The 49,276-nt window shown below is 71.1% G+C and carries 40 protein-coding genes and 2 pseudogenes; 28 read left to right on the forward strand and 14 right to left on the reverse strand.

All coding sequences use genetic code 11. The features are described from left to right. Window positions 1-205: 205 nt before the first annotated feature. Both AVR91_RS01785 and AVR91_RS01790 read right to left on the reverse strand, forming a co-directional pair. The gene (locus AVR91_RS01785; RefSeq protein WP_063273824.1) at window positions 206-1,210 is read right to left on the reverse strand and encodes a LacI family DNA-binding transcriptional regulator; all 1,005 of its coding nucleotides are present in this window, start codon (window positions 1,208-1,210) and stop codon (window positions 206-208) included. A gap of 32 nt (window positions 1,211-1,242) precedes the next feature. Next, window positions 1,243-2,439, reverse strand: coding sequence for an MFS transporter (locus tag AVR91_RS01790; RefSeq protein WP_083737319.1), 1,197 nt, complete (start codon window positions 2,437-2,439; stop codon window positions 1,243-1,245). A 57-nt stretch (window positions 2,440-2,496) separates the two neighbouring features. On the opposite strand from AVR91_RS01790, the gene AVR91_RS01795 reads away from it, so the two are divergent. The 3 genes and pseudogenes from AVR91_RS01795 to AVR91_RS01805 form a co-directional block, all read left to right on the forward strand. Beyond that, on the forward strand, window positions 2,497-3,042 hold the full coding sequence (locus AVR91_RS01795) for a hypothetical protein (RefSeq protein WP_228708294.1): 546 nt from the start codon (window positions 2,497-2,499) through the stop codon (window positions 3,040-3,042). Between the two features lie 114 nt (window positions 3,043-3,156). After that, window positions 3,157-4,545 (forward strand): PepSY-associated TM helix domain-containing protein, encoded by a 1,389-nt coding sequence (locus tag AVR91_RS01800; RefSeq protein WP_063273827.1) that lies wholly within the window; start codon window positions 3,157-3,159, stop codon window positions 4,543-4,545. Between the two features lie 68 nt (window positions 4,546-4,613). Further along, window positions 4,614-5,475: pseudogene (locus AVR91_RS01805) on the forward strand (sugar phosphate isomerase/epimerase and 4-hydroxyphenylpyruvate domain-containing protein); the annotation flags it as partial. Here the strand turns inward: AVR91_RS01805 and AVR91_RS01810 are convergent. Then, entirely contained in the window at window positions 5,459-5,992 is a 534-nt protein-coding gene (locus AVR91_RS01810) for a hypothetical protein (RefSeq protein ID WP_063273828.1), read from the reverse strand. The pseudogene AVR91_RS01805 and the gene AVR91_RS01810 sit on opposite strands and share 17 nt — an antisense overlap. 104 nt (window positions 5,993-6,096) lie before the next feature. Between AVR91_RS01810 and AVR91_RS01815 the strand changes: the two genes are divergently transcribed. Beyond that, complete coding sequence (locus tag AVR91_RS01815) at window positions 6,097-6,684, forward strand: TetR/AcrR family transcriptional regulator (protein WP_063273829.1); 588 nt, start codon at window positions 6,097-6,099, stop codon at window positions 6,682-6,684. A 168-nt stretch (window positions 6,685-6,852) separates the two neighbouring features. Here AVR91_RS01815 and AVR91_RS01820 read toward each other — a convergent pair whose 3' ends face one another. From AVR91_RS01820 to AVR91_RS01835, 4 genes are all read right to left on the reverse strand, one after another. Further along, complete coding sequence (locus AVR91_RS01820) at window positions 6,853-7,326, reverse strand: hypothetical protein (protein WP_063273830.1); 474 nt, start codon at window positions 7,324-7,326, stop codon at window positions 6,853-6,855. 75 nt (window positions 7,327-7,401) lie between these two features. Continuing rightward, a complete protein-coding gene (locus tag AVR91_RS01825) occupies window positions 7,402-8,577 on the reverse strand; it encodes a 4-hydroxybenzoate 3-monooxygenase (RefSeq protein WP_063273831.1) in 1,176 nt (391 codons plus the stop codon). 32 nt (window positions 8,578-8,609) lie between these two features. After that, window positions 8,610-9,380: an IclR family transcriptional regulator gene (locus AVR91_RS01830; protein ID WP_063273832.1), complete on the reverse strand. Its 771-nt coding sequence runs from the start codon at window positions 9,378-9,380 to the stop codon at window positions 8,610-8,612. 12 nt (window positions 9,381-9,392) lie between these two features. Further along, window positions 9,393-10,628 (reverse strand): SLC13 family permease, encoded by a 1,236-nt coding sequence (locus tag AVR91_RS01835; protein ID WP_211282610.1) that lies wholly within the window; start codon window positions 10,626-10,628, stop codon window positions 9,393-9,395. Between the two features lie 74 nt (window positions 10,629-10,702). Between AVR91_RS01835 and AVR91_RS01840 the strand changes: the two genes are divergently transcribed. Next, entirely contained in the window at window positions 10,703-11,926 is a 1,224-nt protein-coding gene (locus AVR91_RS01840) for an FAD-binding protein (protein WP_063273834.1), read from the forward strand. Here the strand turns inward: AVR91_RS01840 and AVR91_RS01845 are convergent. Next, on the reverse strand, window positions 11,923-12,273 hold the full coding sequence (locus AVR91_RS01845; protein ID WP_063273857.1) for a hypothetical protein: 351 nt from the start codon (window positions 12,271-12,273) through the stop codon (window positions 11,923-11,925). The genes AVR91_RS01840 and AVR91_RS01845 overlap by 4 nt on opposite strands. A gap of 111 nt (window positions 12,274-12,384) precedes the next feature. On the opposite strand from AVR91_RS01845, the gene AVR91_RS01850 reads away from it, so the two are divergent. Continuing rightward, window positions 12,385-13,563 (forward strand): aminotransferase-like domain-containing protein, encoded by a 1,179-nt coding sequence (locus AVR91_RS01850; RefSeq protein WP_228709102.1) that lies wholly within the window; start codon window positions 12,385-12,387, stop codon window positions 13,561-13,563. A 290-nt stretch (window positions 13,564-13,853) separates the two neighbouring features. Here the strand turns inward: AVR91_RS01850 and AVR91_RS01855 are convergent, their stop codons facing one another. After that, a complete protein-coding gene (locus AVR91_RS01855) occupies window positions 13,854-14,744 on the reverse strand; it encodes an alpha/beta fold hydrolase (protein WP_063273836.1) in 891 nt (296 codons plus the stop codon). A 71-nt stretch (window positions 14,745-14,815) separates the two neighbouring features. Here AVR91_RS01855 and AVR91_RS01860 point away from each other — a divergent pair, with 71 nt between their 5' ends. After that, window positions 14,816-15,424, forward strand: a complete 609-nt coding sequence (locus tag AVR91_RS01860; RefSeq protein ID WP_063273837.1) for a TetR/AcrR family transcriptional regulator — start codon at window positions 14,816-14,818, stop codon at window positions 15,422-15,424. Window positions 15,425-15,433: 9 nt separating this feature from the next. Here the strand turns inward: AVR91_RS01860 and AVR91_RS01865 are convergent, their stop codons facing one another. After that, on the reverse strand, window positions 15,434-16,138 hold the full coding sequence (locus AVR91_RS01865; protein WP_063273838.1) for a FadR/GntR family transcriptional regulator: 705 nt from the start codon (window positions 16,136-16,138) through the stop codon (window positions 15,434-15,436). A 146-nt stretch (window positions 16,139-16,284) separates the two neighbouring features. Between AVR91_RS01865 and AVR91_RS01870 the strand changes: the two genes are divergently transcribed. From AVR91_RS01870 to AVR91_RS01885, 4 genes are read left to right on the forward strand one after another with little or no spacing between them, the layout of a single operon-like run. Then, window positions 16,285-17,562, forward strand: coding sequence for an SLC13 family permease (locus AVR91_RS01870; protein ID WP_063273839.1), 1,278 nt, complete (start codon window positions 16,285-16,287; stop codon window positions 17,560-17,562). A gap of 11 nt (window positions 17,563-17,573) precedes the next feature. Beyond that, complete coding sequence (locus AVR91_RS01875; RefSeq protein WP_076857233.1) at window positions 17,574-18,989, forward strand: acyl-CoA synthetase; 1,416 nt, start codon at window positions 17,574-17,576, stop codon at window positions 18,987-18,989. Next, the gene (locus AVR91_RS01880) at window positions 18,982-20,238 is read left to right on the forward strand and encodes a carboxyl transferase domain-containing protein (protein WP_063273840.1); all 1,257 of its coding nucleotides are present in this window, start codon (window positions 18,982-18,984) and stop codon (window positions 20,236-20,238) included. Before AVR91_RS01875 ends, AVR91_RS01880 begins: the two co-directional genes overlap by 8 nt. A 10-nt stretch (window positions 20,239-20,248) precedes the next feature. Continuing rightward, entirely contained in the window at window positions 20,249-21,070 is an 822-nt protein-coding gene (locus AVR91_RS01885) for an SGNH/GDSL hydrolase family protein (RefSeq protein WP_063273841.1), read from the forward strand. Here AVR91_RS01885 and AVR91_RS01890 read toward each other — a convergent pair. After that, entirely contained in the window at window positions 21,051-21,983 is a 933-nt protein-coding gene (locus AVR91_RS01890) for a helix-turn-helix domain-containing protein (protein WP_063273858.1), read from the reverse strand. The genes AVR91_RS01885 and AVR91_RS01890 overlap by 20 nt on opposite strands. Window positions 21,984-22,082: 99 nt before the next feature. Between AVR91_RS01890 and AVR91_RS01895 the strand changes: the two genes are divergently transcribed. After that, window positions 22,083-23,084 carry a saccharopine dehydrogenase family protein gene (locus tag AVR91_RS01895; protein WP_063273842.1) on the forward strand — a complete coding sequence of 334 codons (1,002 nt, stop codon included), beginning with the start codon at window positions 22,083-22,085 and terminating at the stop codon, window positions 23,082-23,084. Here AVR91_RS01895 and AVR91_RS01900 read toward each other — a convergent pair. Beyond that, window positions 23,074-23,574 carry a M15 family metallopeptidase domain-containing protein gene (locus AVR91_RS01900; RefSeq protein WP_063273859.1) on the reverse strand — a complete coding sequence of 167 codons (501 nt, stop codon included), beginning with the start codon at window positions 23,572-23,574 and terminating at the stop codon, window positions 23,074-23,076. The two genes, AVR91_RS01895 and AVR91_RS01900, sit on opposite strands and share 11 nt — an antisense overlap. 154 nt (window positions 23,575-23,728) lie before the next feature. Between AVR91_RS01900 and AVR91_RS01905 the strand changes: the two genes are divergently transcribed. From AVR91_RS01905 to AVR91_RS01980, 16 genes are all read left to right on the forward strand, one after another. Beyond that, window positions 23,729-24,463, forward strand: a complete 735-nt coding sequence (locus tag AVR91_RS01905) for a response regulator transcription factor (protein ID WP_063273843.1) — start codon at window positions 23,729-23,731, stop codon at window positions 24,461-24,463. Next, window positions 24,460-25,866 (forward strand): ATP-binding protein, encoded by a 1,407-nt coding sequence (locus AVR91_RS01910; RefSeq protein ID WP_063273844.1) that lies wholly within the window; start codon window positions 24,460-24,462, stop codon window positions 25,864-25,866. The genes AVR91_RS01905 and AVR91_RS01910 overlap by 4 nt, the downstream gene beginning before the upstream one ends. Next, window positions 25,863-26,324 carry a GerMN domain-containing protein gene (locus AVR91_RS01915; protein WP_063273845.1) on the forward strand — a complete coding sequence of 154 codons (462 nt, stop codon included), beginning with the start codon at window positions 25,863-25,865 and terminating at the stop codon, window positions 26,322-26,324. Before AVR91_RS01910 ends, AVR91_RS01915 begins: the two co-directional genes overlap by 4 nt. Before the next feature lie 238 nt (window positions 26,325-26,562). Next, window positions 26,563-27,312, forward strand: coding sequence for a 2,3-dihydro-2,3-dihydroxybenzoate dehydrogenase (gene dhbA / locus AVR91_RS01920; RefSeq protein ID WP_063273846.1), 750 nt, complete (start codon window positions 26,563-26,565; stop codon window positions 27,310-27,312). Between the two features lie 136 nt (window positions 27,313-27,448). Beyond that, complete coding sequence (locus AVR91_RS01925; protein ID WP_063273847.1) at window positions 27,449-28,642, forward strand: isochorismate synthase; 1,194 nt, start codon at window positions 27,449-27,451, stop codon at window positions 28,640-28,642. Then, on the forward strand, window positions 28,639-30,261 hold the full coding sequence (locus tag AVR91_RS01930) for a (2,3-dihydroxybenzoyl)adenylate synthase (protein ID WP_063273848.1): 1,623 nt from the start codon (window positions 28,639-28,641) through the stop codon (window positions 30,259-30,261). The genes AVR91_RS01925 and AVR91_RS01930 overlap by 4 nt, the downstream gene beginning before the upstream one ends. After that, window positions 30,258-30,929 carry an isochorismatase family protein gene (locus AVR91_RS01935; protein ID WP_043848092.1) on the forward strand — a complete coding sequence of 224 codons (672 nt, stop codon included), beginning with the start codon at window positions 30,258-30,260 and terminating at the stop codon, window positions 30,927-30,929. Before AVR91_RS01930 ends, AVR91_RS01935 begins: the two co-directional genes overlap by 4 nt. Further along, window positions 30,926-31,159, forward strand: coding sequence for a phosphopantetheine-binding protein (locus AVR91_RS01940; protein WP_016333892.1), 234 nt, complete (start codon window positions 30,926-30,928; stop codon window positions 31,157-31,159). Before AVR91_RS01935 ends, AVR91_RS01940 begins: the two co-directional genes overlap by 4 nt. After that, window positions 31,156-32,010, forward strand: a complete 855-nt coding sequence (locus tag AVR91_RS01945; protein WP_063273849.1) for a siderophore-interacting protein — start codon at window positions 31,156-31,158, stop codon at window positions 32,008-32,010. The genes AVR91_RS01940 and AVR91_RS01945 overlap by 4 nt, the downstream gene beginning before the upstream one ends. Before the next feature lie 28 nt (window positions 32,011-32,038). Continuing rightward, entirely contained in the window at window positions 32,039-33,040 is a 1,002-nt protein-coding gene (locus tag AVR91_RS01950; RefSeq protein WP_063273850.1) for an ABC transporter substrate-binding protein, read from the forward strand. Then, a complete protein-coding gene (locus AVR91_RS01955) occupies window positions 33,037-34,020 on the forward strand; it encodes a FecCD family ABC transporter permease (protein WP_063273851.1) in 984 nt (327 codons plus the stop codon). The genes AVR91_RS01950 and AVR91_RS01955 overlap by 4 nt, the downstream gene beginning before the upstream one ends. 38 nt (window positions 34,021-34,058) lie before the next feature. Then, entirely contained in the window at window positions 34,059-35,039 is a 981-nt protein-coding gene (locus AVR91_RS01960) for a FecCD family ABC transporter permease (protein ID WP_063273860.1), read from the forward strand. Then, on the forward strand, window positions 35,036-35,812 hold the full coding sequence (locus AVR91_RS01965) for an ABC transporter ATP-binding protein (RefSeq protein ID WP_063273852.1): 777 nt from the start codon (window positions 35,036-35,038) through the stop codon (window positions 35,810-35,812). The genes AVR91_RS01960 and AVR91_RS01965 overlap by 4 nt, the downstream gene beginning before the upstream one ends. Next, a complete protein-coding gene (locus AVR91_RS01970; RefSeq protein WP_063273853.1) occupies window positions 35,806-45,711 on the forward strand; it encodes a non-ribosomal peptide synthetase in 9,906 nt (3,301 codons plus the stop codon). Before AVR91_RS01965 ends, AVR91_RS01970 begins: the two co-directional genes overlap by 7 nt. Next, entirely contained in the window at window positions 45,708-47,105 is a 1,398-nt protein-coding gene (locus tag AVR91_RS01975; RefSeq protein ID WP_063273854.1) for a DHA2 family efflux MFS transporter permease subunit, read from the forward strand. Before AVR91_RS01970 ends, AVR91_RS01975 begins: the two co-directional genes overlap by 4 nt. After that, window positions 47,092-48,117 carry a 3-deoxy-7-phosphoheptulonate synthase gene (locus AVR91_RS01980; RefSeq protein WP_063273855.1) on the forward strand — a complete coding sequence of 342 codons (1,026 nt, stop codon included), beginning with the start codon at window positions 47,092-47,094 and terminating at the stop codon, window positions 48,115-48,117. Before AVR91_RS01975 ends, AVR91_RS01980 begins: the two co-directional genes overlap by 14 nt. 274 nt (window positions 48,118-48,391) lie before the next feature. On the opposite strand, the gene AVR91_RS01985 is transcribed toward AVR91_RS01980, so the two are convergent. Next, window positions 48,392-48,832, reverse strand: a complete 441-nt coding sequence (locus AVR91_RS01985) for an SRPBCC family protein (RefSeq protein WP_072027402.1) — start codon at window positions 48,830-48,832, stop codon at window positions 48,392-48,394. A 108-nt stretch (window positions 48,833-48,940) separates the two neighbouring features. After that, window positions 48,941-49,276: pseudogene (locus AVR91_RS01990) on the reverse strand (hypothetical protein); the annotation flags it as partial.

Here is a 49,276-nt window from a genome sequence, read left to right on the forward strand (position 1 = left end):
GCCATCCGGGGGCAACTCCACTCGCGTGCTTGGAGGCGTAACACTCAGATCCGTCCCGAAGCACGCGTGATACGGCTCCAGGCACGCGTGATACGGCTTCCGGCACACGGGGTCCGGCCTGGGGCGAAGGACGCTTTCCCCGCATCGCACGAGCGGAAAGCGTCCTTCGCCCCGTGTCCGTCTCGAGTGGCCTTCGTCGGGGTGGCTAAACGCGCCGGGCGGTCGAGCCTCGGACGACGAGTTCGGGCGCGAACAGGAGTTCCTCGGCCGCCACCTCGCCGCCGTTTATGCGTTTGACCAGCAGTTCGACCACGGCCCGGCCCATCGCCTCGATCGGCTGGCGGGTGGTGGTGAGCGGCGGATCGGTGCAGTTCATCAGGGCGGAATCGTCGTAGCCGACCACCGAGACGTCTTCGGGGACGGACAGCCCTTGCCGCCGGGCCGCGCGGATCGCGCCCAGGGCCAGGAGGTCGCTGGCGCACAGGACGGCCGTCGCGCCGCGCGGGTACAGCCGGGCCGCGGCCGCGTGCCCGCCTTCGATGGAGAACATGCCGTGTTCGACGAGTTCGTCCAGGACCGGGAGGCCGAGTTTGCCCGCATAGGCGCGGAAGGCCTCGAGTTTGCGCTGCGAGGGCACGTGGTCGTTCGGGCCGAGGACGAGGCCGATCTTCTCGTGGCCGAGCGAGCTCAGATGCCCGACGACCTGCTCGACGGCGACCGCGTCGTCGCACGAGATCTGCGGCAGCCCGAGATGGTCGACGGCGGCGTTGATCAGCACCGTCGGCAGGCGGCGCTCGGCGAGATGGTGGTAGTGGGAGTGCACCGCGTCGGCCTGGGCGTACAGCCCGCCGGCGAACACGACCCCGGAGACCTGTTGCTGCAAGAGCAGTTCGACGTACTCCGCTTCGGAGACGCCGCCCGCGGTGCGGGTGCACAGCACCGGGGTGAATCCCTGCTGGGCGAGTGCGTTGCCCATGATTTCGGCCAGTGCGGGGAAGATGGGGTTCTGGAGTTCGGGAAGGACCAGTCCGACCAGGCGGGCGCGATCCCCGCGCAGCTGGGTCGGCCGTTCGTAGCCCATCACGTCCAGCGCGGTGAGGACGGCGGCCCGGGTGCTCGCGGAGACCCCGGACCGGCCGTTGAGTACCCGGCTGACCGTGGCTTCACTGACCCCGACCTTGCGGGCGACTTCGGCAAGACGACGCGTCATGCGTGAAACATTACCGCAAGCGAGCGCAAGAACTAGACACTCTTGATCGGTGCGGTTGCCCGGAAGTCCCGCGAAGAAGGAACGAGGGCGGCGGCCGCCGGAGCGGCGAAGCAGACGACCGCGCACGCCGCCAGCACCGGCGCCGCCCCGAACCGGTCGATCGCGGGCGCGATGAGCGCGAGCCCGGCGGGTGCGAGGCCGTAGGAGAACAGGAAGTCCAAAGAGGACACCCGGGCGAGCTTCCCCGGTTCGACCTCCCGCTGGGTCGCGGTGAACCAGGGGACGTTGAACAGTTCGATGCCCAGCCCGGCGACGGTGTAGGCGGCGACGACGAACGCCGGGTGCACCGGGAACAGCAGGCTCAGTGGCGCGAAACCGTAGCAGCCGAGCCCCGCCAGCGCCGTCCAGCCTTGCCGCTTCGGGCGCCAGCGCGCGATGACGACGGCGCCCGCGAGCGCGCCGAGCGTGTACGCGGTGAGCCCGGCGGCCAGTACCGTTTCGCTGTCGTAGCGGTCGCGGCTGACCAGCGGCAGCACCACACCGGTGGCGGAATAGCCGGTGGCGACGACGGCGGTCAGCGCGCCGAGCCCGGCCAGGAACCACGGATGGCGGCGGGCTTCGCGGAGACCGTCGGCGAACTCGCCGAAGAAGCGGGTTCCGGCGGCGGCCGGGGCGGGGGTGAAAGTGCCTCGGGGCGGGATCAGCGCCGCGCCCAGCCACAGCACGCCGGTCCCGATCACCAGGGCCGACGTCGAGGCGAACTGGGAGAGCAGGGCGGTGAGCCCCGGTGCGACCAAGGTCGTGACCCGGACGGCGAGGGTCATCGCGGCGTTGGCCTGCTGGCGCCGGTCTTCGGCGATCACCTCGGCCGTCAGCGCCTGGAACGCCGGGCGGCACGCACCCTGCCCGACGCCGACGGCGGCGGCAGCGGTGGCCATCAGCAGGACCGATCGGCCCATCCCGGTGGCGATCAGCGGAGTGGCGAGACCGGCGATGAGACCTGCCCAGAGCACGACCCCGCGACGGGAATGCCGGTCGGCCAGTACACCGGCCACCGGGACGGCCACGAGGAATCCCGCCGTCCGCGCGGCGAGCACGATGCCGAGGTCCACAGCCGGAAGCGATCGTTGCAGCACCGCCAGCCCGAGGATGAACGGCAGGGCCCAGGTCGCCAGCCCGGAGGCGGTGTTCCCGGTCCAGAGCCGGAGGAACGACAGGCTGCGGAGCACCGGGCCGACGATATCAAGGAGAGACAACGGACCCGTTCGCGCTCTACTCTGCCTCCCGTGCGCACGCCGACCCCGCCCCGAGGCCCGGCCCGGCGCCTCCGCGGCGGGGCCGTGGGGGTCCTGACCGGCACTTTGGCGACCGGCGCCCACGCCGGGACCAGCGGCCGCGTCCCGGATCTCGGGGTCGTCGTGCTGCTCGTCGCCCTGCTGAGCTGGGTGGCGTACGCGTTCGCCGGACGCCGCCGCGGCCCGCTCGCGATCCTCGGCCTGGTGGCGGGCGGGCAACTGGCGATGCACGCCTGCCTGACCTTCCTGACCTGGCAGTCGCACGCCCATCACGCCGAATCCCCGGGCAACGGCCTGGCGATGGCGGCCGGGCACGCCGCCGCGACCTTGGTGGTGGCGATGGTGCTCGCGGGCGCCGAGCACGTCATGTACGCGCTCACGACGCTCATCGCTTCGGTCCTTCCCCGGCGGTTGACCCCGCGGCCGGCGACCGCGCCGCTGCGGATCCACGTCCCGCTCGCGGTGGAGTTCCCCGCGACCGAGGCGCTCCTGCGAGACGTGCTCTCGCGGCGCGGCCCGCCGGTGACGTCCGCCTGATCCCCGAAACCCTGCCGAGACCCGTGTCGCGGCAGGGCTCAGCACGCGTGCCGTGACCACCCCGGCGCGCGGCGCAGGCGCACGCCTCCCCATCGACGCCTCAGGAGTTCCCCCATGGCAACGCGAATCGAATCGACCACGAGCCCACCGCGCGCGACCGGCTGGCGCGGGCTGTCCCTCCGCTTCCACTTCTACGCCGGCGTTCTCGTCGGACCGTTCATCCTCATCGCCGCGCTCAGCGGCGTTCTCTATGCGGCGACGCCGCAGATGGAGTCCTGGATCTACTCCGACCAGCTTCGCGCCCCCGTCGGGCTGAACCAGGCTTCACTCGCGGATCAGGTCAAGGCGGCTCAAGCGGCCCATCCCGGCGGCGACCTGGTCGCCGTCCGGCCCGCTCCCGAACCAGGCGACACGACTCGTGTGCTGTTCGCCGAGGAAGGGCTCGGCGAATCCGAACGGCGCGCGGTGTTCGTCGATCCGGCCACCGCGCAGGTGCGCGGGGACCTCGTCGCGTACGGCTCGAGTGGCGCCTTGCCCTTCCGGACCACGCTCGACCAGTTGCACCGCAACCTGCTGCTAGGTGAGCCGGGGCGGCTCTACAGCGAACTCGCCGCGTCCTGGCTGTGGGCGGTCGCGCTCGGCGGACTCGTGCTGTGGGTGAGCCGCCGTCGTGCCCGCCGGGCCGAGAAGACGGAGTCCGCGCGCGGGAAGTCGGTGCGCCGTCACGGTTCCGTCGGCCTGTGGGTGCTGCTCGGTGCGTTGTTCCTCTCCGCGACAGGGCTGACGTGGTCGGCGTACGCGGGCGAGAACGTCTCAGCGCTGCGCGAATCCCTCGGCTGGGAGACCCCGGCGTTGAAGGTGACCGGCGGCGACGAGCATGCCGGACACGCGGGTCACGGCGAAGCCCCCGCCGCACCGGCTCCCGCGAAGCCCGAGAGCGTGGACGCGATGCTGGCCTCCGCCCGCGCGGCCGGGATCGACGCCGCCTCGGTGGAGATCGGGCTGCCCACGAAACCCGGTGCTCCTTGGCAGGTGGCGGAAATCGAGCGTGGCTGGCCGACGCAGGTCGACGCCGTCGCGGTCGACGGGACCACCGGGCAGATCCTGGGCGAGGTGCGGTTCGCCGACTACCCGCTGATGGCGAAGCTCGCCCGCTGGGGGATCGACGCGCATATGGGCGTGCTGTTCGGCTGGCCCAACCAGCTCGTACTGCTCGTACTCGGCGCCGGTCTGGTCACGCTGGTCGTGCTCGGCTACCGGATGTGGTGGCGACGCAGGCCGACCAGGGCGACCGGGCTGACCTTCGGGCGGCCCATCCCGCGCGGTCAGTGGCGTAAGGCGCCGCCCTGGCTGCTGGTGGGTCTCCTCGTCCTGGCCGCCGCGATCGGCTGGTTCGTGCCGCTGCTCGGGATCAGCCTGCTGGCGTTCCTGGTGATCGACCTGTTGCTGGGCCTGCGATCCCGCGGCAAGTCCACACCGGACTCGACCGACGTCACGGTGTGAGCTCCGCGCTCGCCGCCCGCAACCGGGCGGCGAGCGCGGTATATCAGGAAATCGAGCGCGCCACCGGGCTGGGCGCCGCGTTCGGCTTCCCGCCGCCGTTGGAGGTTTTCAACGACGTCTTCCGGCAGGCGGACCCGCGGCCGGCGGCCGTCGACGCCATGCGATCGCTGGTGGCCTTACGTGAATCCGTTGGCGTGCTTGAGGTTCCCGAGGCTCCTCGGCTGGGCGGGCACGCCTTCGCGGACCTCGGTTTCGCGCACGTCGGGACACATCGCTCGAAACCGGTCCAGCTGCGGCAACAGGGATCCGCGGCGTGCGGAAACGTTGCTCGCCCCCGTGCTGCCCCGCGAGCACGGCCCCGGCGAGGCGGACCTTTCCGCCGTCGCCGCGCCGGACGGCACCGAGATCTTCTTCTGCGGCGGCGATGAATGGCTCCGGGACTTCGTGCCGGCCGGGGCGGCGCCGTCCGGGGCGGGGATCACCGGCATCGACCACGTCGCCTTGACCCAGCCTTTCGACCATTTCGACGAAGCGACGCTGTTCTACCGTTCGGTGCTGGGCCTGCGGCCCGAACCGGTGGCGGAGTTCGCGGCGCCGTTCGGGCTCGTGCGCAGCCGGGCGGTCGGTGAGGGCAACGTCCGGCTGACGCTGGACAGCGCACTGGTGAGGCGAGGGGAGTGGGCTCCGGGAGTGCCTTCGCCGCAACACATCGCGCTCGCTTGCGACGGCGCTCTTGCCGTCGCGGAGCTGCGGGAGAACTCGGTGCTGTACGACCGTGACGAGCACGGCGAATTCCTGCACTTCTGCACCGAGCTGGTCGGGTCCCGGGTCTTTTTCGAGGTGGTGCAACGGATCGGCGGGTACGGGGTCGTGAACACGCCGGTGTACATGACCGCGCATCGGGAGCGGCGCCTCAGCCTCGCGCGCTGAGCTGGGCGTGCCGGCCGAGGCGGAGCGCTGAGACGAGGAAGAAGATCCCGCCGAGCACGGCGTATCCGGCCAGGTTGCGCAGTGACGCGTCCGGCTGCGTGGCTTGCAGGACGAAAGCGGTGCCGGCGAGGGTCGAGATGCCCCCGCTGGCGATCATCGCCCACTGGCCGCCCAGCTTGCGGCGGCCGATGCCGACGGCGAGCTGGACGAGGCCCGACACGACCGCCCAAGCACCCCACACGCGCAGCACCGCCGGGATGCCGGACGCGGCGGCGAACGCGAGGCCGATTCCGGCGATCGCGCTGATCGCGATGTTCACGTACAGGCCTGTTACGTCCTTTGACGAACGAAGGTCGATGACGGCGGCGACCACGTCGAACAGCGGGTACAGCACGAGCAGCGCGACACTGACCGGCCCGAGCTTCGACGCGCTCGTGAACAGCAGGCCCGCCCACACGAGGGCGAAGCCGAAACGAACGAAGTACAAGCGCCGGAGGGTGGCGGTCTGGCTGCTCACGGGAGCTCCTTGAAGTGGTGAGGAGAACGTTCGGTCTACTGCGACTTTGGCAGTGCTGTGCGGCAGCGTCAAGACCGAACGTTCTATCCCGTAAGATGGCCGTAATGGTCAAAGGTCAAGCTTCCGAAGCGCGCACAAGGTTGCTCACCACGGCGACGAGGCTCTTCTACACGGAGGGCATCCACGCCGTGGGCATCGATCGGATCGTCGCCGAGGCGAAGGTGACCCGCGCGACCCTCTACCGGCATTTCCCGGGCAAGGACGATCTGATCGTCTACTACCTGCAGGAAGCCGACCAGTCGATCCGTGGGGACCTCGACGCCATCATCGCCAAGGGAGCCCCGGCGCCCGACACGCTGCGGGCGATCGCCGCGAACATCACGGAGGGCATCCGGTCACCCGGGTTCCGCGGTTGCGCCTTTCTCAACGCCGCGTCGGAGTATCCGGACCCGGAGCATCCCGTGCACAAAGCCGTCCTCACCCATCGCCACTGGTTCGCGGGAGTGGTCACCGACGTGCTGGCCCACTTGGGAAACGCGCGGGCCGAGGTCGCGGCCCGGCGCTTCGTCCTGCTGCGGGACGGCGCGATGGCGACCGGTTGCCTGACCGATCCCGCGCCGGTCTGTGAAACCTTCCTCGAGGGAGTCGAAGACCTGTTGCGGCTTCACGTCACGTCAAGGGGCAATGTTTGAGCAGAAATACCCGATTTGACCACTTTGCGCGGGGGTCGTGAGTGATTTGGGTGGTTCCAACCCTCATTATCACTCACGACCCAGCGCAGAACCGGGCATCTGGACATCGATCGGGTACTCGATCGGCATGAGATGTCCCTTGTGGACACTCGGGGCCGGTCAGCCCGCTCAGCTCGGCGGCTGCGGAGGCTGCTGCGCCGGAGGCGTGGGCTGCTGAACCTGTGGGGCGTAGCCCGGCTGCGCGGGCGGGTAGCCCGGCTGGGCCGTCATCGGGTAGCCGGCCGGCGGCGCGAAGCCCTGCTGCTGCCGCGAAGAACGACCACTCTTGACGACCGCGATCGCGACCAGCAGCCACGAGAGCAGCGAGGCGATGTCGAACACCATGCCCACCGCGAGGTAGATCCAGCGGATGGATTCGATGGACAGGTTGCCCGACTCGCTCCAGTCCGGCACGTTCAACGCCAGGAACTGCCACACGATGGCCATCACCGTCGTGGCGAGCATGATCGCGAAAGCGGCCACCATCAGGCCGGAGACTCCCCGGGCACGTCCTTTGACCGAGACGATCAGGCCGAGTAGGCCCACCGCGAGTTGCAGTACCAGGGGGATGGTCTCGATGCTCGCGAACGATAAGGGGGACATGCCTGCCTTCCACAGCTCTCCGCCGGACGTCCGGCCACGTCGAGGGATCCTATGCGGTGACGGCCCCGCGTGTGGTCAGAACCCGATGGGCAGTCCCGCGTAGTTCTCCGCGAGCCCGGCCCGGCCCGCCTCGCTCCGTGCCAGCCACTGCAGCTGCGAAAGCTGCAACTGCCGGTCGAACGGGTCGTCCGAGCGGTGCAGCATCGTCGTCATCCACCACGAGAAATGCGTACACCGCCAGACCCTGCGCAGCGCGGTGTCGGAGTAGGCGTCGGCGAGCGTGAAGTCCTTGTCCCGCACCAAAGCGGCCAGCGCGGGGGCCAGGAGGGCGACGTCGGCGACGGCGAGGTTGAGGCCCTTGGCGCCGGTGGGCGGCACGATGTGGGCGGCGTCGCCGGCGAGGAAGAGGCGGCCGTGCCGCATGGGCTGCTGCACGAAACTGCGCATGGGCAGCACACTCTTGTCGGTGATCGGCCCCGGAGTGAGGGTCCAGCCGTCCTGGCCGTGGCCGAGCCGGGTCGCGAGCGCCTCCCAGATCCGCTCGTCGGACCAGGTGCCGATGTCGGTGCCGTTGGGCACCTGCAGGTACAGCCGGCTGACGGTGGCGGAGCGCATCGAGTGCATGGCGAAACCGTCGGGATGCCACGCGTAGATGAGCTCGTCGGTCGACGGGGCGACGTCGGCGAGGACACCGAGCCACGAGTACGGATAGGTGCGCTCCCACGTCTGCTTAGCGGCGTCGGGGATCGCGGTGCGGCAAGGCCCGAAGGAGCCGTCGCAGCCGACGACGACGTCGGCATCCAGCCGCTGCTGTACGCCGTCCGCGTCGGTGAAGGTGATGTAGGGCCGGTCGGTCTCGATGTCGTGCACGGCGGTGCCGGTGACCTCGTAGTGGATCTGTTGCCCGGCCGCCGCACGCGCCTTGCCGAGATCCTTCGTCACCTCGGTCTGGCCGTACACGGTGACGCTTCGCCCGACCAGGTCCACGAAGTCGAGATGGTGCCGCTCCTCCGGCCACTGCAGGTAGATACCGCGGTGCTCGTCGCCCTCGCGGTCGAGCCGGTCGCCGAGACCGGTATCCCGGAGCAGGTCCACTGTGGACTGTTCGAGGATGCCTGCCCGGATCCGCGCCTCGACGTAGTCACGTGAGCGGGTCTCCACGAGTACCGACTCGACCCCCGCAAGATCGAGCAGATGCGACAGGAGGAGTCCGGCCGGGCCGGCGCCGACGATGGCGACTGGGGTACGCATGACCGGAGTCTGGTCGCGTGACCGCCGAACGCCTAGCGCTCGCTTTCACTCAGTGAAACTCGCAGGCTCCGGCCGATCCCGGCGGCCGCGACCTGGAGCGCGGAGATCAGCCGCGCCCGGCCCCGGCTCAGATCCGGGACGACCAGGCCGAGTGCCGCGACGACGTCCCCACCGGACGGCCGGATCGGGACGGCGACCGAGCAGGCGCCGCGGCTCATCTCCTCGACGGTCTGCGCGTAGCCCTCCCGGCGGGCGCGCCGCAACTGCTCGCGCAGGCGCCCGGGCTGGGTGATGGTGTACGGCGTGACGCGGGTGAGCGAGGCGAGCACCCGACGCTGGACGTCCTCCGGTGCCCAGGCCAACAGGACCTTCCCGACCCCGGTGGCGTGCAGTGGCAGCCGCCCGCCGATCCGGCTGACGACCGGCACGGACGCGTTCCCGGACAGCCGGTCGAGGTAGAGCACCTGGTCACCGTCGCGTTCGCCGAGATGCACGGTGGCGCCGGTCGCGCCGTAGAGGTCCTGGAGGAACGGAGCGGCGACCTGCCGCAGTTCGAACTGGACGGGCGCGAGCAGCCCGAGGTCCCATAGTCGCCTGCCGACGGCGTACCGATCTTCGCGCCGCTCCAGTGCGCCCAGGCCGACGAGATCTCGGGCGAGCCGGTGCACCGTGGGTAGGGGCAGGCCGGCGCGGCTCGCGAGTTCGGTCAGCGACAGCTCGCGATGGTCGACGTCGAAGGCGCCGAGCAGCGCGAACGCCCGCGAGACGACACTGGCACCGGGGGTGGACAGATTGCCGGGCATTCGCGCATGTTCTCACTGAGTGGAAGTCAGCGCGAGCCCGAGCCACAGGCCGGCGACGGCGAGCACGATGGACGCCGGAACGGTCAGCAGGCCGAGCCGGGTGAACTCGCCCAGATCGGGCCGGGTGTCGTGCCGGTGCAGGATCCGCCGCCACAACAGCGTGGCCAGCGAACCGACATAGGTCAGGTTCGGGCCGAGGTTGACCCCGATCAGCACGGCCAGCACCACCGGTGTCCCGCCCGCGGTGGCCAGCGGAAGCAGCACGAGCACCGCGGGCAGGTTGTTGATCAGGTTGGCGAGCACGGCGGCCACCGCGGCGGCGCCGAGCAGGGCGAGGAACGAGGTCGACGTCGGCACCAAGTGGCCGAGAGCCTCGTCCAGTCCGTTGTCGACCACGGCGCGGACCACGATCGCCAGTGCGAGCACGAAAGCGACGAAGGGGATGCTCGCCGAGCGGACGATCGCGGCGGGGGAGGTCCGCCGCTGCGCGAGGGCGCGGCAGGCCAGGACGGCGGCTCCGGCGAACGCGGCCCACGCGGGACTGACGTCCATCAGCGAGGTGATCACGAAACCGGCCAGCGTCAGGCCGAGCACGACCAGGACGAACGCCGGGACCTTCCCGGCGGCGACCACCTTCCCGCCACGCGGCCGGGCCGCCAGGTCGGCGGCGAAGAACCGGCGGAACACGACGTATTCGGTGAGGACCGCCGCTAGCCAGGGCAAGGTCATCAGCGCGGTGAACCGCAGGAACGAGATCCCGGTCGCGGCGACGGCGAGCAGATTGGTCAGATTCGACACCGGCAGCAGAAGCGAGGCCGAGTTCGCGAGATGCGTGCAGGCGTAGGCGTGCGGTTTGGCCCGTGCGCCCATCCGCGCGGCGGTGGCGAACACGACGGGGGTCAGCAGCACGACGGTGGCGTCCAGGCTGAGCACCACGGTGACCGCCGCCGCGACCGCGAACACCGCGGGCAGCAGCCGTCGCGGCTTTCCCCGGCTGAACCGTGCCATGAGCGTTCCCGCTGCTTGGAACAGTCCTTCGTCGTCGCACAGTTTGGCGAGGACAAGGACCGCGGCGAGGAAACCGACGACCGGCGCGAGCCTGGTGACCTCGTCGAGGGCGTCGGGGAACGAGATCGCCCCGGACGCCAGCACGATCCCGGCGGCGGGGACGGCGGCGACCGCCTCCGGGAGGCCGCGTGGCCGGATCACCGCGAAGGCGAGGACGATCAGCAGGAGAGCGATGGACAAAAGCTCGCCGGGAATGCCGGTCAGCGTGGACCTCCTCAGGGTGGAGCCGACCTCGGCAATCTAGGCTGGGCCTGGTGCGCGAGACGAACTGGGCAGGCAATCGGACCTTCACCGCGGAGCGGATCGTTCACCCGCGCGACCTCGACGAAGTACAAGAAGCGGTCGCCCGAGCGGCTGAGGTCAAGGCTCTCGGCAGCAGGCACTGTTTCAACGACATCGCGGACTGCCCGGGTGGTGTCCTGCTCGACTTGTCCGCGCTCGGCACCGAGGTCGTCCTCGACCCGGAATCGGCGACGGTCACGGTGCCCGCGGCGGCCCGCTACGGCGACATCGCGGTCCAGGTGTACGCGGCCGGTTTCGCGTTGGCCAACCTCGCTTCGCTGCCTCATTGCACCGTGGCGGGCACCGTCGCGACGGCGACCCACGGTTCGGGGCGGCGTAACCAGAGCCTCGCGTCGGCCGTGTCCGGGTTGGAGCTCGTCACCGCGGACGGTGAGGTGAAGACGTACAGCCGCCACGACGGGGTCGTGGTCGGGCTCGGCGCGCTGGGTGTGGTGACGCGGCTGACCCTCGACCTGGTGCCGTCCTTCGACCTCCGCCAGGACGTGTTCGACGGCCTGCCCTGGGAGTCGGTGTACGAGCATTTCGACGAGATCCAGGACGCGGGGTACAGCGTCAGCCTCTTCACGAACTGGGCCCGCGACGAAATCGACCAGGTCTGGATCAAGGGACCGGGGCGACCGGACGCGGACTTCTTCGGCGCGAAGGCGGCGGACGGGCCGCGGCATCCGGCCCACGCGGCGGGCATCCCGCCGGACAACTGCACGCGGCAGCTCGGGGAGCCGGGCCCGTGGCACGAACGGATCCCGCATTTCCGCCTGGATTTCACGCCCAGCATCGGGAACGAACTCCAGACCGAGTACTTCGTGCCCGTCCGGCACGCCGTCGCGGCGATGGAGGCGATGCGCGCCATCGGGGACCGGCTGGCACCGGTGCTGCTCACCTCGGAGATCCGCACGGTCGCGGGAGACGGGCTGTGGCTCAGCCCGTTCCACGGCGGCGACCGGGTGGCACTGCACTTCACCTGGCTTCCGGACGAGGACGCGGTCCGGGCGCTGCTACCCGTGATGGAGGACCGGCTGGCGCCGTTCGACGTCCGGCCGCATTGGGGGAAGCTCTTCCACCGGGCGGCGGAGTACCCGAAGCTGGCGGATTTCCGGGCGCTGGCCACCGAACTGGACCCGGACGGCAAGTTCCGGAGCCCGTTCGTCCGGCGGCACGTGTTCGGCGAGCGCTAGTCCGACTGCGACCAAGCGGCGACGGGCAGTGCGAGATACACGCCGACGTCGTCGATGCCGGTCGCGGACTCGATGCTCGTGCGCAGCAGGTCCACCCGCTCCTGGCGGTTGTCCGCCCGGCTCGGGAACCACTTCGACCGGACTTCGACGAGGAGGTCGAGCCCGAAGCGGTCGAACGGACCCGGGGTGCGGAAGCGCAGTTCCACGTCGCCCGGCTGGAGGTCACCGTCGTAGGGCTCTTCGGGGCATTCCACCGCGAGGGACACGAGGTGCGGCAGGACCGAGCCGAGTTCGCGCAGGGTGGTTTCGGGAAGATGGGGCGTGTAGGTGATTTCCACGAGTGGCACGAACAACAGCCTAGGACAGGCGAAACTGCTATCGTGGCGGTAGTTGCTTGCTCGCGCGGGAAGATCCCCGGCTGCTGCACTGGAGCCGCACGTTTCTCCCGAGGAGCTGCCATGTCTCTTCCCCTTGCCCGTCGTATGGACGGTGTCACCAGTTCTCCCGTGCGCGATCTGCTCGCGCTCACCGCCCGTCCGGGCGTGATCTCGTTCGCCGGCGGCATACCCGCGCCGGAACTGTTCGATGTGGACGGCCTCCGCGCCGCCTTCGACCGGGCACTCGTGGACGGGGACGCCCAGCGCGCGTTGCAGTATTCGCCCACTGAAGGGAATCCGCGGCTGCGTGAGCTGCTCGCGCAGCGGCTGTCCGGCCGCGGGCTCCCGACCACTGTGGACGATCTCCTGATCACCACGGGTTCGCAGCAGGGCCTGCAACTGCTGAGCACCGCGTTGCTCGACCCCGGCGCCACCGTGCTGGTGGAAGAACCGGTGTATCTCTCGGCGCTGCAGTGCTTCCAGCTCGCGGAGGCGCGCATCGTGCCCGTCCCCGGTGACGAGGATGGGATCGACCCTGCGGCGCTGGACGAGATCGCGGCCAGGGAACGGCCTTCGCTGCTGTATCTGGTCCCGACGTTCTCGAACCCGTCCGGGCGCACGGTCAGCCCGGCGCGCCGGCGTGCGCTCGCGGAAGTTATCGCACGTCACGGTTTCTGGCTCGTCGAGGACGACCCGTACCACGAACTCCGGTATCGCGGCGAACGCGAGGAACCGCTGTCGTCCCGTCCGGAACTCGCCGGGCGCACCATCTACCTCGGCACCTTCTCGAAGGTGATCTCCCCGGGGATGCGGCTGGGCTGGTTCCGGGCGCCGGGCGAGCTCCTGCGACGGGTCACGATCCTCAAGCAGGCGACCGATCTGCACACCTCGACCATCGATCAGGCGGCCGCGGCCGAGTATCTGGCCGCCGCGGATCTCGACGCGCACGTGCGGCGGCTGTGCGCGACCTACCGCGTGCGCCGCGACGCGATGATGGCCGAACTGCCCGCGGTCACCCCGCCCGGAACGACCTGGACCGACCCGGACGGCGGGATGTTCGTCTGGGTCACCCTGCCCAGTGGTGCGGACACGGACCGGCTGCTCCCCGAGGCGTTGCGTCACGACGTCGCTTTCGTGCCGGGCTCGGCGTTCCAGGTGGGGGAGCCGGACCGGTCGGCGTTGCGGCTGTCGTTCGCCGCGCACGGTCCGGAGACGATCGCCGAAGGGTTACGGCGGTTGGGCAAGGTCTTGTCGCCGTGAGGTGAGTGGCGTTCCCGCAGCCGGGCGGTGTCGCGTGATCCGACGGACGACACGCGTGATCAGATGGACGACACGCGTGTCCAGGCGGACGTCTCGTGGCGCACCCGGCCGCGGGTGTGTCGTCCCTCCTCACGCGAAGTCGCTGGTTCGGTCCAGGGTGTCTGGTGAGGTAGTCCGCTGACGTTGCGAAAGCCACTTTCCCAACCTTCAACGTTGCGAAAGTGGCTTTCGCGACACGCCACCTTTGCCTTACCCCCCGATTGATCCCGAATCGCCGCTCACGACCGGCCTCAAGGAAGTTGCCGTGCCCATTCGGTGATCACGGCGGCCGTCTTCGCCGGTTGGTCCTCTGCCGTGTAGGCGTAGCTGCCGGAAATGGTCTTCAGCGGCGCGTCCAGCCGCTCGGCGAACCGCCGGGCGTGGGCGAGTGGGAACACGCGGTCCTCGGCGGCCCAGGCAAGCAAGATCGGCTTGGCGAAGCGGTCGGTGAGGTGGGCCGCCGCCTCGCGGGTGTACCGCGCGGACACGCTGCCGATGGCCTTGCGGCCGTCGTGCCGGATCGCCGGATCGGTCAGCACCGGGCCGATGAAGCTCTCCATGGCCCGCGCGTCGATCGGGTACTTGGCCAGCCAGCCGTAGGTGTTGCGCCAGCGCCAGGTGCGGCGGATCCGCAGCGCCTGGTAGAGCGCCCGATAGGTCGCGGGATGGGCGGCGGTCGTCTTGAGGAGCCCGAAGCCACCGGGGCCGGGCGGCCAGGAGCACTCCGGGGTTTCGCAGCTGTTGAGGACCAGACGCGCGATCCGGTCGGGGTACGTCGTGGCGGTGATCTGGCTGTAGGCACCACCGGAATCGTTGCCGATCAGCGTGACGTCGGTCAGATCGAGCGCCTCGAGGAACTGCGCGATCATGGCGGCCATCCCCGGCGGCGTCAGGTCGGCGTCCCGCCGCATCGGGACGAGGTGCCCGCCGAGCGGCCAGTCCGGGGTGACACAACGGAAAGCGGGGGAGAGCAGCGGGACGAGCGCCCGCCAGAGATTCGCGTTCACCAGGTAGCCGTGGACGAAGACGAGCACCGGCCCCGTCCCGGTCTCGTGATACCGCACGGTCCCCGAGGGGAGTCCGACCTCCTTGACGGCGCCGAGCCGGGAATCGCGCCAGCCGGTACCCGCCCAGTTCGTCATGGCCGCCACCTTTCTTGTAACCGTTGCAAGAANNTTCTTGCAACGGTTACAAGAACCGCTAAGCTCACTGGGTGGACCCGCGCAAGGAACGGACCATCGCCGCGCTCCTGCGCGCCGCGGACGAGGTCTTTCGAGAACGCCCAGTCGACGACGTCACCGTCGAGGAGATCGCCGAGCGGGCGAACGTCGCGGTCGGCTCGCTCTACAACCATTTCGGCTCGAAGGCGGGCCTGCACGCGGCGGTGGTGGAGCGCGCGCTCCAGGCCGATCGCGAGTACATGGACCGCGCCTATGTCGCCGGCCGCACGCCGATCGAGCAGATCTACGCCGCGGCCGACGAGTACCTGGCGTTCTATCTGGCCAACCCCGACTACTTCCGGATGCTGGCGTTCCCGCGCGAGCCCGGCGGGTACGCGGCCGGCCACGAACTCGCCGAGCGGCTTGCCCGGTCGGTCGCCGAGCAGAACGCGCGGCTCGTGCGCGCCCTGCGGGAAGGCGCGGAGGCGGGCGACTTACGGGACATCGACGCCGAGGAGGCCGCCACCGTGCTGTGGGCGGCGTGGAACGGCGTCATCAGTCTCGGCTGGCGGCCGGATGCCTTGCGGCGTGACGAAAAGCAGCTTCGCCGGCTGCTCACCGTGGCCACGGAGATCGCCGCGAAAGGCCTGCTCGTGCGCTAGGACAAGGCGCTAGTCGGCCTGCGGGTCCCAGGTCAGCAGCCGGACCTTGCTGACGGTCTGGACGTGCTGTCGCATCGCGGTCGCCGCCGCCTTCGGCGCACCTTCCCGGATGGCCTCGGCGATCCTCTGGTGCTGGCTCAGCGAACGCCACGGCCTGCCGGGCTGCCGCAGTGACTCGTTCCGGCTTTCCGCGATCTGCGTGTCGATCGAGCGCATGAACTCGGCGAGAAGGGCGTTCTTCGCGGCCGCGGTGATCGCTTCGTGGAACCGGCGGTCGCCTTCGGCGCCGTGTCCGCCGTCCTCGATCTCGGATTTCATGAACTCCAGCGCCGCGTCGATGGCGGCTAGATCCTCGTCGGTTCGCCGCAGCGCGGCCAGTTCCGCCAGCTTGGTCTCCATCGCTTCCCGTGCTTCGAGCACTTCCGGAAGACGGCTGCGGCGGGCGACCAGTTCGTCGACCGGTTCGACGTCGAGGTGATCGTTCCGCAGGTAGGTGCCACCACCGTGGCGTGACTCCAGTAGCCCCTGTACTTCCAGCACGACGATCGCCTGCTTGATCGACGCACGGCTGACCCCGAGCCGCTCGGCGAGATCGCGTTCGCTGGGGAGCTTGTCTCCCGCGTGCAGGCCGGACTCCTCGACGTGCGCCTTGATCCGCTCGACGACCTGCTCGTAGAGCTTCGCCCGGTTCAACCGGCTCAACGCCTCCGGCACTCGGTCCCCTCCCATGACTGGACAAGTGGCTCAGCCAATTTACCACTCATCCCTTGACAGGGTGAGCCACTCGCAGGGAAAGTGGCTCAGCCACTAGTCCACTCGGCCACTCGCCAGGGGGCTTCCCGCCGTCAAGGAGGACGGTCATGTCCGCCCAGCTGATCTCGATCCTCGTCCTCGTGGTGATCTTCGCGCTCGCCACGACCCGCTCGATCAACATGGGGGCGCTCGCCTTCGCCGGCGCGTTCCTCGTCGGCACCCTCGCCGGTGGACTGGACACCGACGGCATCTTCGCCGGCTTCCCCGGCGACATCTTCGTGGTGCTGGTGGGGGTCACCTATCTGTTCGCCATCGCCAGGGCCAACGGCACCACCGACTGGCTCGTGGCCGCGGCCGTCCGGCTGGTCGGCGGCCGGATCGCGCTCATCCCGTGGGTGATGTTCGTGGTCACCGGCGCGCTGACCGCGATCGGCGCGGTGAGCCCGGCGGCCTGCGCGATCGTCGCGCCGATCGCACTCGGTTTCGCCGCCCGCTACAAGATCAGCCCGCTGCTCATGGGCGCGATGGTGGTGCACGGCGCGCAAGGCGGCGGATTCTCGCCGATCAGCGTCTACGGCTCGATCGTCAACGGGATCGTCGAACGCAACCACATCGCCGGCAGCCCCGTGGTGCTGTTCTTCGCGAGCCTGGGCATGAACCTCGCCATCGCGGGCGTCCTCTTCGTCGTCCTCGGCGGGACCAAACTGCGGCGCCGCCAGCTCGTGACGGCGGGCGCCGGCGGAGCCGGGACCGACGAGGAACCGCTGCCGCACGAACAACGCATTCCCTTGGACGGCCCCAAGATCGTGACGCTGACCGGGCTGGTCGCGCTCGTCGTCGGGACCCTGGTGTTCGACCTCGACCCCGGGCTGACCGCGATCACCGTCGCCGTCCTGCTGAGCGTCGCGTGGCCCAAGACCAGCCGTTCCGCGGTCTCCGAGATCACCTGGCCGACGGTGCTGCTGATCTGCGGCGTGCTGACCTACGTGGCGGTGCTGAAGGAGATCGGCACCATCGACTACGTCGGCAACGCGGTCACCACCGTGGGAATCCCGCTCCTCGCGGCGCTTCTCCTTTGCTACATCGGCGGTGTCGTCTCCGCGTTCGCGTCTTCGGTCGGGCTGATGGGCGCGCTCATCCCGCTCGCCGTCCCGTTCCTGGCGCAGGGCACGATCGGGCCGGTCGGCATGATCGCCGCCCTCGCGGTTTCGGCGACGATGGTGGACGTCAGTCCCTTCTCCACCAACGGTGCGCTCGTCCTCGCCAACGCGAAGGACGTCGACCGCGACAAGTTCTTCAAACAACTTCTGGTCTACGGGGCGCTCGTGGTGGCCATCGTGCCGCTGATCGCCTGGCTCGTGTTCGTCGTGCCCAACTGGGGCTGAGGAGGAGATCCATGCTGTCCGGACTGACCGCCGGGAACGACCGCGTCGCCCTGCGCTTCGGTGACGAATCCCTGACCTACGGCGAACTCGCGTCCGTCGCGGGGCCGATCGCCGCCGGACTCGCGGGCCGCACGCGGGTCGCGGTGTGGGCGACGCCGACGCTGCGGACCTGTGTCGCGATCGTGGCCGCGCTGACCGCCGGAGTCCCGGTGGTGCCGATCAACCCGAAGGCCGGATCGCGCGAACTGGCGCATATCGTCGCCGACAGCGCGCCGGATCTCGTGCTGGCCAAGCCGGATGCCGCCTTGCCACCGGAACTCGGGGCGCTGCACCGGGTTCCGGTCGAGCTGGACGTCTCGGGCACGCCGTGGCGAGGCGGCGAACCGGACCCGGAGGCTCCGGCGTTCGTCATCTACACGTCGGGCACCACCGGGCCACCGAAGGGAGTCCTGCTCCCGCGTCGCGCGGTGGCGTCGAATCTCGACGCGCTCGCGGAGATCTGGGACTGGACCGGGGCCGACGTCCTCGTGCACGCCCTCCCGCTCTTCCATGTGCACGGCCTGATCCTGGGCGTGGTCGGCCCGCTGCGGCGGGGCGGCTCGCTGCGCCACCTCGGGCGGTTCTCGAGTGAGGCCGCCGCGAAGGAACTCGCCGGGGACGGGACGATGCTCTTCGGCGTCCCGACGATGTATCACCGGCTGGCGGCCGATTGCGAGGCCGATCCCGTGCTGGCCGCCGGGGTGGGCGCGGCGCGGCTGCTCGTCTCGGGCTCGGCGGCCCTGCCCGCGACCGACCACGAGCGGATCACCGCCGCGACCGGGCAACGCGTCGTCGAACGCTATGGCATGACCGAGACGCTGATGAACTGCGGTGTCCGCGCCACGGGGGACCGGCGGCCCGGCGCGGTCGGCCCGCCGGTGCCCGGGGTCGAACTGAGGCTGGTCGACGACGCCGGGGAGCCACTCGACGGCGAGACGGTCGGCGAGATCGAGGTCCGCGGCCCGAACCTGTTCCTCGGCTACCTGAACCGGCCCGACGCCACGGAAGCCGCGCTGCACGACGGATGGTTCAAGACCGGCGACATGGCGATCCGCGATCCGGACGGCTACGTGCGCATCGTCGGTCGCCGGGCCACCGACCTGATCAAGAGCGGCGGCTACAAGATCGGCGCGGGCGAGATCGAGAACGCGCTCCTGGAACATCCGGGGGTCGCCGAAGCGGCCGTCACCGGGGAACCCGACGACGACCTCGGCGAGCGCATCGTGGCCTGGATCGTCCCCGCCGCGGACAAACCGACTGCGGCCGAACTCGCCGACCACGTCGCCGGACTGCTGTCACCGCACAAGCGGCCGCGGGTGGTGCACTACCTGGAAGCGTTGCCCCGCAACGAGATGGGCAAGGTCCTCAAGCGGGCGCTCCATGACTGACCCGCTGGGCTGGGCCGGTTACGCCGATTCCCTGGCGCGCGCCAGGGACCGCACGGGCACGGACGAGTCGGTCGTCTGGGAACGCGCGAAGTTCGGCGGCCACGAGGCCGTGACGATCCGCTTCGAGTTCGGCTTCCTCGGCGGCTCGGTCGGCACCGGCACCGGCGCGCTGCTCGAAGAAGCGCTCGATCAGGCCCGTTCACACCGGCTGCCGGTCGTTTCGCTGCTGTCCACGGGCGGCACGCGGATGCAGGAAGGCGTTCCCGCGCTCCGGCAACTGCAACGGATCGCGCGTGGTCTCGCGCGGTTGCGGGAAGCGGGCCTGCCGCACGTCACCGTCGCGCGGCACCCGACCACCGGGGGCGTGTGGGCCTCCCTCGGCGCCGACGCCGATGTCGTGCTCGCCGTGCCCGGCGCCCAGGTGGGCTTCGCCGGACGCCGGGTGCGGCCGCGGCGGTACGCCGACGATCCCGCCTACACGGCGGAGAGCCAGTACGCGGCCGGATATGTCGACGAACTGGTGGCCGAGGGCGCGATCGCCGATCGGCTGGAGATCTGGCTCGGTCTGCTGTCCGGCGGTTCCCGGAACCATCCGGCGGAGCTGCCCCGCGCGCTCGGTGCCCTCGATGCCGCGCCGGACGGCTGGCGTGCCGTCCAGCGCGCCCGGTCGGCGGACCGGCCCCGCGCGGACGCTTACCTCGACGACTACTTCGACACCCGCGTCACCCTCCGCGGTGGCGTCGACGACGGTGCCGTCTGCGGGATCGGCAGCCGGGGCGGACGTGCCATCGCGTTCGCGGCGCAGACCGGGACGGCGACCACCCCCGGCGGTTTCCGCTCGGCGACCCGGCTGATCCGTCTCGCCGACCGGCTGGCGCTGCCGGTGCTGACGCTCGTGGACACCCCGGGCGCGGCCGCCGATCCGGCCGCGGAGACCGACGGCGCCGGGAACGCGATCGCCGAACTGTTCGGCACCATCGCGACGGCGGAGGTGCCGATCACTACCCTGGTGATCGGTGAAGGGGGATCGGGCGGCGCGCTCGCCTTCTGCTCGGCGGACCGGATCTGGCTCACCCCGGACGCCTGTTTCTCCGTCATCGCCCCGGAACTGGCGGCCGGGATCCTCAAACGGGGGCCCGAAGACGTCCCCGCCCTCGCCGGCGCGCTGAAGCCACGCCCCGAAGATCTGCTCGCCCTCGGTGCCATCGACGGCATCGCGGGACCGGAACCGGTCACCTTTACGAGATAAGGGGTTCGACATGTTCAAGCGGATATCCGCCGCGGTGCTCGCCGCGGCCTCGGTCGCTCTTCTGGCCACCCCGCCCGCGCAGGCGGTCGCGCCTGCCCGCTACGTCGCCATGGGCAGTTCCTTCGCAGCGGGCCCGGGAATTCCGCCACAGCAGCCCGGGACCCCGGCGGCGTGCGGACGTTCGACGAAGAACTACGCGAGTCTCGTCGCAGGGTCACGCGGTCTCGCCCTCACCGACGTCACCTGCAGCGGGGCGACGACGGCGAACATCCTCACCACTGGACAGGCCGGGCAACCACCGCAGATCGAGGCCGTCACCAAGGACACCCGGCTCGTGACGATCACCATCGGCGGCAACGACGTCGGCTACGTCGGGAGCCTGTTCACCTACGGCTGCCAGAACACCGGCGGCGCGAACTGCGGCCAGGTCGACCGGAACGCCGTCCGCGCGGCGCTCACCACGGTGCACGAGAAGATCGGCGCCGTCATCGCGGCGGTCCATCGGCGCGCGCCGCGGGCACGGGTGCTGGTCGTCGACTACCTGACGATCGTTCCCGGTGAAAGGCCCGCCTGCGACGGTGTTCCGCTGACGCCGGAGCAGCTCGTCTTCGAACGCGAGGTGGCGGGCCGGCTTGCGGCGGCGACCCGGCGGGCAGCTCGCGCCGAGCGGGCCACCCTGATCCCGGCGGCCGCGGCCAGCGCCGATCACGACGCCTGCGCGGCCGTCCCGTGGATGGAGCGTTACTCGACCACGCAGGGACGCGTGCCGTACCACCCGAACGAGGCCGGGATGACGGCCGTCGCGGACCTGATCACGGCACGGCTGCGGTAGCGGCGCGGAAGGTGCGGCGGTAGCTGTCCGGCGGCACGCCGACCGTCCGGTTGAAATGCCGCCGCAAGGTCGCGGCGGTACCCATCCCGGTGGCCTCCGCGATCAGGTCGATGCTGTCGTCGGTCCGCTCCAGGAGTTCCTGCGCGCGGCGGATGCGCTGGGTCAGCAGCCAGCGCAGCGGCGTCGTCCCGGTCGCCGACCGGAAATGCCGGGCCAGGTTGCGGGAACTCATGTTGGCCTGCCGGGCGAGGTCCTCGACGGTCAGCGGCCGGTCCAGCCGCTCGGTGACCCAGGGGAGCAGCCCGCCGAGCGGATGGTCGTCCTGGTCGGGTACCGGGGTGGTGACGAACTGGGCCTGCCCGCCCGCGCGGTGCGGCGGCACGACCAGACGGCGGGCGACGGTGTTCGCGACCGCCGAACCGTGGTCGCGGCGGACCAGGTGCAGGCACAGGTCCATCGCGGCGGCCTTGCCCGCCGAGGTCAGCACGCTGCCGTTGTCGACGTAGAGGACGCCGGGATCGACCTCGACCGCGGGATACCGGGCGGCGAGGACGTCGGTGTGCGCCCAATGCGTCGTCGCGCGGCGGCCGTCGAGCAGGCCGGCGGCCGCCAGGACGAACGCGCCCGTGCACAGGGAGGCGACCCGCGCGCCCGCATCGTGGGCGGCACGCACGGCCTCGACCAGGTCCGCGGGCGGATCGGTGTCGATGTCTGCCCAGCCGGGGACGATGACGGTATGGGCACGCGCGAGGCGTTCGAGCCCGTGATCCGGTTCGAGCAGGAAGCGTCCGACCTTCACCGCTTCCGAGCCGTAGACCCCGAATTCGTACAGGCCCGTGTCGAAGACCTCGTGCGCGATGGACAGCTCGAACTGCAGCATGCCGTCCGTGGCGGCGAGGGCGACCGTACTCATGTCCGAAAGTGTACGCATGATGGCATTCCGGACACTGTCGATCGGCGTCCTCCGCCGACAGGATGGTCCACAGTGGATCAACCGAGGGCAGGAGAAACCATGGGTACGTACGACATCGCGGTGTTCGGGGCCTACGGGCACACCGGGCGGTTCGTGGTGGCGGATTTGCGCGAGCGCGGCTTCGGCGTTGTCGCCGTCGGTCGCGACGAGGCCAAACTGCGCGACCTGCCTTGGTCCGACGTCGAGATCCGCCGGGCTTCGGTCGACGATCCGGCTTCGCTCGACCGCGCGTTCGTGGGCGCGGACGCGGTGATCAACGCCGCCGGGCCGTTCGCGGACACCGCCGCGCCGGTGATCGAAGCAGCGCTGCGGGCAGGCGTCCCGTATCTGGACGTGGCGGCGGAACTCGAAGCGAACATGGACACCTTCGCGGACTTCGCCGACCGTGCCGGGAGAGCGACGGTGGTCCCGGCGATGGCGTTCTTCGGCGGGCTCGGCGACCTGATGGTCACCGCCGCCATGGGTGAGTGGACTTCAGCGGACGAAGCGCATATCGCCTACGCGCTGAGCAGCTGGCATCCGACGGAGGGGACCCGTGCGGCGGGCAAGGTCTCGCGGGAACGGCGCGACGGCAAGCGGATCCGGTTCGCCGGCGGCCGCATCGAACGCCGCGAGGACGCGCTGCCGGAGCTGGACTGGGACTTCCCCGCGCCGCTCGGGACCCGTGCCGTGCTGGGCGAGTTCACGATGGCCGACGTCGTCACCGTGCCGAGTCACCTCGACATCCCCGAAGTGACCACGTACATGACCGTGGACGCGGCGCGCGAGGTGGTGACGCCCGAGACGCCCGCGCCTCCCTCCGACGGCCCGTCCTCGCAGGAGTTCGTGGTCGACGTCGTCGTGCGGTCCGGTGGGGAGGAACGGCGGATCGTCGCGCGGGGCCAGGACATCTACGCGATCACGGCGCCGCTGGTGGTGGAGGCCGTCCAGCGCGTGCTCGACGGACGGGTCAAGGCGACGGGGGTCGTGTCGGCGGGCGAGATCTTCGACGCGCCCGATTTCCTGGCCGCGCTGGCACCGCGGATCACGGTCACCGGCTGACACCGGCCCGCCAGCCAGGATGTGGCAACCGCTCGGGCGGAACCTCGCCGGGCCGGTACTCGAAATGCCACCATTCGTTGTCGTAGATCCGGTAAAGCGCGAAGCGGGCGCCGTGGTCCTCCAGCCACTGCGCGCCTTCGCGCGGCCGGACGTCCAGCGCGGTTCCCCGGACGTGCGCGGAATCCTTCGGCGGCAGGACCCGCTTTCGCCCGGCTTCGGCGAGGAACAGCCGATGCTGCTCGGCGGCGTCGCGATGTCCCGAGGTCACGCCGAGGAGCGTGCGATGCCGCCAGAACGCCTCGGTCCTGGCCTCGGTGAACGCGGCGAGTGTTCCGGGGGTGAGCCCGGCGAGGTTCTCGGCGGGGAACCGCAGCGCCAGCGCCCAGCCGCAGGCGAGACGGCGGGCCCGGCCGGGGGAGGCCAGCCACGCCGGGATCAGCAGCAGGACCGCGAGGACTCGGGTGATCGCCGCGAGCAGGAGTTCTTTCATACCGTCAACGGTCGCGGCCGCCTGTCCGAACCCGATCGCGGCGACGTGCGCGGACGCCGACGAAAATGTCACCGTTCCGCACGGTTCGCGTCGTGACACGACGATGACATTCCGTGGACGTTCCGCGGAAACAGGATGGGCATCATGGCGTGTCATGGACGAGCGGATTCCGTCCGGCGCTGCGATAGTCGTCGGCATGCCCAGGGTGCTGCTCATCGAGGACGACCAAGCCGTGCGTGACGGGCTCAGCATGGCGTTGGGCGGACGCGGCCACGCGGTCGACGCGGTGGCCACCGGCGAGGAAGGCCTCGCCCGGCTCGCGTCGAAACCGCCGGACATCGTCGTGCTGGACCTCATGCTGCCCGGACTCGACGGCTTCGAGGTCTGCCGCCGGATCCGCGCGGCGGGGGACCTGCCGATCATCATGCTCACCGCGCGCAACGAGGACATCGACGTGGTGGCCGGGCTCGCCGCCGGCGCGGACGACTACGTGGTCAAACCCGCCAGGGCCCAGGTGCTGGAGGCCAGGATCCGCGCGGTGCTGCGCCGCACCGGGCAACCGGCGCCCGCGGTGCCCGCGCCCGCCGAGATCGAACGTCACGGCGATCTCGGCATCGACCGCGCCGGGCTGACGGTGACCAAGGCGGGCAAGCCGCTCGCCCTGGCCCCGACCGAACTGCGGCTGCTGCTCGAACTCACCCAGGTCCCCGGCCGGGTACTCAGCCGCCAGTACCTGCTGGAAAGCGTGTGGGAGCACGGCTATTTCGGCGATTCCCGCGTCGTCGACGCCTGCGTACAGAGGCTGCGCGCGAAGATCGAGGACGACTCGTCCGCACCGGTGTACGTGCAGACGGTCCGCGGATTCGGTTACCGGTTCGGGCCACTGTGAAACTTTGGGGTCTGCGTACGCGGCTGCTGGTGGCGTTCAGCCTGCTGGTCGTGATCACCGCCGCGACCGTCGCCGGCGGCACCTATGTCCAGTCCCGGACACTGATCCTCCAACAGGCGCAGGACGCCACCGCCCGTGTCCTGGTCGACAAGGCCACCGCGCTGTATCCGCTCGGCCCGCTGCCGCCGAGCGACGCGACGTTGAACCGGATCAGCGGGGAACTGGCGGATCGCGATCTGAACTCCCTGGTCTTCTACGAGGACAAGGCGGTCGGGAGCGCGCAGATGCGAGCGCTGATCTCGCCGGAACTCCGGGCGGAGGTCAAGTCGGGGTCGGTCGCCTGGCAGCGGGTCATGTCCGAAGGGACACCGATGCTGGTGGTGGGAACCGCGTTCACCGTCGTCCTCCCGAACGGCAAGCGGCAGGCCTCCGGAATCGAGGCCTATGTCGCCCGGTGGCTGGTACCGGAGCAACAGAACATCGGTGAACTCGCCACCCGGGCCTGGCTGATCGGCGGGCTGGCGCTCGTCTTCGCCATCGGGCTGGCGCTGCTGGCCGCCCGCGGGGTCCTGCGGCCCGTGCGGGAACTGGGTGACGCGGCGAAGCGGCTGGGCGAGGGCGACCTGCGGGCCCGGATCAGCGTCCGCGGCTCGGACGAACTGGCCGGGGTGGCGCGGACGTTCAACGAGACGGCCGAGTCGCTGGAACGCCACGTCGGTGAGCTGGAACGGATGGAAGCCGACGCACGGCGGTTCGTCGCCGACGTCTCGCACGAACTGCGCACCCCGCTGGCCGCGATGACCGCGGTCGCGGACGTGCTGGAGCAGGAGGCGTCGAGCCTGCCGGGGGACGCCGGGCGCGCGGCGAAGATGAGCATCGAGGAGACGCACAATCTGACGCGGCTGGTGAACGACCTCATCGAGGTCTCGCGCTTCGACGCCGGGGCCGCCGCATTGGCACCGGAGGAGGTCGACGTCGCCGAGGTGGTCGCGGCGAGCCTGCGCATCCGGGGCTGGACCAACGAGGTGGAGGGAGACCTGCCTTCCGGGATCTTCGCCGGGTGGGATCCGCGGCGGATCGACGTCATCGTGGCGAATCTGGTCGGGAACGCCTTGCGGCACGGGGAAAAGCCCGTCTCGCTCCGGCTGTCCGAGACGGGGGAGCAGATCACGCTGGAGGTCTCGGATCGCGGTCCCGGACTGGCGCCCGAGGTGCTGCCGCACGTGTTCGACCGGTTCTACAAGGCGGATTCGGCCAGGGCTAGGTCCGGCGGCAGCGGGCTCGGGCTGGCGATCGCCTGGGAGAACGCCCGGCTGCACGGCGGCACCTTGAGCGCGGCCAACGGTACCGACGGTGGCGCGGTGTTCACCCTGCGCTTGCCCCGGCGGGGAGCGGCGGAATGAGGAAGATCTGGTTCTCGGCGCTTCTGCTCGTCTCGATGGTCGCGGGCTGCGGTGTCCGGCCGAGCGCGGTGATCACCGGAGCGCCCGCACCGGCGGGCCCGGCCAACGCCGCGGTGCTCTACTTCCTGTCCGGTGGGCAACCGGTCCGGGTGCTGCGCCCGCTCGCCGAGGAGTCGCCGCCGGCGAGCCCCGTCGACCTGCTCGCCGCCGGACCGGACGAAAGCGAGCGGGAACGGCACTACACCACCGAAGTCCCGTCCGGCACCACGGTGCTGGACCAGACACCCGCGCCGAACGGGGTCACGGTGACCCTGTCGATCGGCGTCGCCGGGCTGTCGGCGAAGGCGGTCGACCAGATCGTGTGCACTGCCAGGGATTCTCTGGGGGGAAGCGCGCAGATCACGTTGCGGGGCGAGGGGTCCGAGCGCGGTCCGCTGTCGTGTCCTTTGCCTGGTTAGGGGTCGTGAGTGGCGTTTCGGGTTAGAACACGAATCGCCACTCACGACCACCCCGACCAACTCGGTGCCGGTGCTGCGTCGGCACTTCACCGGGTGCGGGTCCGCGCACCACGGTATTTTTGCCGTCCCCGGCCCGAAGGGAAGTGTCCCGAATCACCGGTGTCGGTCCCTCGCTTTGTCCGAGCGGGCCCGATAGCTTAGGCAAGGCTAAGCAAACGGGACGTGGGGTGGTTGTGGCGTGGAGGGGATCGAGGGCAAGGTCGCGCTCGTCACCGGAGGCGCGCGCGGGATCGGGGCGGCCGTCGTGGACGGGCTCGCCGAGGCGGGCGCGATCGTGGCGGCGGTGGACCTGGCCGAAAGCGCTTCCCGGGACGGTGTGACCTCGTTCGTCGCGGACGTCGGGGATCCTGCCGCCGTCGCGAGGGTGGTCGAAGAGGTCGAAAGCGAACTCGGGCCGATCGGCATCGGGGCGTCCGTCGCGGGCGTACTGAAGCCGGGGTCCGTCTGCGACACGAGCGACGAGGACTGGGCGGCGACCTTCGCGGTCAACTCCACCGGAGTCTTCACCGTGCTCCGCGAGATTTCCCGCCGGATGCTGCCCCGCCGGAGCGGTGTGCTGGTGACGGTCGGGTCGAACGCGGCGGGAGTCCCACGCAGCGGGATGGCCGCGTACGCCGCGTCGAAGGCGGCCGCGACGATGCTGACCCGCTGTCTGGGGCTCGAACTCGCCGGTTCCGGCATTCGCTGCAACATCGTCTCGCCCGGTTCGACCGACACCGACATGCAACGTCTACTGTGGACGGACGAGAACGGCGCGGACCGTGTCATCGCGGGGAATCCGGAGCAATACCGTGTCGGCATACCACTGGGCCGGATAGCCGAACCCGCCGATATCGCCGACGCGGTCCTGTTTTTGGCCTCCGATCGCGCGCGGCACATCACGATGCAGAACCTCTACGTCGACGGCGGCGCGACGCTCCGCGCGTGATCTCGATGACGCAACGAGGACTTTTCGGGTCCGTACGATTAGGTTAGGCTAACCGAAAAGTCGTAGTCGGTGCTTTCGTGTGGGGGTATCACGAGCGCCTGTTCGGTCAGTAGTATTCGCGAAAGGGAATCCAGTCGTGTCCTCACCTGCACCGGCCCGGCCAAGGCCGGTCCATCAGGCGGCCGATCTGCTGGCGGCATACCTGCCCGGATCGTTCTACTACTCGTCCGCTCGAGGATCGCTGCTCGCCGACGGGGTGTACGCGCCGGTCCACGCGGCGCCGGGCAAGCGTGCCCGCGCCGCCGCCGAAGTCCTCGACGCCGCTCTCGTGGCGGGAGTGACCGAACCCGTCGTCGCCGGAGCGATCGGATTCCGGCCCGACGCGCCGAGCAGCCTGGTGGTTCCCGCCTTGGTGCGCAAGGCAGGACCACCGAAGGCGAGTGGTCCGGTCGCCCCGCTCGGCGGGAACTGGACGGTGTCGCCGCGGCCCGCGCCGGAGGTCTACACCACTGCCGTGGCGAGGGCGCTGGACGAGATCCGCGACGGTGACCTGCGCAAGATCGTGCTGGCCCGCTGCCTCGACGTCACCGGCGGCGGCCCCGTCGCCGTGCCGCGGCTGCTGGCACGCCTCGTCCACGCGGATCCGGCCGCCCACGCCTTCGCCGTCGACGTCAGCGCGCCGGGGGATCCCGCGCCGCGCACCCTGATCGGCGCGAGCCCGGAACTCCTGGTCTCCCGCCGCGGTCGCGTCGTCATGGCCAACCCGCTGGCGGGATCGCGGCCCCGGGTGGCCGACGACGCCGAGAACTCCCGGCGGATCAAGGATCTTCTGGCGTCCGAAAAGGACCGTGACGAACACGCGCACGTCGCCGCCCAGGTGGCGGAAGTACTGGGCAGGTTCTGCGTCGACCTCGACGTCCCCGCCGAACCCGAGGTGATCGGCACGCCCACGATGTGGCATCTCTCGACCAAGATCAGCGGACGCCTCGCCGACGCGAGTGACGCCGGTTCGTCCGCGCTCGGGCTGGCCGAGGCACTGCATCCGACACCGGCGGTCTGCGGTGTCCCGACCGGACTCGCCCGCGACACCATCGCCGCGCTCGAACCCGAGGATCGCGGCTATTACGCGGGTCTCGTCGGCTGGACCGATCAGGACGGTGACGGCGAATGGGTCGTCACCATCCGCTGCGCCGAGGTCCGGGACCGGACCGTCCGGCTGTTCGCCGGCGCGGGAGTGGTGGCGGGTTCCGATCCGGCGGCCGAACTCGCCGAGACCGGCGCGAAATTCGGCACCATGCTCCGGGCCCTCGGTCTGGAGGGAGTGGAATGACCGCCGATCACGTGCCCTGGCCGCCGGAAACCGCGGCGCGCTACCGGGCTTCGGGGTACTGGCGCGGCCAGACCTTCGGCAAGCTCCTGACCAGCCTCGCCGAGGCGTACGCCGAGCGCCCCGCCGTGATCGGCGACAACGCCCGCTGGACGTTCGCCGAACTCGACGAGCGCGCGCACCGGCTCGCCGCCGGATTCGCCGGCGCCGGGATCCAGGCCGGTGACCGGGTCGTCGTGCAACTGCCGAACGTGCCGGAGTTCGCGTCCGTCGTGTTCGGACTGTGGCGGGCCGGCGCGCTGCCGGTGTTCGCGTTGCCCGCGCACCGCGCGAGCGAGCTGCGGCATTTCGCCGAGCAGAGCGAGGCCGCGGCGATCCTCACCGTCGGCGAACACGAACGGTTCGACCACGCGGCGATGGCGCGGGCGGTCGCCTCCGAGACCCCCTCGGTGCGCAACGTCTTCGTCGTCGGCACGGAGGAATTCGCCGTCCTCGAAGCGGCGACTCCGCGCGCTCTGCCGGATCCCGATCCCGCCGGGGTCGCGTTCCTCCAGCTGTCCGGGGGAAGCACCGGATTGCCCAAGCTCATCCCGCGCACGCACGACGACTATCTCTACAGCGTCCGGGAAAGCGCCCGGATCTGCGGCCTGCGCCCGGAAAGCGTGTACCTGGCCGCGTTGCCGGTCGCGCACAACTTCCCGCTCAGCTCGCCCGGTCTGCTCGGCGCGCTGCACGCGGGCGCGGCGACGGTGTTCGCGCCGCGGCCCGACGCCGACACCGCGTTCCGGCTCATCGAGGCCGAAGGCGTGACGATCACCGGCCTCGTGCCGCCGCTCGCCGCGGCGTGGGCGCAGGCGGCCGCGCGGACCGAGCGGGATCTGTCCTCTTTGGACGTCCTGCTGGTCGGCGGTGCGAAGTGCGCCCGTGAACTGGCCGAGAAGATCGGGCCCGCGCTGGGATGCCGTCTGCAGCAGGTGTTCGGCATGGCCGAGGGGCTGGTCTGCTACACCCGGCTCGACGACCCGGACGAGTACGTCCTCGCCACACAGGGACGGCCGATCTCGCCGGACGACGAGATCCGCGTGGTGAACCCGGACGACCCACTGTCCACTTCGGACGACGTCGTCGCGCCGGGGGAGATCGGCGCGCTGCTGACCCGCGGCCCGTACACGATCCGCGGCTATCACCGCGCCGAGGAACACAACAAGACCGCGTTCACCGAGGACGGTTTCTACCGCACCGGTGACCTCGTGCGGCGGCATCCGTCCGGGCATCTGGAAGTGGTCGGCCGGGCCAAGGAACAGATCAACCGCGGTGGCGAGAAGGTGGCCGCGGAAGAGGTCGAGAACCACCTGATGGCGCACCCCGACGTGCTCGACGCCGCCGTCGTCGCGGTGCCGGACCCGTACCTGGGCGAGCGCACCTGCGCCTACGTCGTCCCCGCGGCCGGTGCCGAACCCGGGGCGGCGGAGCTGCGCCGGTTCGTCCGCGAACGCGGGGTCGCGGCGTTCAAGGTGCCCGATCTGGTCCAGGTGGTGCCGGAGTTCCCGGTGACCGGGGTCGGCAAGACCAGCAAACGCGAGCTGCGGGCGGCGCTGGCCGCTCTGGCGAAGGAGAAGTGAGAGTGTCACTGCCCAAGATCGAGCCCTACGCCCTCCCGACGGAGGCCGAGCTGCCCGCCGGACGGGTCGGCTGGAAACCCGACGCCGCCCGTGCCGCGCTGCTGGTGCACGACGCGCAGCGGTACTTCCTCGCGCCGTACGCGGGATCCCCGGTCCCGGAGATGGTCGCGAACATCGCGGCGCTGGCCGATGCCGCCCGTGCCGCGGGGGTCCCGGTGTTCTACACCGCGCAGCCCGGTCACCAGGCCGCCGAGGACCGCGGCCTGCTCACCGAGTTCTGGGGCGACGGGATCGGCGCGGTCATCGATGACGACCCCGCCGCGGCCGACGTGGTGGCCGAGCTCGCCCCGAAGCCGGGGGACAAGGTGCTGACGAAGTGGCGCTACAGCGCCTTCCAGCGCAGCACGTTCACCGAGCAGCTCGCCGAAGCGGGCCGGGATCAGCTGCTGATCACCGGGGTCTACGCGCATATCGGCTGCCAGGCCACCGCCGTCGAGGCGTTCATGCGCGACATCCAGCCGTTCCTGGTCGGCGACGCGGTCGCGGACTTCTCCCGCGAACGCCACGACCAGGCCTGCGAGTACGTCGCCCAGCGCTGCGGCGCACTGACCACCACGGCCGCCGCGCTCGCCGCGCTGGCCCCGATCCACGCCGGAGCACCGCGATGAGCTTGACCGTCGAAAAGATCCACGCCGACGTCGCCGAACTCCTCGGCTGTGACCCGGCCGAGCTGAAGCCGGAGACCGACCTCACCGACCTCGGCCTCGACTCGATGCGGATCATGGGCCTGGTCGAGCAGTGGCGTACCGAGGGCGCCGACACGCTCGAATTCGCCGATCTCGCCGAACAGCCGACCCTCGGCCACTGGACGCGGGTCCTCACCGGGAGCACCGCGTGAGCCGCGCCGACCATCGTCACCGGCATCTGGAGCGCATCGCCGAAGTCCGCGCGGGACGGCACGCGGAGAAGGTGCCGTATCCGATCCGCATCCGGCAAGCCGAGGTCGTCCGCACCGAGATGGTCGGCTCCGGGCTGCTCCGGGTCACTCTCGGAGGGCCGGGAACGGCGGGTTTCGAGGCGCATTCGCCCGACGAGCACGTGAAGATCCTGTTCCCCGAACTCGACGCCGAGCCGAGGCTGCCGGTGCAGGACGGCGACATGCTGCGCTGGCCGAAGCCGTCGCCGACGTCACGCGAATACACGGTCCGCCGGTACGACCCTGCCTCCGGGGAGCTCCACCTCGACGTCGCGCTGCACGAAGGCGGGCTCGGTTCCGGATGGGCCGAGAAGGTCACGCCCGGCACGCCGGTGCACGTCGCCGGCCCGCCCGGCGGGCTGATCGTGCCGCACACCTACGACCGCTACCTGCTCGCCGGCGACGTCACCGCGCTGCCGGCGATCGCGCGCTGGCTCGAAGAACTGCCGCGCACCGCCGCGGGCTGGGCGTTCATCGAGGTCACCGACGCGAGCGAGGAGATCGAGCTGTCCGCGCCCGAAGACGTCGAGGTGCGCTGGCTGCATCGAGGCGACGTCGCGCCGGGCGCCTCCGAAGTCCTCGCCCGCGCGGTCCAGACCATCGAGGTCCCCGCCGGGGAACGGCTCTACGCCTGGGTCGCCGGTGAAGCGGGGCAGATCAAACCGCTGCGCCGCTGGCTCAAGAACGACCTCGGGCTCGGCAAGGACGACCACGACGTGACCGGCTACTGGAAACGCGGCGTCGCGGACTTCGACGACGAGCACGACCACTGATCCCCACCAAGAAAACCGAGGAAAACCCATGCGCACCACAAGAACCCGCCGTCTCGCCGGAGCGCTCGCGCTCGCTTTGACGGTCGTGACCGCGGCCACCGCCTGTGGGTCCGGCGACGCCGGGCAGGCCGATGGCGGTCCGACCCGGGTGTTCGCCGCCGACAACGGCCAGATCACCATCCCGGTCACGCCGAAGCGCGTCATCGCCACCGGTTACGCCGTGCCCGCCCTGCTCGAAGCGGGCGCGCCGCTGGTCGGGGTGTCCAGCTGGAAGCGCGGGATCCCGCTGTTCAACGAGCAGGAGCGCAAGAAGTACGACGAGCTGGCGAAGGTCGCGGGCGAGTCGGCGTCGGAGACGAACTACGAGGCGATCGCGCAGGCGGATCCGGATCTCATCGTGATCGGCGTGCCGAAGCCGGTGCTCGCCGACATCGACATCAAGCGGCTCGAAGCGATCGCGCCGGTCGTGGCGATCGGCCCGTCGGTGCCGTCGATGTGGCGTGAGCTGTCGCGCAAACAGGCCGACGCCGCCGGTGCGGCGGCCGGGTTCGACGCGCTGAAGACCGCGTACGACACCAAGGCCAAGGGAATCGCCGAGAAGTACAAGGCCGTGCTGCCGCAGCTGAAGCTGGGCCACGTCGGTGCCTACGGCGAGGTCGCCAAGGGCAACTTCCAGCGTGAGTTCAACGGTTCCTGGGGCACCAACGTCGCGCAGGACATCGGCGCCACCTACTACGGCCAGGTCAAGGTCAAGGGCGGCGGCTCGAAGGACGTCAGCGAGTACCCGTCGATCGAGGAGCTGACGACCGCGTTCGCCGAGGCCGACGCGATCACCTACTCGGTCGCCGCCGACGGCTCCGTGCCCGCCCCGGTCAAGTACGTCCTCGACTCGCCGCTGTGGAAGGAACTCCCCGCGGTGAAGGCGGGCAAGGTCTACCCGTTCCGCTTCACCGAGGCCGCCACCTACCGGGCCGCGACGTCCACTTTGGACGCCGTCGACCAGGCGTTCGCGCCGCTGCTGAAGAAGTGACCACCACCGGGCGGTCCGCGCTGCTCGGCGCCGCACTGCTCGGGCTCGTCGTGGTCGCCGTGCTGAGCGTCGGCGTCGGCGCGCACGCCATCGCCCCCGGCGAGGTCGTGCGCGCCCTGCTGGGCGACGGGAATCCGAGTGACCGGGCGGTGGTCCTGGACATCCGGATGCCGAGGGCGGTGCTGGCGATCGGGGTCGGCGCGGCGCTCGCCGTCGGCGGTGTGCTCGTGCAGGCCTTGTCGCGCAACGCTTTGGCCGAACCCGGCGTGCTCGGCGTGACCGCCGGGGCCGGGTTCGCCATCGCGGTGGGGTCCTCGTTCGGGCTCGCCGCGTCGGCGCCCGCCGAACTGGGCCTGGCGGTGCTGGGCGCTGTCGGCGCGTCGGCGCTGGTGTACGCGGTCGGCAGCAAGTCGCCGCTGCGGCTCGTGCTCGCCGGGACCGCGTTGAGCGCCGTGCTGCTGGGGCTCACCCTCGGCCTGCGGCTGCTGTTCCCGGACACCTTCGACGTCTACCGGTTCTGGTCGGTGGGTTCGCTGGCCGGTCGCGAACAGGCGCCGGTAACGGTCCCGCTGATCGTCATCGGCCTGTCCCTGCTGGGCGCGTTCGCGGTGAGCCGTCAGCTGAACGCCATCGCGCTCGGCGAGACGGTCGCGCATACGCTCGGCGCGAACGTCGCACGCGTCCGGACGGTCACCCTGCTGCTGATCACGCTGATGGCGGGCGCGGCGACCGCGCTGGCCGGGCCGATCCTGTTCGTCGGGCTGATCGTGCCGCATCTGGCCAGGCGGGTGGCGGGGGCGTCGATCCCGTGGCTGATCGCGTTCGCCGCGCTGCTCGGCCCGGTGCTGATGCTGGCCGCGGACGTCGGCTCTCGGATCCTGCTGCCGACCGGCGAGGTGCCGGTCGCGATCGTGACCGCGTTCCTCGGCGGCCCGGTGCTGATCTGGGCCGTCCGCAAATACGGGGCGGCGCCGCTGTGAGCACCCTTGTCCTGCGGCGCGGGCGGTTCTCCGCCCGGATGGAACGCCGCACCCTCGTCTTCTTCGTGGCGATGCTGGTGGTCATCGCCGGTCTGACGCTGCTCGGGCTCTGCTACGGCGCGGCGTGGGCGAGCCCCGCCCGGGTGTTCGCCGCGCTCACCGGATCCGGTGGCGGGCCGGGCGTGGTCATCCGCGAATGGCGGCTGCCCAGGGTACTGGCCGGGCTGGTGTTCGGTGCCGCGCTCGGCCTGGCGGGCGCGATCTTCCAGAACGTCACCCGCAACCCGCTCGGCAGTCCGGACGTGATCGGTCTCGACGCCGGCGCGTACACCGGCGCGCTGTTCGCGATCACCGTGCTCTCGGGGACGTCGACGCAGCTGACCATCGGTTCGGTGCTCGGCGGTGTGATCACGGCGGCCATCGTCTACGCGCTCTCACTTGGCGGCGGACTGTCCGGGCTGCGGCTGATCGTCATCGGGATCGCGATCAACGCGATGCTGACCGCGCTCAATTCGTGGATCGTGCTGCGTGCCGAACTCGAGATCGCGATCGCGGCCGTCGGCTGGAACGCCGGTTCCCTCAACGGGGTCGGCTGGGACGACGTCGCCATCCCGTTCGCGGTACTCGCGGTGCTGTTCGTCGTGCTGTTCACCAGGGCACCCGCGCTGCACCAGGCCGCGCTCGGCGGCGCGCTGGCCGTCACCACCGGGGTCCGCTGGGACCGGCTGCGGCTGGTCCTGGTGCTGATCGGGGTGGGCTGCACGGCCACGGTGACCGCCGTGGCGGGCCCGATCGCGTTCATCGCGCTGGCCGCACCGCAGATCGGGCGGCGGCTGGCCCGCACGCCCGGTATCGCCCTGCTACCCGCCGCCCTCACCGGCGCCGTGCTGCTGACCAGTGCCGACCTGGCCGCCCAGATGTTGCTCGCGCCGGAATCGCTGCCGGTCGGTGTGGTCAGCACCGTGATCGGCGGCGGCTACCTGATCTGGCTGCTCACCAAGGAGGTTCGGCGCACATGAGTGCCCGCTTGACCGCTCGGGACCTGACCCTGCGCTACGGCGACCGGGTCGTGTCGACCCGGCTGAGCCTCGACGTGCCCGACCGCGCGTTCACCGCCGTCGTCGGACCGAACGCGTGCGGCAAGTCCACGCTGCTACGTGCCTTCGTCCGGCTGCTGCGCCCGGCGGACGGTGAGGTCCTGCTCGACGGCAAGGACGTGGGTTCCTTCCCCGGCAAGGGTTTGGCACGGGAGCTCGGCTTCCTGCCGCAGGATCCGGTCGCCCCGGAGGACGTCCGCGTCCGGCAGCTGATCGCACGCGGCCGGTTCCCGCACCAGTCGTTGTTCGCCACCTGGTCCGAAGAGGACGAACGCGCGGTGCTCGACGCGATGACCGCGGCCGGGGTGGCGGGGCTGGCCGACCGGCCGGTGCAGGAGCTCTCGGGCGGACAGCGTCAGCGCGTGTGGGTGGCGCTGGTGCTGGCGCAGAAGACGCCGTACCTGTTGCTCGACGAACCGACGTCCTTTTTGGACATCGCGCACCAGTACCAGTTGCTGAGCCTGCTGGCCCGCCTGCGCGACGAGGGCCGCACGGTGATCGCCGTCCTGCACGACATCAACCAGGCCTGCCGGTACGCCGATCACCTCGTCGCCCTGCGGGACGGCCGGATCGTCGCCGAGGGCGCGCCGTCCGACATCGTCGACGCGGAATTGATGAAGGAGGTCTTCGATCTCCCCAGTGTCGTCGTGCCCGACCCGGTGACCGGAACCCCGATGGTGGTGCCTTCATGCTGAATCTCACCGGTGCCCAGCTGGGTATCTGGACCGCGCAGCGCCTCGAACCCGATTCGCCTTACTACGTCGTCGGAGACGTCATCGAGATCGTCGGCGACGACCCGGTCGACGTCGTCGCGCTGACCGAAGCGATCCGGGCGACCGCCGAAGAGGCGGACAGCCTGCGGCTGCGGGTCTTCGAGACGCCGGACGGTCCGCGTCAGGTCGTGTCGGAACAAGCGCTGCCGCTGCCGGACGTGGTGGATCTGCGTGGTGAGGCCGATCCGGTCGCCGCCGCGCACGAGCGCGTGGACGCCGAACGCCGCCGGGTCGCCGAAGCCTGCCGCGGGATGGTGGACCGGCCCCTGTTCGCTCATCTCGTGCTGCGGCTGTCCGAGTCGCACGTGTGGTTCACCCAGCTCGGGCATCACCTGGTGTTCGACGGCTACACCGCGGCGATGCTCGCGCGCCGGACGGCGGCCCGCTACACCGCTTCGGTGCAGGGCAAGGACGTCCCGGCTTCGACGTTCGCCCGGTTCGCCGACCTCGTCGAGGCCGACCGCGCCTATCGCGAGAGCGAACGATTCACCCAGGACCGCGAGTACTGGCGGGAGCGGTTCACGCCGTTGCCGGATCTCGACGACGCCGGCGGCGCGGCGGGTCCGCCTGAGCAGACTGTCACCGCCCGGTCTGTCCTGCCCGCTTCCGATCTGGCCCGGCTTCGTGAACTGGGCAAACGCGCCGGGACGACGTGGGGCGACGCGCTGATCGCCTGCTACGCCGCGTTCCTGCACCGCGTGCTCGGCTGGACCGACGTCGTGTTCGCGATGCCGTTGATGTGCCGCGAAGGTGCGGCGCTGCGGACCCCGGCGATGGCGGTCAACGTGCTGCCGTTGCGGGTCACGGTGCTCCCGGAGGATTCGGCGGCCGAGCTGACCGCGCGGGTCGCGGGCGCGCTGAAGGAAATGCGCACGCATCAGCGGTATCGCGGCGAGGACCTGCCGCAGGATCTCGCGGTGCCCGGCGCAGGGGCGCTGCTGCACGGCCGTGGCATCAACCTCAAGGCGTTCGATCTGAAGCTCGACTTCGCGGGCTCGCACGGCACGATGCGCAACGTCGCGGGCGGGCCGCCCGAGGACATGGGGCTGTCGGTGCTGCCGACCTCGGACGGCGGGCTGCTGCTCGGGTTCGAGGTCGACGCGCGGACACACGACCAGGCCGCCGTCGACGCGAAGCTGACCGCGTTGCGCTGCCTGATCACCGCATTGACAGGGCCGGACGGCCCGCCGGTCGCCGGCGCGGATCTGGTCCCGGCGGGGGAGCGTGACGCGCTGCTGCAGGCGTGGTCGACACCCGCACCGGAGAGCGAACTCCTTGACGTATCCGAACTTCTCGACCGGCTGGATCCCGGCCAGACCGCCTTGGTCTTCGGCGACGAACGGCTGACCGCGGGCGAACTCGTCGCGCGGGTCCACCGCCTCGCCCGGGCACTGCGGGCTCGCGGCGCCGGGGCGGACGACGTCGTCGCGCTGGCCCTGCCGCGGTCCGCGGATCTCGTCGTCGCCCTGCTGGCGGTGCTCGACGCCGGGGCCGTCTTCCTGCCGCTGGATCTGGCGCATCCCGTCGAACGCCTGCGGGAACTCGCCGCCGAAGCCGGTGCGGTGCTCACGGTGGCCCACGAGCCGGGAATCGTGCCGGGACCGCATTTGCTGCTCGATGAGACCGATCTGTCCACTCTGGACTCTTCGCCGCTGGGGATTCCCCGCCATCCGGAGCATCTGGCGTACGTCATCTTCACCTCCGGCTCGACCGGACGGCCCAAGGGCGTCCTCGGCCGGGTGGGCGGACTCGCGACGCTGCTGCGCCACCACCGCGCGACGACGGTCGCCGAGACCGAACGCGCCGCGGGCAGGCGGCTGCGCGTCGCGCACACCTACTCGTTCGCCTTCGACTCCGCGCTCGACCAGTTGATGTGGCTGCTGTTCGGGCACGAACTCCACGTCTACGGCACCGATGTCGCGAGGGACGCCGACGAACTGTTGGCCGCCTTCGCCCGCGACCGGATCGACGTCGTCGATACCACGCCGTCGATGGCCGCACCGCTCGTCGACGCCGGACTGCTCGACGGCCCCGACGCGCCCGCGCTGCTCGTCCTCGGCGGCGAGGCGACTCCGCCCGCGCTGTGGCGTCGCGTCGCGGCCTCCGGTGTCCGCGCCCGCAACATGTACGGCCCGACCGAGGCCACTGTGGACGGTGCCGGATCGTGGCTGGACGATGGGGAACCGACCATCGGCACCGCGGTGCCGGGTACGGCGGTCCGGGTGCTCGACGCCGCGTTGCGGCCCGCGCCCGCCGGAACGCCGGGAGAGCTGTATCTGGCGGGCCCGCATCTGGCGCGCGGCTACCTCGGACGTCCCGGCGCGACCGCGGAACGGTTCGTCGCCGATCCGTTCGGCGCGCCCGGCGACCGGATGTACCGCACCGGGGATCTCGTCCGCTGGGTGCCCGGCCGTGGGCTGGAGTACCTGGGCCGCCGCGACGGCCAGGTGAAGGTGCGTGGGTACCGCGTCGAACTCGGCGAGGTCGAGGCCGCTCTGGCAGCCGTTCCCGGCGTGCGTGCGGCGGCCGCCGCGGTGCGCGGGCCCAGGCTCGTCGGCTACGTCGTCGGCGAGGTCGTCCCGGACGAGGTCCGCGCGGAACTCGCCGGTCGGGTGCCGGAGCATCTCGTGCCCGCCGCCGTCGTCGTGCTCGACACGCTTCCGTTGACCCCCAACGGGAAGATCGACCGTCCCGCCCTGCCCGCCCCGCGGGCGGCGGCCGGACGCGCCGCGGCCACCGACCGCGAGCGACTGCTGTGCGCCACCATCGCCGAGGTGATCGGCGTCGACGAGGTCGCCGTCGACGACGACTTCTTCGCGCTGGGCGGCGACAGCATCACCGCGATCAGCGTCAGCAGCAGGCTGCGCGCGCACGGCCTCGACCTGCGCCCGCGTGATCTGCTGGCCCGCCGCAGCTTCGAGGCGCTGGCGGCGGCGAGCGCGGAGCTCGGCACGCCGGCCGCCCCGCCGGACGAGCCGGTCGGCACGGTGCCCGTCCCGCCGATCGCCCGCGCGCTGCTCGATCCGCATCCGGACGTCACGACGATTTCCGGATACACCCAGTGGACCGCCGTCCGGCTCGACGAGGACCTCCCACCCGCCCTGCTGACCGAGGGCGTGCAAACGCTGCTGGACCACCACGACGTCCTCCGTCTGCATTTAGAGGACGAAATGCGGGTCCGGGAACGCGGAGCGGTGCGGGCGTCGGACGTGGTCATCGAGACGACCGGCGAACCGGCCGAGGTCGCGGCGGAACTCGCGGAGTCGCTCGATCTCCGGGCCGGGGTGCTCAAGGTCGCGTTGCTGCCGGACCACCTCGTGATCGTGCTGCACCACTTGGCGGTGGACGGGGTTTCGTGGCGGGTCCTCCTGCCGGATCTGCGTGCGGCCTGTGCCGGTGAGCCGCTCGAAGCGGTCGGGACGTCGTGGCGGCGGCACGCGCTTCTCCTTGCCGAGCAAGGCACTTCCGGGGCCCGGCGGGGCGAACTCGACCACTGGCGCGACGCGCTCGGCGGTCCGCGTCTCGGCCACCGGCCGCTCGACCGGGCCACCGACACGGTCGCGACAGCGCGGCGGTCGGTCACCCTCGCCACCCCGGAGCAGACCGAGGCGGTGCTCACCGCGTTGCCCGCGGCTTACCGCGCCGGACCGGACGACGTCCTGCTCGCCGCGCTCGTGCTGGCACTGCGGTCTTGGCGTGCTGTCCCGGTCGAGGCCGAAACCGTGTCGCTCGAAGGACACGGCCGGGACCATGATGGCCTGGACCTCTCACGCACCGTCGGCTGGTTCACCGCCGAGTATCCCGTGCGCGTTCCCGCCGGAGTGGCGGCGGCCGGAGAGATGCTGCGGGCCGCCAAAGAGGCCAAACGCGCGGTCCCTGACAACGGTGTCGGCTTCGGTGTCCTGCGGTACCTCGACCCGCTCACCCGGGACGAATTGGCCGCCGTCCCGCCGCCGGACGTCGTCCTGAACTACCTCGGCCGGTTCGCGGCCCTGCCCGGCACCGGCTGGCGGCTGCCCGAGGAGGACCCGTTCGCGGTCACCGAACCGGACGCCAAGTCGCTGGAACAGGTGCTGGCGCTGAACTGCTTCGTCCGCGAGGAAGGCCGTCCTCAGCTCGCCGTCGAATGGACCGCGGCCGGTGCCGTCCTGTCCGAGGAAAGCGTTGCCGCGCTTCAAGAAGCGTGGTCGCTTGCGCTGGAAGCGATGGCGGCGCACGCCGCCCGGATCGGTCCGGACGGCGGCGGGCTCACCCCGTCGGATCTCCCGCTGGTCGGACTCGACCAGGCCGACATCGACGCGCTCGAACGCCTCGGCCGCGTCGAGGACGTCCTGCCCGCGACCCCGCTGCAGACCGGGCTTTCGTTCCACACCCTGGCACGCGGCACCGAAGACACCGACGTCTACGTGGTCCAGGCCGTCACGCTGCTCAGTGGCGCGCTCGACGCGGACCGCATGCGCGAGGCCGCGGCTGAAGTACTGCGGCGGCACCCGGCGCTGCGCGTCCACCTGCACACCACCGACGCGGGCGAGGTCGTCCAGGTGGTGCCCGCCGAGGTCACGCTGGACTGGCGGTTCGCGAACGTCTCGCCGGACCGGGTCGAGGCCGAATGTCGCACCGAACTCGCCCGCCCCTTCGACCCGGCGACCCCGCCGCTGATCCGGTTCCTGCTGCTCACGCTCGGTCCGGACGAGCACCGCCTGGTGCTCACGAATCACCACGCACTGCTCGACGGCTGGTCGATGCCGCTGGTCGGCCGCACCCTGCTGGCCACCTACGCCGAACTCGGCGGCGGACCGGCGGCCCCGGTCGCACCCCCGCTTTCGGAGTACCACCGGGTGCTCGGCGAACGCGACCCGGACGCCGCGCTGGAAGCGTGGCGCGAAGCACTGTCCGGATTGGACGAAGGAACGCGGCTCGCCCCGGCCAGCGTCGAGTCCACTGTGGAGCGTCCGGAACGCGTCACCGTGGAACTCGGCGGGGAGTTCAGCGAACGGCTGCGCGCTTTCGCCCGCGAACGCGGCATCACCCCGACGACGGTGTTCCAGACCGCCTGGGGAGCGTTGCTCGCCAGGCTGACCGGCCGCCGCGACGTGGTCTTCGGCTGCCCGGTCTCCGGCCGCCCCGCCGACGTCCCCGGCGTCGAGCGCATGATCGGCCAGCTGGGCAGCACGATCCCGGTGCGCGTGCGGTTCGGCGCAGCCGAGACCGCGGCCACCGTGCTGGAACGCGTGCACACCGACAGCGTGCGGCTCACCGATCACCATCACGCCGGGCTACCGGACATCCAGCGCGCGGCCGGGGTCGGCGACCTGTTCGACACGATGCTGGTGATGGAGAACTTCCCGCTCTCCAGCCGCGCCCGCACCACGCTGGCGCCCGGTCTCGACCTCGTCGGCGTCGACATCACCGACGCGACGCACTACCCGCTCACGGTGATCGTGCTGCCCGGCGACGAGTTCACGATCGGCCTCGGCTACCAGCCCCAGTCGTTCACCCGCGAGGAGGCCGAGTCCTACGGCCGCTGGCTGCGGGCGATACTGCACGAGATCGTCGCCGGCCCGACGCGACCGGTCTCCCGGTTGCGGGCGCTCGGCGCCGAGGAAGAACGCGCGATGCTGCGTCTCGGCGAAGGACCGGAACCGAAACGCGAACGCGGCGGCATGCTGGAGGAGTTCGGCCGTTGGGTCCGCGAGACGCCGGCCGCCGAAGCCGTCGTGTGCCGCGACCGGAGCCTGACCTACGCAGAACTGGACCGCCGTGCGAACCGGCTCGCGCACACCCTGATCGACGCCGGGGTGAAACCGCAGGACCCGGTCGCGGTCCTGTTGCGCCGCGACGTCGACCTCGTGGTCGCGCTGTTCGGCGTGATCAAGGCCGGTGCGGTGCACGTGCCGATGGACCCGGACTACCCGGCCGACCGGCTCGCCTACATGCTGGGCGACATCCGGCCCGCCGCCGTCGTGTCCACTTCGGCCGTCGAAGGTCTCCCGGTGATCGACCCGGCCGAACTGTCCACTGAGGACTCGGATCCGGCCGTACCTTCGTGCGCGGACGCGATCGCTTACGTCATCTACACCTCCGGCACCACCGGCAAACCCAAGGGTGTGGCGGTGCCGCACCGCGGCGTCCCGAGCCTGATCGCACTGCAGGAGGACGTCGTCGGGATCGGGACCGCCGAGCGGTACCTGCATTTCGCCTCGACGAGTTTCGACGTCGCGTTCTGGCAGTTCATGCTGCCGTTGCTGTCCGGCGGCACGTCGGTGATCGCGCCGGAGGAGGTGAGGATCTCCGGCGACGACCTCCTGGCGTACGCCGCCGAACACCGCGTCACCGGGCTCAACCTGTTGCCCTCGTTCCTGTCCGCGATGCCCGACGACGCGACCGTCGACCCGGACGTGTTCTTCGTCGTCGGCGCTGAGCGGCTCGATCCGGAACTGGCGCGGCGCTGGGGAAACCGGCGGGCGCTGTTCAACGCCTACGGGCCGACCGAGGTCACCATCAACTCGGTCACCTGGCACTACGATCCGGCCGACCCCGGCCCGCTGCCGATCGGCCGTCCGGACCCGGAGGTCCGCGCGTACGTGCTGGACGGCGGGCTGCTCCCGGTCGGCACGAACGTCACGGGCGAGCTGTATCTGGCCGGGCCGAAGCTCGCACAGGGCTACGTCGGCCGGGCGGCGCTGACGGCGGAACGGTTCGTCGCCGACCCGTTCGGGCCGCCGGGGGAGCGGATGTACCGCACCGGCGACCTGGTCCGCTGGCGTCCGGACGGGCAGATCGTCTTCCTCGGCCGCGCCGACCACCAGGTCAAACTGCGCGGGTTCCGGATCGAACTCGGCGAGATCGAGACCGCGCTGACCGCGCACGACGACGTGCGTGCCGCCGCGGTGATCGTCCGCGAGGACCGGCTGGTCGCCTACGTCGTACCCGTGGACGGCGCCGACCCCGATCCCGCCGCGCTGCGCGAGTACCTCGCCGCGGAACTGCCCGCGTACATGGTGCCGACCGCGTTCGTGCCGCTGGACCGGCTTCCGCTCGGCCCGAGCGGCAAGCTGGACCGGGCCGCGCTGCCCGCGCCGGAAGCCCGCTCCGACGGCGGACGGGAACCCGCCACCCCGGCGGAAGCCGTGCTGCTGCGAGTGGTCCGCGAGCTGCTCGGCCCCGACGTCGGCCTCGACGACGGGTTCCTCGACGCGGGCGGCGACAGCATCGCCTCGCTGCGGGTGGTCTCCCGCGCCCGCCGCGAAGGGCTGCACCTGACCGCGCGCGACGTCCTCGAAGGCGGCACGGTCGCCGGGATCGCCGCGCGCTGCGGCGAACCCGGACGGGCCGAGGAAGCCCACGCGGTCGGCGACGCCCCGCTCACGCCGATCATGTGGGATCTGCTGCGGCGCGCGGGAAAGGCGGCCGACGGGTTCTGCCAGTGGGTCGAGATCTGCGTGCCTTCGGCGGACGACGTCCCGCGCTGGACCGCGGTGCTCGACGCCGTTCTCGCCCGCCACGACGTCCTGCGCGCACATCTGGTCGAGGACGCGCTGCGCGTCCCGGACGTCGGTGCCGTGACCGGTGCCGACGTGCTCACCGCCGTCCGCGTCTCCGGTGATCCTCGTGCAGCGCTGGACGAGCAGGTCGAGGAGATCGTCGCGCGGATGGACCCGCGCACCGGACCGCTGGTGCGGGCGGTGCTGGCGGACGCCGGGGACCGGCCCGGACGGTTGCTGCTGGTGGCGCACCACCTGGTGGCCGACGCGGTGACCTGGCGTGTCCTGCTCGACGACGTCGAACAGGCCTTCCACGGCAACACCCTGCACCGGCGCGGCCAGTCGTTCCTGGGCTGGGCGCGGTCGCTGCGCGCGGCCGCCCCGCATCGAGAGGACGAAATGCGGCACTGGCAGGGCGTCGCCGCCGCTTCGGCGAGCACGCTCGGCCGGAGCAAGCTCGATCCGGTGCGGGATACCGTGGCGACCGCACGGCATCACCGGATCGACCTCGGCGAGGCCACGACCCACGCCGTGCTCACCGCGCTGCCGACGGCCTACCGCACCGGTCCGGACACCGTGCTGCTGACCGCGCTGGCCCGCGCCGTCGCCGCCTGGCGCGGGACCGGCGCCGATCTGCTCGTCGCCGTCGAGAGCCACGGACGTCCGGGACACACCCCGGACTTCGCGGGCACGGTCGACCTGGCGCAGACCGCCGGCTGGTTCACCGCCGTGCATCCGGCGCGGATCGCCCCGCCGTCCGGGCCGGTGCCGGACACGCTGCGGGCGGTGCGTGATCACCTGCGCGCGGCTGGAGACGGGCTCGGATACGGGATTCTGGAGGTCGGCGGCCCACGGCCGGAGGTGGCCTGGAACTACCTCGGTCGCTTCCCCGCGGCCCCGGTCGAGGAGACCCTGTGGCAGCGCCCACCGGACGCGGATCCGCTCGGTTCGGGCGGCGGGGCGGAGATGCCGCTGCCGTACGCGCTGACGGTGAACGCGATGGTCCCCGACGGCGGCACGCTCGGCGTCCGCTTCACCTGGCCGTCCGCGCTGTTCACCGAGGACGAGATCACCGTGCTGGGCGAGCACTTCCGTCGCGAGCTGGACGCTCTCGCCGCCGACGTGCCCGGGCCCGGCGAGATCCTGCCGCTGACCCCGTTGCAGGAGGTGATCCTGCGCGAATCCCGGGCGGCGGAGGACGATCCGTATCGAGTGCAGGCGGCGTTCACGCTGTCCGGCGACCTGGACGTCGACGCGCTGCGGAGGGCGGCGGACGCCTTGGTGCGACGGCAGCCGAATCTGGGCGCGGTGTTCCCGCCGTCGCACGAGGTCCAGGTGATCCCCGCCGAGCCGCGGGCCGGGTTCCGCGTGCGCGACGCGTCCGAAGTGGACACGGCGTTGGACGAGGAACTGGCGGAACCGTTCGACCTGGCGCACGGTCCGCTGTGGCGGGTCACCGTCCTGAGGCACGGCAATCAGACGCTCGTGCTGACCAGCCATCATCTGCTGTCCGACGGCTGGTCCGCGCCGCGCATCCTGGGCGAGCTGTTCGCGTTGTACGCGGGGAAGCCGTTGCCGGAGCCGGTGCCGCCGACGCGGTACACGCGACTGCTCGCCGCGGCCGATCACTCGGCCGACGTCCGGGCGTGGCGCAGGGAACTCGACGGCCTGCCCGAAGGCGACCACCTGCCGCGTACCGGAGGCTCCGCCGATCCTGCTCTGTTCACTGTGGACGGTCGGCTGGTCGCGAGGCTGACCAAACTGGGCGCGGAACGAGGGCTCACCGTCAACACCCTGCTGCAAGGTGCGTGGGCGGCCGTGCTCGCGACCCACGCCGGACGCCCCGACGTCAGCTTCGGGGTGATGACCTCGAACCGGACGTCCGATGTGGACGGTGTCGAGGACATCATCGGTCTCCTGGCGAACAGCGTCCCGGTCCGGGCCAGGTTCACCGGGACCGTCGCCGAGGCACTCGCCGACCTGCAGGCGCGGCAGCAGGCGATGGCCGCGCATCACCGGATGGGCCTGCCGGAACTCGCGTCGCTGGCCGGACGCGAGCGGCTGTTCGACAGCCTGCTCGTCTTCGAGAATTATCCGGTGGATCCGGCGAAGCTGCGCGAACCGGCGCCCGGCCTGACCGTCACCGGGACGAGGTTCCGCGAACGCACGCATCACCCGGTGAGCGTCACGGTCGTCCCCGGCGAGCAAGGCTGGGAAGGCGTTCTGTACGCGAAGGAAGCCGACGCCCGGTCGCTGGCCGACGACCTGGTCGGGTATCTGCGGAAGCTGCCGTCCTGGCTCGACGGCGACGCCGCCGGGTTCGTGGGGGAGCGGTGACCGCGCGCCCGATCGACGCCGCGCTGTGGCGCACTGCGGCCGTGCTGGTGCTCGGCACCTTCATGGCCACTTTGGACAGCACGATCGTCTCGGTCGGCGTCGACACCCTCGCCGACGAGTTCGGGGCGCCGGTCACCGGCGTCCAATGGGTGACGACGGCGTATCTGCTGGCCGTGGTCACCGCCGTGCCGGCGTCCGGCTGGCTCGCCGACCGGTTCGGCGGCCGCCGCGTCTGGCTCACCGCCGTCGTCGTGTTCCTGCTGGCGTCCCTGTTGTGCGCGCTGGCGCCGACACTGCCCGCGCTCATCGCGTTCCGTGTCCTGCAAGGGCTCGCGGGCGGCCTGCTCCCGCCGACCGGTCAGGCGTTGCTGGCGCGGGCCGCCGGACGGGACCGCATCGGCCGCGTGATCGCCGTCGTCGGCCTCGTCCCGCTTTTGTCACCGGTGCTCGGCCCGCTGGCGAGCGGCACGATCCTCGCGGTCGCCGACTGGCCGTGGCTGTTCTACGTCAATCTCCCGATCGGTGTGGTGGCGGTTTTCCTGGCCCGGCGCTGGGTTCCCGAGAGTGAACCCGGGGGTAAGGGCGAGCGCTTCGACTTCCGGGGTGCGCTTTTGCTCTCGCCGGGGTTGGCCGTCCTGGTCTTCGGGCTCACCTGGTTCGAACAGGGGACACCGATGGTCGCCGGGATCGCCGTCGCGCTCGGTGTAGTGATGCTGGCGGCGTTCGTCCGGCATGGTCTGCGGGCCGAAGCCCCGTTGCTGGATCCACGCTTGTTCACCAAGCCGCCGTTCGGGGGCGCCGCGCTGGCACTGGTACTGCTCGGCGCGTCGGTGTTCGGCACGATGTTCCTGCTCCCGCTCTACCTCCAGCGCGGTCCCGGACTGTCCACTTGGGACACCGGCCTGCTGCTGGTGCCCCAGGGCATCGGCGCGGCGGCCGGTTCGGTACTGGTGAACCGGCTCGTAGACCGGATCCCGCCGCGCACGCTGGTGCTGAGCGGGATCGGGCTGGTCGCCCTCGGCACCGCCCCGTTCACCCAGCTCGGCCCGGGGCTTCCGGACTGGGTGATCGTGGTTTCCCTGCTGCTGCGCGGTTTCGGCGCGGCGCTGATCGGCGCACCGGTGATGACGATCGTCTACCGCCGCGTCGAACCCGCCCGGCTGCCCCGCGCGGCCGGGGCGCTGAATCTGCTCAACACGCTCGGCGGCTCGATCGGCACCGCGGTGCTGGCCGTGGTGCTGCAGGCCCGGCTGGCCGCGCGCGGCACGGATGTCGCCGCCGCCTTCGCCGACGCGTTCTGGTGTGTTCTCGGCCTCGCCGTCGTGGCGGTGGCCGGTGCGACGCGGCTGCCCCAGGCCGCCCCCGACAAGAAGAAAGGTCATGCGGATGCTTGACCAGCTGCCCAGCCCGGCCGAGGTGGCCACGAGCGGCTTCGTGCCGGAGGAGATCATCCGGCACCGCGAAACCGTCGCCGACGTGCTGGCTCGGCGCGACTCGCGGCTGCTCGTCGTCGTGGGCCCGTGTTCGGTGCACGACACCGACGGCGCGCTCGAGTACGCGCACCGGCTCGCGGAGGCGTCGCGCCGGTTCGCCGACGACCTCGTCGTGGTCCTGCGCGCCTACCTGGAGAAACCGCGGACGATCGCGGGCTGGACCGGCCTGGTGCCCGACCCCACCCTGGACGGCAAGGGCGATCTCGCGTCCGGGGTCCGGATCGGACGGCGGTTCCTGGACGAGGCCGCCGCGACCGGGCTGCCGCTGGCCTACGAGTTCGTCGACCCGTTCCTGGCGCCGTACTTCGCGGACACCATCAGCTGGGGCGCGATCGGCGCGCGGACCGTCGCCAGCCAGCCGCACCGTCAGCTGGCGTCGTGGCTGCCGATGCCGGTGGGCATGAAGAACTGTGTGTCCGGGCGGCTGGACACCGCCGTCGCCGCGGTCCGGGCGGCCGCGCTGCCCCACGTCTTCCCGGGCGCCGCCGCCGACGGACGGCCGCGGATCCAGCGCAGCGCCGGGAATCCGGACGCGCATCTCGTGCTGCGCGGCGGCCCGAAACCCAATCACCACGCCCACGCGGTCGCGGACGCCCTCGACGCGCTGACCGCCGCCGGCCTGCCGCACCGGCTCGTCGTCGACGCCTCGCACGGCAACAGCGGCAAAGACCACAACCGGCAGCCCGTCGTCGTCGCCGACCTGGCGGACCAGATCTCGGCGGGCAACGACGCCCTGGCCGGCGTGATGATCGAGTCGTACCTCGCCGACGGCAGGCAGGACGTCGGCTCCGCACGGCCCCGGCCCGACCTGAGCATCACCGACGCCTGCCTGGGCTGGGACCGGACGGTCCCGCTCCTGGAGTCCCTCGCCTGCGCGAACGCGGTGCGACGCCTGAGCGGCCCACGGAAATGATCGCCTCGTGAGTAGCGTTTCGGGTTAGAGCCAAGCGTGTCCTGGTCACCTACTGGCGGGCTTGCGTGACTGGTTGGACGACACGTGTGATCAGACGGACGACACGCGTGTCTGGACGGACGACTCGCGGCGAAGGCTTCGCCACGGCCGTGTCGTCCATCTGATCACGAGTGTCGTCCGTCTGATCACACGTGTCGTCCGTTCAAGCACGCGAAGGCGCCGTTCGGTATAGGTGGTCGTGAGTGGCGATTCGGGTTAGAACCGTCCTCAACACTCACGAGGCTGGAAGCGCTTCGAGGGTCGCCTTCATCGCCGGGACCAGCTCGTCGCCCATCTTCTCGAATTGCCGTTTGAGGAAGGGGTCCGCGAGTTTCGCCAGGCCGTGGAACTCGATGGTGGCGTGGTAGCTGACGGTCGTCGTGCCGTCCGCTTCGGAAATGGTCAGATCGTCGGTGGACGTCGCGGTCTTGTTGCTGCCGACGAACACGATCCGGTCCGGCTCCAGCCGGTCGAGCCGATAGGTGAGCTCCGTCTTCTTGCCGCGGAACTCCGACACGTTGTGCCACCGCGAGCCGACGACGATCGGGCCGGTGTCGGTGCGGGTGCAGGACACGGTGCCGGGATCCCACGACTCGGCGTGCGCGAAGTCCCGCAGATAGCCGACGACGGTCTGGGCGGGGGTTCGGACGGTGATCGTCCGGTGCACGTGGACCATCACGACAACGCTACGCAGGAGAACCAGCTCCCGCAGTCTCAGTGAGGCGCGTGAAGGCCCCCTTCCCTCGGCTCAGCCGAGGGAAGGGGGCCTTCACGCGCGATCAGGCTACTTCTTCCAGACGATCGGGTCGTCCTTGTACCCGTCGCCATCGTTGAATTCCGCGCCGCCGACCTCGCCGCCGTCCCTGATGGCCTGCAGCTCACAGGTCTCGTAGGTCGCGCCGGCGGTCTTGAAGTCCTTCTTCGCCGACTCGGACTGGCAGGCGGTGGTCTCGCCGGTGATGATCACGCCGGTGCTCTTGTTGTCCGGGCCGACCGCGCGCATCCGCACCGTGCTGTAGCTGAGGTCCGTGCCGCCGACGTTCTCCACCGTCATCCGGATGTACACCGGCGTCATGCCCTTGGCCTTCTCACCGTAGGAGGCGAGGTCTTCCTTCGGGCC

The sequence above is a fragment of the Amycolatopsis keratiniphila subsp. keratiniphila genome (assembly GCF_001620365.2).
Lineage (GTDB): Bacteria > Actinomycetota > Actinomycetes > Mycobacteriales > Pseudonocardiaceae > Amycolatopsis > Amycolatopsis keratiniphila.

Bases quoted from the DNA above. Each gene is read 5' to 3' on its own strand.
- AVR91_RS01785 (WP_063273824.1), bottom strand. From the start codon at position 1,210: ATGACGCGTCGTCTTGCCGAAGTCGCCCGCAAGGTCGGGGTCAGTGAA.
- AVR91_RS01800 (WP_063273827.1), top strand. From the start codon at position 3,157: ATGGCAACGCGAATCGAATCGACCACGAGCCCACCGCGCGCGACCGGC.
- AVR91_RS01815 (WP_063273829.1), top strand. From the start codon at position 6,097: ATGGTCAAAGGTCAAGCTTCCGAAGCGCGCACAAGGTTGCTCACCACG.
- AVR91_RS01820 (WP_063273830.1), bottom strand. From the start codon at position 7,326: ATGTCCCCCTTATCGTTCGCGAGCATCGAGACCATCCCCCTGGTACTG.
- AVR91_RS01825 (WP_063273831.1), bottom strand. From the start codon at position 8,577: ATGCGTACCCCAGTCGCCATCGTCGGCGCCGGCCCGGCCGGACTCCTC.
- AVR91_RS01830 (WP_063273832.1), bottom strand. From the start codon at position 9,380: ATGCCCGGCAATCTGTCCACCCCCGGTGCCAGTGTCGTCTCGCGGGCG.
- AVR91_RS01850 (WP_228709102.1), top strand. From the start codon at position 12,385: ATGTCTCTTCCCCTTGCCCGTCGTATGGACGGTGTCACCAGTTCTCCC.
- AVR91_RS01855 (WP_063273836.1), bottom strand. From the start codon at position 14,744: ATGACGAACTGGGCGGGTACCGGCTGGCGCGATTCCCGGCTCGGCGCC.
- AVR91_RS01870 (WP_063273839.1), top strand. From the start codon at position 16,285: ATGTCCGCCCAGCTGATCTCGATCCTCGTCCTCGTGGTGATCTTCGCG.
- AVR91_RS01875 (WP_076857233.1), top strand. From the start codon at position 17,574: ATGCTGTCCGGACTGACCGCCGGGAACGACCGCGTCGCCCTGCGCTTC.
- AVR91_RS01880 (WP_063273840.1), top strand. From the start codon at position 18,982: ATGACTGACCCGCTGGGCTGGGCCGGTTACGCCGATTCCCTGGCGCGC.
- AVR91_RS01885 (WP_063273841.1), top strand. From the start codon at position 20,249: ATGTTCAAGCGGATATCCGCCGCGGTGCTCGCCGCGGCCTCGGTCGCT.
- AVR91_RS01890 (WP_063273858.1), bottom strand. From the start codon at position 21,983: ATGAGTACGGTCGCCCTCGCCGCCACGGACGGCATGCTGCAGTTCGAG.
- AVR91_RS01895 (WP_063273842.1), top strand. From the start codon at position 22,083: ATGGGTACGTACGACATCGCGGTGTTCGGGGCCTACGGGCACACCGGG.
- AVR91_RS01900 (WP_063273859.1), bottom strand. From the start codon at position 23,574: ATGAAAGAACTCCTGCTCGCGGCGATCACCCGAGTCCTCGCGGTCCTG.
- AVR91_RS01905 (WP_063273843.1), top strand. From the start codon at position 23,729: ATGGACGAGCGGATTCCGTCCGGCGCTGCGATAGTCGTCGGCATGCCC.
- AVR91_RS01915 (WP_063273845.1), top strand. From the start codon at position 25,863: ATGAGGAAGATCTGGTTCTCGGCGCTTCTGCTCGTCTCGATGGTCGCG.
- AVR91_RS01930 (WP_063273848.1), top strand. From the start codon at position 28,639: ATGACCGCCGATCACGTGCCCTGGCCGCCGGAAACCGCGGCGCGCTAC.
- AVR91_RS01940 (WP_016333892.1), top strand. From the start codon at position 30,926: ATGAGCTTGACCGTCGAAAAGATCCACGCCGACGTCGCCGAACTCCTC.
- AVR91_RS01950 (WP_063273850.1), top strand. From the start codon at position 32,039: ATGCGCACCACAAGAACCCGCCGTCTCGCCGGAGCGCTCGCGCTCGCT.
- AVR91_RS01960 (WP_063273860.1), top strand. From the start codon at position 34,059: ATGGAACGCCGCACCCTCGTCTTCTTCGTGGCGATGCTGGTGGTCATC.
- AVR91_RS01965 (WP_063273852.1), top strand. From the start codon at position 35,036: ATGAGTGCCCGCTTGACCGCTCGGGACCTGACCCTGCGCTACGGCGAC.
- AVR91_RS01970 (WP_063273853.1), top strand. From the start codon at position 35,806: ATGCTGAATCTCACCGGTGCCCAGCTGGGTATCTGGACCGCGCAGCGC.
- AVR91_RS01980 (WP_063273855.1), top strand. From the start codon at position 47,092: ATGCGGATGCTTGACCAGCTGCCCAGCCCGGCCGAGGTGGCCACGAGC.
- AVR91_RS01985 (WP_072027402.1), bottom strand. From the start codon at position 48,832: ATGGTCCACGTGCACCGGACGATCACCGTCCGAACCCCCGCCCAGACC.